The sequence below is a fragment of the Streptomyces sp. NPDC012474 genome, assembly GCF_042955185.1.
GTDB lineage: Bacteria > Actinomycetota > Actinomycetes > Streptomycetales > Streptomycetaceae > Streptomyces > Streptomyces cahuitamycinicus.
This window is the reverse complement of the sequence record NZ_JBIBEP010000005.1, coordinates 283962-341632: the sequence shown is the minus strand read 5'-3', so window position 1 is coordinate 341632 and position 57671 is coordinate 283962. Positions and strand designations below refer to the sequence as shown.

The 57671-nt window shown below is 71.8% G+C and carries 49 protein-coding genes, 1 tRNA gene and 1 pseudogene (2 of these 51 cut by a window edge); 34 read left to right on the top strand and 17 right to left on the bottom strand.

The window, feature by feature from the left end:
* The 8 genes in view from hisD to hisF are tightly spaced (at most 13 nt apart) and all read left to right on the top strand, a layout consistent with a single transcriptional unit that may run on beyond the window.
* Positions 1-881 carry the 3' portion of a histidinol dehydrogenase gene (gene hisD / locus ACFY9S_RS14495; protein ID WP_391127408.1) on the top strand. 445 nt of this gene lie to the left of the window's left edge, so only the last 881 of its 1326 coding nucleotides appear in the window; the start codon falls outside the window, past its left edge; it ends in the stop codon at positions 879-881.
* Entirely contained in the window at positions 878-1990 is a 1113-nt protein-coding gene (locus tag ACFY9S_RS14490) for a histidinol-phosphate transaminase (RefSeq protein ID WP_391127405.1), read from the top strand. Before hisD ends, ACFY9S_RS14490 begins: the two co-directional genes overlap by 4 nt.
* Positions 1987-2580: an imidazoleglycerol-phosphate dehydratase HisB gene (gene hisB / locus ACFY9S_RS14485; protein WP_031132046.1), complete on the top strand. Its 594-nt coding sequence runs from the start codon at positions 1987-1989 to the stop codon at positions 2578-2580. Before ACFY9S_RS14490 ends, hisB begins: the two co-directional genes overlap by 4 nt.
* Positions 2577-2741, top strand: a complete 165-nt coding sequence (locus ACFY9S_RS14480; protein ID WP_180989661.1) for a hypothetical protein — start codon at positions 2577-2579, stop codon at positions 2739-2741. The genes hisB and ACFY9S_RS14480 overlap by 4 nt, the downstream gene beginning before the upstream one ends.
* Positions 2738-3382 (top strand): imidazole glycerol phosphate synthase subunit HisH, encoded by a 645-nt coding sequence (hisH, locus tag ACFY9S_RS14475; RefSeq protein ID WP_391127400.1) that lies wholly within the window; start codon positions 2738-2740, stop codon positions 3380-3382. Before ACFY9S_RS14480 ends, hisH begins: the two co-directional genes overlap by 4 nt.
* Entirely contained in the window at positions 3379-4104 is a 726-nt protein-coding gene (gene priA / locus ACFY9S_RS14470; RefSeq protein WP_391127397.1) for a bifunctional 1-(5-phosphoribosyl)-5-((5-phosphoribosylamino)methylideneamino)imidazole-4-carboxamide isomerase/phosphoribosylanthranilate isomerase PriA, read from the top strand. Before hisH ends, priA begins: the two co-directional genes overlap by 4 nt.
* Positions 4101-4502, top strand: coding sequence for a Rid family hydrolase (locus ACFY9S_RS14465; protein ID WP_391127394.1), 402 nt, complete (start codon positions 4101-4103; stop codon positions 4500-4502). The genes priA and ACFY9S_RS14465 overlap by 4 nt, the downstream gene beginning before the upstream one ends.
* A 13-nt stretch (positions 4503-4515) precedes the next feature.
* Positions 4516-5271: an imidazole glycerol phosphate synthase subunit HisF gene (hisF, locus tag ACFY9S_RS14460; RefSeq protein WP_391127391.1), complete on the top strand. Its 756-nt coding sequence runs from the start codon at positions 4516-4518 to the stop codon at positions 5269-5271.
* 58 nt (positions 5272-5329) lie between these two features.
* Here the strand turns inward: hisF and ACFY9S_RS14455 are convergent, their stop codons facing one another.
* A complete protein-coding gene (locus tag ACFY9S_RS14455) occupies positions 5330-5965 on the bottom strand; it encodes a TIGR03085 family metal-binding protein (RefSeq protein ID WP_391127388.1) in 636 nt (211 codons plus the stop codon).
* A gap of 84 nt (positions 5966-6049) precedes the next feature.
* Here ACFY9S_RS14455 and hisI point away from each other — a divergent pair, with 84 nt between their 5' ends.
* From hisI to lgt, 11 genes are all read left to right on the top strand, one after another.
* On the top strand, positions 6050-6493 hold the full coding sequence (gene hisI, locus ACFY9S_RS14450; RefSeq protein ID WP_391127385.1) for a phosphoribosyl-AMP cyclohydrolase: 444 nt from the start codon (positions 6050-6052) through the stop codon (positions 6491-6493).
* A gap of 11 nt (positions 6494-6504) precedes the next feature.
* Positions 6505-7986 carry an anthranilate synthase component I gene (locus tag ACFY9S_RS14445; protein ID WP_391127382.1) on the top strand — a complete coding sequence of 494 codons (1482 nt, stop codon included), beginning with the start codon at positions 6505-6507 and terminating at the stop codon, positions 7984-7986.
* 41 nt (positions 7987-8027) lie between these two features.
* Positions 8028-8669, top strand: a complete 642-nt coding sequence (locus ACFY9S_RS14440) for a TIGR02234 family membrane protein (RefSeq protein ID WP_102912286.1) — start codon at positions 8028-8030, stop codon at positions 8667-8669.
* 123 nt (positions 8670-8792) lie between these two features.
* Positions 8793-9044, top strand: a complete 252-nt coding sequence (locus ACFY9S_RS14435; protein ID WP_102912285.1) for an HGxxPAAW family protein — start codon at positions 8793-8795, stop codon at positions 9042-9044.
* Positions 9045-9126: 82 nt separating this feature from the next.
* On the top strand, positions 9127-9561 hold the full coding sequence (locus tag ACFY9S_RS14430; protein ID WP_391127377.1) for a DUF2752 domain-containing protein: 435 nt from the start codon (positions 9127-9129) through the stop codon (positions 9559-9561).
* Between the two features lie 186 nt (positions 9562-9747).
* The gene (gene trpC, locus ACFY9S_RS14425; protein WP_391127374.1) at positions 9748-10557 is read left to right on the top strand and encodes an indole-3-glycerol phosphate synthase TrpC; all 810 of its coding nucleotides are present in this window, start codon (positions 9748-9750) and stop codon (positions 10555-10557) included.
* 21 nt (positions 10558-10578) lie between these two features.
* A complete protein-coding gene (gene trpM, locus ACFY9S_RS14420; RefSeq protein WP_179878816.1) occupies positions 10579-10746 on the top strand; it encodes a tryptophan biosynthesis modulator TrpM in 168 nt (55 codons plus the stop codon).
* A gap of 135 nt (positions 10747-10881) precedes the next feature.
* Complete coding sequence (gene trpB, locus ACFY9S_RS14415; protein ID WP_102912282.1) at positions 10882-12165, top strand: tryptophan synthase subunit beta; 1284 nt, start codon at positions 10882-10884, stop codon at positions 12163-12165.
* Entirely contained in the window at positions 12162-12980 is an 819-nt protein-coding gene (gene trpA / locus ACFY9S_RS14410; protein WP_102912281.1) for a tryptophan synthase subunit alpha, read from the top strand. The genes trpB and trpA overlap by 4 nt, the downstream gene beginning before the upstream one ends.
* Positions 12981-13066: 86 nt before the next feature.
* A complete protein-coding gene (locus ACFY9S_RS14405; protein ID WP_391127369.1) occupies positions 13067-13843 on the top strand; it encodes a thioredoxin domain-containing protein in 777 nt (258 codons plus the stop codon).
* An 84-nt stretch (positions 13844-13927) separates the two neighbouring features.
* Positions 13928-14884 (top strand): prolipoprotein diacylglyceryl transferase, encoded by a 957-nt coding sequence (gene lgt / locus ACFY9S_RS14400; protein ID WP_391127366.1) that lies wholly within the window; start codon positions 13928-13930, stop codon positions 14882-14884.
* A gap of 61 nt (positions 14885-14945) precedes the next feature.
* Here lgt and ACFY9S_RS14395 read toward each other — a convergent pair whose 3' ends face one another.
* Genes ACFY9S_RS14395 through ACFY9S_RS14370 form a run of 6 tightly spaced genes read right to left on the bottom strand, consistent with a single transcriptional unit; the run spans position 14946 to position 21722 of the window.
* Positions 14946-15773, bottom strand: coding sequence for an aldolase/citrate lyase family protein (locus tag ACFY9S_RS14395; RefSeq protein WP_391127363.1), 828 nt, complete (start codon positions 15771-15773; stop codon positions 14946-14948).
* Positions 15770-16957 (bottom strand): CoA transferase, encoded by a 1188-nt coding sequence (locus ACFY9S_RS14390; protein WP_391127360.1) that lies wholly within the window; start codon positions 16955-16957, stop codon positions 15770-15772. Before ACFY9S_RS14390 ends, ACFY9S_RS14395 begins: the two co-directional genes overlap by 4 nt.
* The gene (locus ACFY9S_RS14385; protein ID WP_391127357.1) at positions 16954-18315 is read right to left on the bottom strand and encodes an ADP-ribosylglycohydrolase family protein; all 1362 of its coding nucleotides are present in this window, start codon (positions 18313-18315) and stop codon (positions 16954-16956) included. The genes ACFY9S_RS14390 and ACFY9S_RS14385 overlap by 4 nt, the downstream gene beginning before the upstream one ends.
* Entirely contained in the window at positions 18303-19472 is a 1170-nt protein-coding gene (locus tag ACFY9S_RS14380; RefSeq protein WP_391127354.1) for an ADP-ribosylglycohydrolase family protein, read from the bottom strand. Before ACFY9S_RS14380 ends, ACFY9S_RS14385 begins: the two co-directional genes overlap by 13 nt.
* A 7-nt stretch (positions 19473-19479) precedes the next feature.
* A complete protein-coding gene (locus tag ACFY9S_RS14375; protein WP_391127351.1) occupies positions 19480-20790 on the bottom strand; it encodes an ADP-ribosylglycohydrolase family protein in 1311 nt (436 codons plus the stop codon).
* Positions 20715-21722: an ADP-ribosylglycohydrolase family protein gene (locus tag ACFY9S_RS14370; protein WP_391127349.1), complete on the bottom strand. Its 1008-nt coding sequence runs from the start codon at positions 21720-21722 to the stop codon at positions 20715-20717. The genes ACFY9S_RS14375 and ACFY9S_RS14370 overlap by 76 nt, the downstream gene beginning before the upstream one ends.
* Positions 21723-21949: 227 nt before the next feature.
* Here ACFY9S_RS14370 and ACFY9S_RS14365 point away from each other — a divergent pair, with 227 nt between their 5' ends.
* The 3 genes from ACFY9S_RS14365 to ACFY9S_RS14355 all read left to right on the top strand — a co-directional run bounded on the left by ACFY9S_RS14365 (position 21950) and on the right by ACFY9S_RS14355 (position 29156).
* On the top strand, positions 21950-22681 hold the full coding sequence (locus ACFY9S_RS14365; RefSeq protein ID WP_391127346.1) for a VIT1/CCC1 transporter family protein: 732 nt from the start codon (positions 21950-21952) through the stop codon (positions 22679-22681).
* 411 nt (positions 22682-23092) lie between these two features.
* A complete protein-coding gene (gltB, locus tag ACFY9S_RS14360; RefSeq protein ID WP_391127343.1) occupies positions 23093-27700 on the top strand; it encodes a glutamate synthase large subunit in 4608 nt (1535 codons plus the stop codon).
* Positions 27693-29156: a glutamate synthase small subunit gene (locus tag ACFY9S_RS14355; protein ID WP_391127340.1), complete on the top strand. Its 1464-nt coding sequence runs from the start codon at positions 27693-27695 to the stop codon at positions 29154-29156. The genes gltB and ACFY9S_RS14355 overlap by 8 nt, the downstream gene beginning before the upstream one ends.
* 101 nt (positions 29157-29257) lie before the next feature.
* On the opposite strand, the gene ACFY9S_RS14350 is transcribed toward ACFY9S_RS14355, so the two are convergent.
* Genes ACFY9S_RS14350 through ACFY9S_RS14340 form a run of 3 tightly spaced genes read right to left on the bottom strand, consistent with a single transcriptional unit; the run spans position 29258 to position 36307 of the window.
* Complete coding sequence (locus ACFY9S_RS14350; RefSeq protein WP_391127337.1) at positions 29258-30238, bottom strand: ATP-binding cassette domain-containing protein; 981 nt, start codon at positions 30236-30238, stop codon at positions 29258-29260.
* Entirely contained in the window at positions 30235-32967 is a 2733-nt protein-coding gene (locus ACFY9S_RS14345; RefSeq protein WP_391127334.1) for an ABC transporter permease, read from the bottom strand. Before ACFY9S_RS14345 ends, ACFY9S_RS14350 begins: the two co-directional genes overlap by 4 nt.
* Before the next feature lies 1 nt (position 32968).
* Complete coding sequence (locus ACFY9S_RS14340; protein WP_391127331.1) at positions 32969-36307, bottom strand: FtsX-like permease family protein; 3339 nt, start codon at positions 36305-36307, stop codon at positions 32969-32971.
* Between the two features lie 139 nt (positions 36308-36446).
* Between ACFY9S_RS14340 and ACFY9S_RS14335 the strand changes: the two genes are divergently transcribed.
* The 3 genes from ACFY9S_RS14335 to ACFY9S_RS14325 all read left to right on the top strand — a co-directional run bounded on the left by ACFY9S_RS14335 (position 36447) and on the right by ACFY9S_RS14325 (position 39693).
* A complete protein-coding gene (locus tag ACFY9S_RS14335; protein WP_391127329.1) occupies positions 36447-37178 on the top strand; it encodes an ATP-binding cassette domain-containing protein in 732 nt (243 codons plus the stop codon).
* A gap of 13 nt (positions 37179-37191) precedes the next feature.
* Positions 37192-37926: a VWA domain-containing protein gene (locus tag ACFY9S_RS14330; protein WP_391127326.1), complete on the top strand. Its 735-nt coding sequence runs from the start codon at positions 37192-37194 to the stop codon at positions 37924-37926.
* 111 nt (positions 37927-38037) lie between these two features.
* Positions 38038-39693: a cytochrome b N-terminal domain-containing protein gene (locus ACFY9S_RS14325; protein WP_391127323.1), complete on the top strand. Its 1656-nt coding sequence runs from the start codon at positions 38038-38040 to the stop codon at positions 39691-39693.
* 194 nt (positions 39694-39887) lie between these two features.
* Here ACFY9S_RS14325 and ACFY9S_RS14320 read toward each other — a convergent pair whose 3' ends face one another.
* Positions 39888-40775, bottom strand: a complete 888-nt coding sequence (locus tag ACFY9S_RS14320) for a hypothetical protein (protein WP_391127320.1) — start codon at positions 40773-40775, stop codon at positions 39888-39890.
* A gap of 124 nt (positions 40776-40899) precedes the next feature.
* Here ACFY9S_RS14320 and ACFY9S_RS14315 point away from each other — a divergent pair, with 124 nt between their 5' ends.
* From ACFY9S_RS14315 to ACFY9S_RS14290, 6 genes are all read left to right on the top strand, one after another.
* Positions 40900-41376: a GNAT family N-acetyltransferase gene (locus tag ACFY9S_RS14315; protein ID WP_391127317.1), complete on the top strand. Its 477-nt coding sequence runs from the start codon at positions 40900-40902 to the stop codon at positions 41374-41376.
* Positions 41377-41396: 20 nt separating this feature from the next.
* A complete protein-coding gene (locus ACFY9S_RS14310) occupies positions 41397-41747 on the top strand; it encodes a chorismate mutase (protein WP_102913911.1) in 351 nt (116 codons plus the stop codon).
* Positions 41748-41885: 138 nt separating this feature from the next.
* Complete coding sequence (locus ACFY9S_RS14305; RefSeq protein ID WP_391127314.1) at positions 41886-42434, top strand: response regulator; 549 nt, start codon at positions 41886-41888, stop codon at positions 42432-42434.
* A 67-nt stretch (positions 42435-42501) separates the two neighbouring features.
* Entirely contained in the window at positions 42502-44994 is a 2493-nt protein-coding gene (pepN, locus tag ACFY9S_RS14300) for an aminopeptidase N (protein WP_391127311.1), read from the top strand.
* 382 nt (positions 44995-45376) lie between these two features.
* Positions 45377-46777 carry an aminotransferase class V-fold PLP-dependent enzyme gene (locus tag ACFY9S_RS14295; RefSeq protein ID WP_391127308.1) on the top strand — a complete coding sequence of 467 codons (1401 nt, stop codon included), beginning with the start codon at positions 45377-45379 and terminating at the stop codon, positions 46775-46777.
* The gene (locus ACFY9S_RS14290; protein ID WP_391127305.1) at positions 46774-48192 is read left to right on the top strand and encodes a SidA/IucD/PvdA family monooxygenase; all 1419 of its coding nucleotides are present in this window, start codon (positions 46774-46776) and stop codon (positions 48190-48192) included. The genes ACFY9S_RS14295 and ACFY9S_RS14290 overlap by 4 nt, the downstream gene beginning before the upstream one ends.
* A 34-nt stretch (positions 48193-48226) precedes the next feature.
* Here ACFY9S_RS14290 and ACFY9S_RS14285 read toward each other — a convergent pair whose 3' ends face one another.
* Positions 48227-50023: a 5'-nucleotidase C-terminal domain-containing protein gene (locus ACFY9S_RS14285; RefSeq protein WP_391127302.1), complete on the bottom strand. Its 1797-nt coding sequence runs from the start codon at positions 50021-50023 to the stop codon at positions 48227-48229.
* A 161-nt stretch (positions 50024-50184) separates the two neighbouring features.
* Here ACFY9S_RS14285 and ACFY9S_RS14280 point away from each other — a divergent pair, with 161 nt between their 5' ends.
* On the top strand, positions 50185-50901 hold the full coding sequence (locus tag ACFY9S_RS14280; RefSeq protein ID WP_391127299.1) for an SIMPL domain-containing protein: 717 nt from the start codon (positions 50185-50187) through the stop codon (positions 50899-50901).
* 164 nt (positions 50902-51065) lie between these two features.
* On the top strand, positions 51066-52487 hold the full coding sequence (gene pyk / locus ACFY9S_RS14275; protein ID WP_391127297.1) for a pyruvate kinase: 1422 nt from the start codon (positions 51066-51068) through the stop codon (positions 52485-52487).
* A gap of 7 nt (positions 52488-52494) precedes the next feature.
* On the opposite strand, the pseudogene ACFY9S_RS14270 reads toward pyk, so the two are convergent.
* Both ACFY9S_RS14270 and ACFY9S_RS14265 read right to left on the bottom strand, forming a co-directional pair.
* Positions 52495-53295: pseudogene (locus tag ACFY9S_RS14270) on the bottom strand (helix-turn-helix domain-containing protein).
* Positions 53296-53380: 85 nt separating this feature from the next.
* Positions 53381-53464: transfer RNA gene (locus ACFY9S_RS14265), tRNA-Leu, on the bottom strand.
* Between the two features lie 101 nt (positions 53465-53565).
* Between ACFY9S_RS14265 and ACFY9S_RS14260 the strand changes: the two genes are divergently transcribed.
* Positions 53566-54222, top strand: coding sequence for a response regulator (locus tag ACFY9S_RS14260; RefSeq protein WP_391127294.1), 657 nt, complete (start codon positions 53566-53568; stop codon positions 54220-54222).
* A 78-nt stretch (positions 54223-54300) separates the two neighbouring features.
* On the opposite strand, the gene ACFY9S_RS14255 is transcribed toward ACFY9S_RS14260, so the two are convergent.
* The 3 genes in view from ACFY9S_RS14255 to ACFY9S_RS14245 are tightly spaced (at most 5 nt apart) and all read right to left on the bottom strand, a layout consistent with a single transcriptional unit that may run on beyond the window.
* Positions 54301-55017 carry an ATP-binding cassette domain-containing protein gene (locus ACFY9S_RS14255; protein WP_391127292.1) on the bottom strand — a complete coding sequence of 239 codons (717 nt, stop codon included), beginning with the start codon at positions 55015-55017 and terminating at the stop codon, positions 54301-54303.
* On the bottom strand, positions 55014-55886 hold the full coding sequence (locus ACFY9S_RS14250) for an ABC transporter ATP-binding protein (protein WP_102913735.1): 873 nt from the start codon (positions 55884-55886) through the stop codon (positions 55014-55016). Before ACFY9S_RS14250 ends, ACFY9S_RS14255 begins: the two co-directional genes overlap by 4 nt.
* A gap of 5 nt (positions 55887-55891) precedes the next feature.
* A protein-coding gene (locus tag ACFY9S_RS14245) for a branched-chain amino acid ABC transporter permease (protein ID WP_391127288.1) crosses the window boundary here: on the bottom strand, positions 55892-57671 show its 3' portion. Its footprint extends 35 nt past the window's final position; 1780 of the gene's 1815 nt are visible here — the last part of the coding sequence; its start codon lies beyond the right edge, outside the window; its stop codon occupies positions 55892-55894.

The window sequence follows — 57671 nt, the reverse complement described above, 5'->3', positions numbered from 1 at the left end:
CGCAGGAGGCCGGCGTCGGATCCGTCGCGCTCGCCTCACCCGCCCAGGCCGGCTTCGGCGGCCTGCCGCACCCGACGATCCTCGCAGCCTGCGCGCTGCTCGGCGTCGACGAGGTGTACGCCGCCGGCGGCGCCACGGCCGTCGCGATGTTCGCCTACGGCACCGAGTCCTGCGCCCCCGCGAACATGGTCACCGGCCCCGGCAACATCTGGGTCGCCGCCGCCAAGCGCTACTTCACCGGCAGGATCGGCATCGACGCCGAGGCCGGGCCGACCGAGATCGCGGTCCTCGCCGACGACACGGCCGACCCGGTGCACGTCGCCTCCGACCTGATCAGCCAGGCCGAGCACGACCCGCTGGCCGCCGCCGTCCTCGTCACCGACTCCGTCGAGCTCGCCGACGCGGTCGAGAAGGAACTGGAACCGCAGGTCGCGGCCACCAGGCACGTCGACGACCGGATCGTCCCGGCCCTGTCCGGCAGGCAGTCCGCGATCGTGCTGGTCGACGGTGTCGACGAGGGCCTCAAGGTGGTCGACGCGTACGGCGCCGAGCACCTGGAGATCCAGACGGCCGACGCCGCCGCCGTCGCCGACCGGGTCCGCAACGCCGGCGCGATCTTCATCGGCCCCTGGGCCCCGGTCTCCCTCGGCGACTACGCGGCCGGCTCCAACCACGTCCTGCCCACCGGCGGCTGCGCCTGCCACTCCTCGGGCCTGTCCGTCCAGTCCTTCCTGCGCGGCATCCACATCGTCGACTACACGCGGGACGCGCTGGCGGACGTCGCGCACCACGTGGTCACGCTGGCCGAGGCGGAGGACCTGCCGGCCCACGGCGCGGCGATCAAGGCGAGGTTCGACTGGAAGGTTCCCCAGGGCAAGTGAACGACGTACGCATCGATGATCTCCCCGTACGGGACGAGCTGCGCGGCAAGTCCCCCTACGGCGCGCCCCAGCTGGACGTCCCCGTACGGCTGAACACCAACGAGAACCCCTACCCGCTGCCCGAGCCGCTGGTCGAACGGATCGCCGAGCGGGTCCGCGAGGCGGCCCGCAACCTCAACCGCTACCCGGACCGGGACGCGGTCGAGCTGCGCACTCGGCTCGCGGAGTACCTCACCGACACCTCCGGCCATGAAGTCGGCGTGGCCAACGTCTGGGCGGCCAACGGCTCCAACGAGGTCATCCAGCAACTGCTGCAGACCTTCGGCGGACCGGGCCGCACGGCCATCGGCTTCGAGCCGTCGTACTCGATGCACGGCCTCATCTCGCGCGGCACGGGCACCGGCTGGATCTCCGGCCCCCGCAACGAGGACTTCACCATCGACCTCGCCGCCGCCCGGAAGGCCATCGCCGAGAACCAGCCGGACGTCGTCTTCATCACGAGCCCCAACAACCCCACCGGCACCGCCGTCCCGCCCGAGACGGTCCTCGCGCTGTACGAGGCCGCGCAGGCGGCGAAGCCCTCGATGGTGGTGATCGACGAGGCGTACATCGAGTTCAGCCACGGCGACTCCCTGCTGCCGCTGCTGGCGGGCCGCCCGAACCTCGTCGTCTCCCGCACGATGTCGAAGGCCTTCGGCGCGGCGGGCCTGCGCCTGGGCTACCTCGCGGCGCACCCCGCCGTCGTCGACGCCGTCCAGCTGGTCCGGCTGCCCTACCACCTGTCGGCCGTGACCCAGGCGACCGCCCTGGCCGCCCTGGAGCACACCGGCACGCTGCTGGGCTACGTCGAACAGCTCAAGACCGAACGGGACCGCCTGGTCACCGAACTGCTGGCGATCGGCTACGAGGTGACCGCGTCGGACGCGAACTTCGTGCAGTTCGGCCGGTTCGAGGACTCCCACGAGGCCTGGCGGAAGATCCTCGACCGGGGCGTCCTGGTCCGGGACAACGGCGTGCCCGGCCGGCTCCGGGTCACCGCCGGAACCCCCGAAGAGAACGACGCGTTCCTCGACGCGGTACGTGCACTGAAGAAGGAGCAGAGTTCATGAGCCGCACCGGACGCGTGGAGCGGACGACCAAGGAGACCTCGGTCCTCGTCGAGATCGACCTCGACGGCACCGGCAAGACGGAGATCTCCACCGGCGTCGGCTTCTACGACCACATGCTCGACCAGCTCGGCCGGCACGGTCTGTTCGACCTCACCGTGAAGACCGAGGGCGATCTGCACATCGACTCGCACCACACCATCGAGGACACCGCCCTCGCCCTCGGCGCCGCCTTCAAGCAGGCCCTCGGCGACAAGGTGGGCATCTACCGCTTCGGCAACTGCACGGTCCCCCTGGACGAGTCCCTCGCCCAGGTCACCGTCGACCTGTCCGGCCGCCCCTACCTCGTGCACACCGAGCCCGAGAAGATGGCGCCGATGATCGGCGAGTACGACACCACCATGACCCGGCACATCCTGGAGTCCTTCGTGGCCCAGGCGCAGATCGCCCTGCACGTGCACGTGCCCTACGGACGCAACGCGCACCACATCGTGGAGTGCCAGTTCAAGGCGCTCGCCCGGGCCCTGCGGTACGCGTCCGAGCGCGACCCGCGCGCGGTCGGCATCCTCCCGTCCACGAAGGGCGCCCTGTGAACGGCACGTCGACCCTGCTGATCGTCGTCGGCCTCTTCCTCGCCGGCGGGATCTACTCCTTCATCAAGCAGAAGATGCCCAAGGGCCTGATCGTGCTGCTGTCGATCGGCGCCGCGATGTGCCTGGCGGCCGGAGTCGTGAGGCTGGAGGTGTGGAATTGAGCGCCCCTCGGAAAAACGTGGTGGTCTTCGACTACGGCTTCGGCAACGTCCGTTCCGCCGAGCGCGCCCTCGCCCGCGCCGGAGCCGACGTCGAGATCACGCGCGACTACGACAAGGCCATGAACGCCGACGGCCTGCTCGTGCCCGGCGTCGGTGCCTTCGCCTCCTGCATGACGGGCCTGCGCGAGGCGCGCGGCGACTGGATCGTCGACCGCCGGCTGTCCGGAGGCCGCCCGGTCATGGGCATCTGCGTCGGCATGCAGATCCTCTTCGAGCGCGGCATCGAGCACGGCGTGGAGAGCGAGGGCCTCGACGAGTGGCCCGGCTCGGTCGAGCCGCTCCAGGCCGAGGTCGTGCCCCACATGGGCTGGAACACCGTCGAGGCGGCGCCCGGTTCGCAGCTGTTCGCAGGCCTCGAGGCGGACGCCCGCTTCTACTTCGTGCACTCCTACGCCGTGCACGACTGGTCGCTGGAGACGCTCAACCCGGCGATCGAGGCCCCCAAGGTCACCTGGTCCACCCACGGCAAGCCGTTCGTCGCGGCCGTCGAGAACGGCGCCCTGTGGGCCACGCAGTTCCACCCCGAGAAGTCCGGCGACGCCGGAGCCCAGCTCCTCACCAACTGGATCGGAACACTGTGAGCAAGCTCGAACTCCTCCCCGCCGTGGACGTCCGGGACGGCCAGGCCGTCCGCCTGGTGCACGGCGAGTCCGGCTCGGAGACCTCCTACGGCTCCCCGCTGGAGGCCGCCCTCGCCTGGCAGCGCTCCGGCGCCGAGTGGCTGCACCTGGTCGACCTGGACGCCGCGTTCGGCACCGGGAACAACCGCGAGCTCATCGCCGAGGTCGCGAACGCGATGGACATCAAGGTGGAGCTGTCCGGCGGCATCCGCGACGACGACACCCTCGCCGCCGCCCTCGCCACCGGCTGCAAGCGCGTCAACCTGGGCACGGCCGCCCTGGAGACCCCGGAGTGGGTCGCCAAGGTCATCACCGAGCACGGCGACAAGATCGCGGTCGGTCTCGACGTCCGCGGCACGACCCTGCGCGGCCGCGGCTGGACCCGCGACGGCGGCGACCTCTACGAGACGCTGGAGCGCCTCGACAAGGAGGGCTGCGCCCGGTACGTCGTCACCGACATCGCCAAGGACGGCACCCTCCAGGGGCCGAACCTGGAACTGCTGCGCAACGTCTGCGCCGCCACCGACCGCCCGATCGTGGCCTCCGGCGGGGTTTCCTCGCTCGACGACCTGCGAGCCATCGCCGGCCTCGTCCCGATCGGTGTCGAGGGCGCCATCGTCGGGAAAGCGCTGTACGCGAAGGCGTTCACCCTGGAAGAGGCCTTGGAGGCTGTGTCGTCATGACCGTAACGCGTGTGCAGAGCGGAAGTCCCTGGGAAGAATCCTTCGGTTTTGCACGCGCCGTAGCGGCGGGCGACCGTGTGCTGGTAGCGGGCACGACCGCCTTCAAGGGCGACGTCCTCTACGGCGAGGGCGACCCGTACGAGCAGACCAAGGTGGCCTTCACCACCGCCCTGGAGGCGATCGGCGAGTTCGGGCTCACCCCCGAGTCCGTGATCCGCACCCGCGTGTGCCTGGCACACGCCCGGGACGTCGACGCGGTGGGCCGGGCCCACAAGGAACTGTTCGACACCGTACGCCCGGTCACGACCCTGCTGATCGTGCAGGGCTTCATGGACTCCCGGGTCCTGGTGTCGGTGGAAGTGGAAGCATTCAGAGGGACACCCTCACAGGAACACTAGAGGAGCACGATTCATGACCCTGGCGGTCCGAGTCATCCCCTGCCTGGACGTGGACAACGGCCGGGTCGTCAAGGGCGTCAACTTCCAGAACCTGCGCGACGCGGGCGACCCCGTCGAGATGGCCAAGGTGTACGACGCCGAGGGCGCCGACGAGCTGACGTTCCTGGACATCACGGCCTCGTCGGGCAACCGCGAGACCACGTACGACGTCGTGCGCCGCACGGCCGAGCAGGTGTTCATCCCGCTCACCGTCGGCGGCGGCGTCCGCACCCCCGAGGACGTGGACAAGCTGCTGCGGGCGGGCGCGGACAAGGTCGGCGTCAACACCGCCGCCATCGCCCGCCCCGACCTGATCCGCGAGATCGCCGAGCGCTTCGGCCGCCAGGTCCTCGTCCTGTCGGTGGACGCCCGCCGCACCGGGTCGGGCTCCTTCGAGGTGACCACCCACGGAGGCCGCAAGGGCACAGGCATCGACGCCGTCGAATGGGCGCACCGGGCCGCGGAACTCGGCGCGGGCGAGATCCTGCTCAACTCGATGGACGCGGACGGCACCAAGGACGGCTACGACCTGGAGATGATCCGGGCGGTCCGGGGGCACGTCACGGTCCCGGTCATCGCCTCGGGCGGCGCCGGCCGGCTCACCGACTTCCCCCCGGCCGTCGAGGCCGGCGCGGACGCGGTGCTGGCCGCGTCGGTGTTCCACTTCGGCGACCTGCGCATCGGCCAGGTCAAGGAGACGCTGCGGGGGGCGGGTCACCCGGTGCGGTGACACCCCCGTCCGCCGGAAAGCCCCGGCCGCGCCCTGCGGCCGGGGCTTTCCCACGCCCTCAGATGCCCAGCTGCTTCGACTCGTGGAGCTTCGCGATCGCGTTCTCGTCGCCGTCCAGGCCGACCTTGGCCGCGCTCTGCCGACCGTAGGAGAACAGGACCAGTTCGGACGGCTCGCCGGTCACGGTGACCACCGGGGTGCCGCGGTGCGCGACCGCCGTCTGGCCGTCGGGGCGGCGCAGGACCAGGCCCGTCGGGACGCCGCGGCCCATCAGCCGGGCGGTGCGCTCCAGACGGGACCACAGGGCGTCCTGGAAGACCGGGTCGAGATCGCGCGGCGACCAGTCGGGCTGGGCGCGGCGCACGTCCTCGGTGTGGACGTAGAACTCGATGATGTTCGACGCCTCGTCGACCGGCTTCAGGGAGAAGGGGGAGAAACGCGGAGGTCCCGTACGGATCAGCTGGATCAGCTCCTCGTACGGCTTGTCGGTGTACTCCGCCATCACCTTGTCCAGGCGCGCCGCGAGCTGCTTGATCAGCATCCCGCCGGCGGCGTCCGGACGGCGTTCGCGCACCACCACGTGCGCGGCGAGGTCCCGGGTGGTCCAGCCCTCGCACAGGGTGGGCGCGTCAGGGCCCGCGGTCTCCAACAAATCGGCGAGGAGGAGTCGTTCACGCTTGGCATGGGTCGACATGCGGCCCAGCCTACGGCCGGCCCCCCGGTCCGCCCAGTGGACACTCCACCGGGCCCGTCAGTGGCGCGCGGCACAATGGTCGTCATGACCAGCACGCCCGCCCGTCGCCCGGCCGCCGCCCCCCACGGAGGCGCTTCGCGCCACAGTGCTCCATCCGGTCGCCTCGACCCGGAGATCGCCGCGCGCCTCAAGCGCAGCCCCGACGGCTTCCTGCCCGCCATCGCCCAGCAGTACGACACCGGCGAGGTGCTCATGCTCGGCTGGATGGACGACGAGGCGCTGCATCGCACCCTGACCACCGGCCGCTGCACCTACTGGTCGCGCAGCCGCCGCGAGTACTGGGTCAAGGGCGACACCTCCGGCCACGTCCAGTGGGTGAAGTCCGTCGCCCTGGACTGCGACGCCGACACCGTGCTCGTCAAGGTCGACCAGGTCGGAGCCGCCTGCCACACCGGCGCGCGCACCTGCTTCGACGAGGACGTACTCCTCAAGGACGGCGGTCCCGACGGCTCCGCCACGGATCAGTAAGGTCAGCCGCCATGGACCTCGAGACCTTCCGCAAGCTCGCCACCGACCGGCGGGTCATCCCCGTCACCCGCAAGCTCCTCGCCGACGGCGACACCCCGGTCGCGCTCTACCGCAAGCTCGCCGCCGAGCGCCCCGGCACCTTCCTGCTGGAGTCCGCGGAGAACGGCCGCTCCTGGTCCCGGTACTCCTTCGTGGGCGTGCGGTCCGCCGCCACGCTGACCGCACGCGACGGGCAGGCCCACTGGCGCGGCGCCCCACCCGTCGGCGTCCCCACGGACGGCGACCCCCTCGCCGCCCTGCGCGCCACCATCGAGGCCCTGCACACACCGCACCAGGAGGGCATGCCGCCCTTCACCGGCGGCATGGTCGGCTACCTCGGCTACGACATCGTCCGCCGCCTGGAGAAGATCGGCCCCGGCGAGCGCGACGACCTGAAACTGCCCGAGCTGACCATGCTCCTCACCAGCGACCTGGCCGTCATGGACCACTGGGAGGGCTCGGTCCTGCTGATCGCCAACGCGATCAACCACAACGACCTGGACACCGGCGTCGACGAGGCCCACGCCGACGCCGTGGCCCGCCTCGACGCCATGGAGGCCGACCTGTCCCGCCCGGTGGCCCAGCCCCCGGCCGTCCTCCCGCCCTCCGAGCTCCCCGAGTACACGGCGCTGTGGGGCGGCCCCGACTTCCAGGTGGCCGTCGAGGACATCAAGGAGCGCATCCGGGCCGGCGAGGCCTTCCAGGTGGTCCCGTCCCAGCGCTTCGAGACGCCGTGCACGGCGAGCGCGCTGGACGTCTACCGGGTCCTGCGGGCCACCAACCCGTCCCCGTACATGTACCTGTTCCGCTTCGACGGGTTCGACGTCGTCGGCTCGTCACCCGAAGCCCTGGTCAAGGTCGAGGACGGCCGGGCCATGGTCCATCCCATCGCCGGCACCCGCCGGCGCGGCGCCACCCCGCAGGAGGACCAGGCCCTCGCCGACGAACTGCTCGCCGACCCCAAGGAGCGCGCCGAGCACCTCATGCTCGTCGACCTGGGCCGCAACGACCTGGGGCGGGTCTGCGAGCCCGGCTCGGTCGAGGTCGTCGACTTCATGTCCGTCGAGCGGTACTCGCACGTCATGCACATCGTCTCCACCGTGACCGGTCGCGTCGCCCCGGGCCGCACCGCCTTCGACGTCCTCACCGCCTGCTTCCCGGCCGGCACCCTCTCCGGCGCCCCCAAGCCCCGCGCCATGCAGATCATCGACGAACTGGAACCGTCCCGGCGCGGGCTGTACGGCGGCTGCGTCGGCTACCTCGACTTCGCGGGCGACTCCGACACCGCCATCGCCATCCGCACGGCCCTCCTGCGGGACGGCACCGCCTACGTCCAGGCCGGCGCGGGCGTCGTCGCCGACTCCGACCCGGTCGCCGAGGACACCGAGTGCCGCAACAAGGCGGCGGCGGTGCTGCGGGCGGTCCACACGGCGAACCGGCTGGGAAAGGCCTGAGATGGGCCCCGGGTGACGGTTCGCCCGGGGTTCAGGCGATAGTGGGGTACGTGACTGCTGTACCTCACCCCCGTTCCGAAGCCCCCGGATCCGCCCGGGCCGGCCGCCTGAGCCTCGCCGTCGCCCTGCTGAGCGGCGCGCTCGGTGCGGCCGTGGCGCTGCTCGCCACCCGGCAGCAATGGTCGGAGGGCACCGCGACGGTGGCCGGTGGCGCCTTCCCCCTGACCGCCAAGGGCAGCGATGTCACGGGCGTGCCCGCGGCACTCGCCATAGTGGGCCTCGCCGCGCTCGTCGCCGTCTTCGCCGTCCGCCGCGCCGGCCGTTTCGCCGTCGCCGGGCTGCTCGCGCTCTCCGGCGCCGGCATCATCACCGCGGCCCTGCTCGGCGCCTCCGACAGCTCCGCGCTCGACGAGCAGGCCGCCCAGGCCTCCGGCGACACCTCGGCCTCCGTCGACACCCTCAGCCACACCGCCTGGCCGTACGTCGCGGTCGTCGGCGGTGCCCTGATCCTCCTGGCCGGGCTGCTCGCCCTGCGCTACGGCCGGCTGTGGCCCGCCATGTCCGGCCGCTACGAGCGGGGCGGCACGCCCCAGCCGCGCCGCAAGGCCCCCGCCGTCGACCCCGACCGGCCCGAGGACCTGTGGAAGGCACTCGACCGCGGCGAGGACCCGACCGGGGCCTGAGCCGGACCCCCTGAGCCGACACGAGGGGCCGGGGAGCACCCCCGCTCACCCCGCGGGCGCGCGTGCGGGACAATGGGCCCGAGCGTCCTGCTCAGACACGCACACAGCAACGAGGAGCAAGCAATGGCGGGCAGCAGCCACGGTCACACCCCGGCCGCCTGGACCGGTGTCACGATCGCCTTCATCGGTTTCTGCGTCTCGGGCGCGTTCATGGTGCTGGACCAGCCCCTGGGCTTCTGGGCGGGCATGGTCGTCGTGCTCCTCGGCGGTGTCGTCGGCGCCATCATGCGGATGATGGGCCTCGGCCAGCCCAAGGAAGCGCACCAGCCGCACCGGATGACCGGCGACCGCGAGCCGGCCGGCGCCGGGAGCTGACCCCGCGACACAGCACGTCCTCACGTGAGGGGCGGCCGGCACAGTGGTGCCGGAACCGCCCTTCACGTGTGTGCGGGGCACAATGCATACCGTGAACGCCGAGAGCCGAAGGGTGACGCCGAGCGTCCCGAGCCGTCTGGCCGTCCCCGCCGGGGTGCTGGCGGTCGTCGCCGCCGCCTTCGCCTACGTGGGCACCGTGGACCCCAACGAACCCGGCCACTACCCCGCCTGCCCGCTGCTGCGCTACACCGGCCTCTACTGCCCCGGCTGCGGCGGCCTGCGCAGCGCCCACGCCTTCGTCCACGGGGACGTCCCGGCGGCGCTGCACGCCAACGCGCTCGCGACCCTCGGCTATCTGGCCTTCGCCGTGCTGTGGACCGTATGGGTGGTGCGGGCGGTCCGCGGGCGGCCCCTGCGGATCGACCCCCGCCCGGGGCTGGTGTGGGGCCTCGGAGCGTTGCTGCTGGTCTTCACGGTTGTCCGGAACCTGCCCTTCGGTGGCTGGCTCCATCCTTGATCAGCGGGCCGGAGCCCGGTATTGGGGCGCCTCCCGCCCGAGCCGTGCGAAGCTGGTTCGAGGGTGGCGGTGGGACCGGCGTCAACCGGATGTGAGGCCTACGCCCCGCTGCGGATACCATCGCAGTGACCATCGGTTTCCGATCGGTCGCTGGAACGGTCAAGAGTCTGGAAGGGGGCCGCTCGCGTGAGTGTGCTCGACGAGATCATCGACGGAGTCCGTGCCGACCTCGCGGAGCGGCAGGCGCGCGTCAGCCTCGACGAGCTCAAGGAGCGCGCGGCGAAGGCGCCCGCGGCCAAGGACGGCGCGGCCGCACTGCGCGGCGACGGCGTCAAGGTCATCTGCGAGGTCAAGCGCTCCAGCCCGTCCAAGGGCGCGCTGGCCGCGATCGCCGACCCGGCCGGACTCGCCGCGGACTACGAGGCGGGCGGCGCGGCCGTCATCTCCGTCCTCACCGAGGAGCGCCGTTTCGGCGGCTCGCTCGCCGACCTGGAGGCGGTCCGCGCCCGCGTGGACATCCCGGTCCTGCGCAAGGACTTCATCGTCACGTCGTACCAGCTGTGGGAGGCCCGCGCCTACGGCGCCGACGTCGTGCTGCTGATCGTCGCCGCCCTCGACCAGCCCGCCCTGGAGTCCCTCATCGAGCGCGCCGAGTCCATCGGGCTCACGCCGCTCGTCGAGGTGCACGACGAGGACGAGGTCGAGCGCGCGGTCGACGCCGGCGCCCGCGTGATCGGCGTCAACGCGCGCAATCTCAGGACGCTGGAGGTCGACCGCGGGACCTTCGAGCGCGTGGCACCGGAGATCCCCGGCCACATCATCAAGATCGCCGAGTCCGGCGTCCGCGGCCCGCACGACCTGATCGCCTACGCCAACGCCGGAGCCGACGCGGTCCTGGTCGGCGAGTCCCTCGTCACCGGCAAGGACCCCAGGACGGCGGTCTCGGACCTGGTGGCGGCCGGCGAGCACCCCGCGCTCCGGCACGGCCGGGGCTGATCACCGGCTAGGCTTGCCCCGATGACTCCCACCCTGACGACCGTGGACCGGTACGCCCGCCTCGCGCGCGGCTGCCGCCCCCGCGGCTGCCGTGCGCCCGCGCGCCGCGTGCACGGCCGCCGCGTCCGGTACGTCATCGGTGACGAGCCGGGCCAGGTCAACGGCATGCGATGGCAGCGCGCCCTCTAGGGGCGCGGGGCTCTTGTCGACGTGCGGCTACCGCCGCGCGGGCGCGACCAGCCGAATACGGCCCGCAGCCGACAGCCGAACCCTGCCCCCACGGCGATCAGTGCATCCACACACACTCACCGTGAAGGGTTTCGCATGCCCAGCCAGTTCTTCATCCCCGACCCCGAGGGTCGAACCCCCAACCCCGAAGGCTACTTCGGGACATTCGGCGGCAAGTTCATCCCGGAGGCCCTCGTCGCCGCAGTCGACGAGGTGGCCGTCGAGTACGACAAGGCCAAGCACGACCCGGAGTTCGCCAAGGAACTCGACGACCTCCTGGTCAACTACACCGGCCGCCCGTCGGCCCTCACCGAAGTCCCCCGCTTCGCCGCGGAAGCGGGTGGCGCACGGATCTTCCTGAAGCGGGAAGACCTCAACCACACCGGCTCCCACAAGATCAACAACGTCCTCGGCCAGGCCCTGCTCACCAAGCGCATGGGCAAGGCCCGGGTCATCGCCGAGACCGGCGCCGGACAGCACGGCGTCGCCACGGCCACCGCCTGTGCCCTCTTCGGCCTCGAGTGCACGATCTACATGGGCGAGATCGACACCCGGCGCCAAGCCCTCAACGTGGCCCGGATGCGCATGCTCGGCGCCGAGGTCATCGCCGTGAAGTCCGGCAGCCGCACGCTGAAGGACGCCATCAACGAGGCCTTCCGCGACTGGGTCGCCAACGTCGACCACACCCACTACCTCTTCGGCACCGTCGCCGGACCGCACCCCTTCCCGGCGATGGTCCGCGACTTCCACCGGGTCATCGGCGTCGAGACCCGCCGCCAGCTCCTGGAGCGCGCCGGACGCCTCCCCGACGCGGCCGTGGCCTGCGTCGGCGGCGGCTCCAACGCCATCGGCCTCTTCCACGCCTTCATCCCCGACACCGGCGTCCGCCTCATCGGCTGCGAGCCGGCCGGGCACGGCGTCGAGACCGGTGAGCACGCCGCGACCCTCACCGCCGGCGAGCCCGGCATCCTGCACGGCTCACGCTCCTACGTCCTCCAGGACGAGGAGGGGCAGATCACCGAGCCCTACTCGATCTCGGCCGGTCTCGACTACCCGGGCATCGGCCCGGAGCACTCGTACCTGAAGGACTCCGGCCGCGGCGAGTACCGCGCGGTCACCGACGACGCGGCGATGCAGGCCCTGCGCCTGCTGTCGCGCACCGAGGGCATCATCCCGGCCATCGAGAGCGCCCACGCGCTGGCCGGCGCCCTGGAGGTCGGCAAGGAGCTGGGCAAGGACGGGCTGATCGTGGTCAACCTCTCCGGCCGCGGCGACAAGGACATGGACACCGCCGCCCGCTACTTCGGCCTGTACGACACCGACGCCCAGGTCGCCGAGGACGCCTCCGGCACCGCAGAGATCGAGGGGGACGCCAAGTGAGCGGGAACATCCGGCTGTTGAGCGACACCCTCGCCGCCGCGAAGTCCGAGGGCCGGTCCGCCCTCATCGCCTACCTCCCGGCCGGGTTCCCGACCGTGGACGGCGGCATCGAGGCGATCAAGGCCGTCATCGACGGCGGCGCCGACGTCGTCGAGGTGGGCCTGCCGCACAGCGACCCCGTCCTCGACGGCCCCGTCATCCAGACCGCCGACGACATCGCCCTGCGCGGCGGCGTGAAGATCGCCGACGTGATGCGCACGGTCCGCGAGGCCCACGCCGCCACGGGCAAGCCCATCCTCGTCATGACGTACTGGAACCCGATCGACCGCTACGGCGTCGAGCGGTTCACCGCCGAGCTCGCCGAGGCGGGCGGTGCCGGGTGCATCCTGCCCGACCTGCCCGTGCAGGAGTCGGCATTGTGGAGGGAGCACGCGCACAAGCACGGTCTCGCCACCGTGTTCGTCGTCGCGCCCAGCAGCAAGCACGAGCGGCTCGCGCAGATCACCGCGGCGGGCAGCGGCTTCGTCTACGCCGCGTCCCTCATGGGCGTCACCGGCACCCGCGCCAGCGTCAGCAACCAGGCCCAGGACCTGGTGGAACGCACCCGGGCCGCCGGCACCGACCTGCCGGTCTGCGTCGGGCTCGGCGTCTCCAACCCCGCCCAGGCCGCCGAGGTGGCGGGCTTCGCCGACGGCGTGATCGTCGGCTCCGCCTTCGTCAAGGCGATGCTGGACGCCCCGGACGACGCGGCCGGTGTGGAGGCCGTGCGCGTCCTCGCCGGCGACCTGGCCAAGGGCGTGCGCGGACAGGCGTAGGAAGCCGGGACGTCATACGGGTCCCTCGTACGGGTGGACCTGGGGCCGGGGAGGCGCGGTGCGCCTCCCCGGTTCGTTTCCGGGGTGTGAGCGAGAAGAACCGTGAGGGAAAGCGCACCGCCCGGGAGAAGCTGGCGGTCGAGCGCGAGAAGCAGAAGTCCGCGGACAAGCGCCGGCGCGCGCTGATCATGGGCGGCGCCGTCGTCGCCGTCCTGGCACTCGCGGCGGTGATCGGCGTCGTCGCGGCCAACGCCGGCAAGGACGACGACAGCGAGGCCTCGGGCCCGGTCGTGGCCCCCTCGGGAGCGCAGGGCAAGGACGGCCTGGCGATCCCGGTCGGCAAGGACAGCGCCAAGTCCACGCTCACGGTGTGGGAGGACTTCCGCTGCCCCGCGTGCAAGTCCTTCGAGACGGCGTACCGGCCGGTGATCCACGAGCTGACGGACGCCGGGCAGCTCAAGGTCGAGTACCACCTGGTCACCCTCATCGACGGCAACATGCGCGGCACCGGCTCCCGCAACGCCGCCAACGCCGCGGCCTGCGCCCAGGACGCCGACAAGTTCCCCGCGTACCACGACGTGCTCTTCGACAACCAGCCCCCGGAGGTCGACGACGCCTACGCGGACAACGGCAAGCTGATCGAGCTGGCCGGCAAGGTCGACGGCCTGGACACCCCGGGCTTCCGCGCGTGCGTCGAGGACGGCAAGCACAACGCCTGGGTCGCCAAATCCCACCAGGCCTTCGACAAGGGCGACTTCTCGGGCACGCCCACCGTGCTGTTCGACGGCGAGAACATCTACCAGGACCGGACGATGACCCCGGCCAAGCTGAAGCAGATGGTGCAGGAGGCGAACCAGGGGTGAGGGGCGCTCCCACGCCCCCGTTATGGACCCGTAGCCGGGCCGCCCGCCCTCGGCCACGTGCGGCACGGTAGCGTCGACCTTGCCATGGAACTTGCCTTCATTCCCAGCCCGTCGCGCGGTGTGCTGTACCTCGGCCCCATTCCGCTGCGCGGCTACGCGTTCTGCATCATCATCGGCGTCTTCGTCGCGGTCTGGCTCGGCAACAAACGCTGGATCGCCCGGGGCGGGCGGGCCGGCACGGTGGCCGACATCGCTGTCTGGGCCGTGCCCTTCGGTCTCGTCGGCGGCCGCCTCTACCACGTCATCACGGACTACGAGCTGTACTTCAGCGAGGGCCGCGACTGGGTGGACGCCTTCAAGATCTGGGAGGGCGGCCTCGGCATCTGGGGCGCCATCGCGCTCGGCTCGGTGGGCGCGTGGATCGGCTGCCGCCGCCGTGGCATCCCGCTGCCCGCGTACGCCGACGCCATCGCACCGGGCATCGCCTTCGCCCAGGCGATCGGCCGCTGGGGCAACTGGTTCAACCAGGAGCTGTACGGCAAGCCCACCGATGTGCCCTGGGCCCTGGAGATCACCTCCTCGTCGGACGGGCGGGTGCCGGGCACCTACCACCCGACGTTCCTGTACGAGTCGCTGTGGTGCATCGGCGTGGCGTTCCTGGTCATCTGGGCGGACCGCCGTTTCCGGCTCGGGCACGGCCGGGCCTTCGCGCTGTACGTCGCCGCGTACTGCACGGGCCGGGCGTGGATCGAGTACATGCGGGTCGACGACGCCCACCACATCCTGGGCCTCCGCCTGAACGTGTGGACCGCGATCTTCGTGTTCCTGCTCGCGGTGACGTACCTGGTGGTGTCGTCGAAGAAGCGGCCCGGTCGGGAGGACGTCGTGGAACCGGCCGCCGAGGCCACCGGTGACGACGCCGACGGCGATGAGAAGTCCGAGAAGTCCGGGGACGCCGGCAAGGACGACGAGGCCGCGGCCGAGTCCGACTCCGAGTCCGACGCGGCCAGGAACGAGGCCGGGTCCGGGAAGAAGACCTGACGGCCTGGCCCATGTGACATGCCGAGAGCGCCCGGGGATCGTCCCGGGCGCTCTCGGCATGTCAGCGGCGGCGCGCCAGGGACAGGGTGCGCCGGGCGGCTGTCACCACCGCCGCGTCGATGAAGCGGCCGTCCGGGAGGGCCTGGGCGCCCTGCTCCGCGGCCGCCGCCTTGAGGACCGTCTCGGCCCGCTCGATGTCGGCCTCGGTGGGCAGGTAGGCGCGTTCGATCACCGGGAGCTGACGGGGGTGGATCGCGCCGCGGCCGAGAAAGCCCAGGGCACGCCCGTGGGCGCAGGAGGCGGCCAGCTCGTCCAGGTCGCGGGTGTCCGGGTGGACCGACTGGGGTGGCGGGGGCAGACCGGCGGCCCGGGCGGCCACCACCACCCGGGAGCGGGGCCAGTCGAGGCCCGTGTCGTCGCGTACGCCGAGGTCGGCCCGCAGGTCGGCCTCGCCGAGGGCGATACCGCGCAGGTTCGGATGGGCGGATGCGATGGCGTACGCCCGCTCCACGGCGAGGGCCGTCTCCAGGAGGACGTACAGGTCGGTCGAGGCGGCCCGGCGTGCGACACGGGCGACCTCGGAAGGTGAAGTGATCTTCGGGACGCGGAGGCCGCCGAGCCCGGGGGCCGGCGCCAGGGCCGCGATGTCCTGCCCGCCCCAGGGGCCGTCCAGGGCGTTGACGCGTACGTGGACCGGAACGGCCGGCGAGCCGGCGAGCAGGTCGGCGGTGGCCGCGCGCGCGTAGGCCTTGCGGTCGGGGGCGACCGCGTCCTCCAGGTCGATCACGACGACGTCGGCGCCGGAGGTGAGGGCCTTCGCCACCACGTGGGGGCGGTCGCCCGGGGCGTAGAGCCAGGTGAGCGGGAACGCCGTCGGGAACGCCGTCACAGAGCGCCCTCCGCGCGCAGCGCCGTGACGTCGTCCGGGGTGAGACCCAGTTCGGTCAGGACCTCGTCGGTGTCGGCGCCGTGCGGGCGGCCGGCCCAGCGGATCGCGCCGGGCGTGGCGGAGAGCCGGAAGAGGACGTTCTGCATGCGCAGCGGGCCGAGTTCGGGATCGTCGACGGTGGTGATGGTGTCCAGGGCCTGGTACTGCGGGTCCGCCATCACGTCCCGGACGTCCTGGACCGGGGCGACCGCCGCCTCGGCCTTCTCGAAGGCGGCCAGGACGTCGGTGCGGGTGCGCGCGGCGATCCAGCCGCCGACCGCCTCGTCCAGGACGTCGGCGTGCCGGGCGCGGTCGGCACCCGAGGCGAACCAGGGCTCGTCGATCAGTTCCGGGCGTCCGACCAGGCGCATCACGCGTTCCGCGACCGACTGGGCCGAGGTGGAGACCGCGACCCAGGTGCCGTCCGCGGTGCGGTAGACGCCGCGCGGGGCGTTGTTGGGGGAGCGGTTGCCGGTGCGGGGCTGGACGTGCCCGAGCTGGTCGAACCAGAGCGGCTGGGGGCCGAGGGCGGCCAGGATCGGTTCGATCAGGGCCATGTCGACGACCTGGCCCTCGCCGGTGCGCTCGCGTGCGGCGAGCGCCGTCATCACCGCGTACGCCGTCGTCATTCCCGCGATGGAGTCGGCCAGGCCGAACGGCGGGAGGGTCGGGGGCGCGTCCGGTTCGCCGGTGATCGCGGCGAAGCCGCTCATCGCCTCGGCGAGGGTGCCGAAGCCGGGGCGGTGGGCGTAGGGGCCGAACTGGCCGAAGCCGGTGACCCGGGCCAGGACCAGGCGGGGGTTGACGGCCGACAGCTCAGGCCAGCCCAGGTCCCACTTCTCCAGGGTGCCGGGGCGGAAGTTCTCGATGATCACGTCGGTGCCGGCGGCCAGGCGCAGCAGGGTGGCGCGGCCCCCGGGCTTCGACAGGTCGAGGGTCATGGTGCGCTTGTTGCGGCCGAGCATCTTCCACCACAGGCCCACGCCGTCCTTCGAGGGGCCGTGGCCGCGGGAGGGGTCGGGCTTCGTCGGGTGCTCGATCTTGACGACCTCGGCGCCGAAGTCGCCGAGCAGCGTGGCGGCCATGGGGCCGGCGAAGAGGGTGGCGAGGTCGAGGACGCGGAGGCCGGTGAGGGGCGCGGTCATGGGCGGAGGGTCTCCCGGTGGGTGAGGTGGGCGAGGGTGTCGAAGCCGATGCCGTTGAAGTCGCCGATGGAGGTGGACAGCCGGTTCTTCAGGGGGGCCGTCCACCGGTCGGGGAGGGCCGCGGGGTCTCGGGCCAGCAGGCCGGCGATGCTGCCGGCGGTCGCGCCGTTGGAGTCGGTGTCCCAGCCGCCGCTCACCACACGGCAGATCGAGCCGGAGAAGTCGCCGTTCGCGTGGGTGAGGGCGGCGGCGATCAGGGCGGTGTTGGGGACGGCGTGCACCCAGTGGTGGGTGGGGGCATGGATGGCGTGCAGTTCGTCGACGACCGTGTCGAAGTCGTCGTGTTCCCGGGCCAGTCCGACGGCGTGGTGGACGGCTCGGGCGAGGCGGGAGCGTGGCGGGACGACGGTGAGGCCGGTGCGCAGGCAGGAGTGGACGTCGTGTTCGCCGGTCGCGGCGGTCGCGATGGCGGCCGCCGCGAACATCGCCGCGTAGACGCCGTTGGCGGTGTGGGTGAGGGCGGCGTCGCGGTGGGCCTGTTCCGCGGCGGCGGCCGGGTCGCCGGGGTTGGTCCAGCCGTGGACGTCGGCACGGATCAGGGCGCCGATCCACTCGCGGAACGGATTGCGGTGGCGGGCGGTGCGCGGGGGTTCCAGGCCGGTGAGGAGATTGCGGTAGGCGACGCGTTCGGCGGTGAAGGTGCGGCCGGCGGGGAGTTCGTCCAGCCAGGTCCCGGCCACGTCCGTGGTGGTGAAGTCCCTGCCGTGGCGCTGGAGGAGGACGAGATTGAGGAGGGGGTAGTCGAGGTCGTCGTCCTCGGGCATGCCGTCGATGTTCTCGGCGAGGGAGGTTGTCGCCGAGCGGCGGTTCCAGGGGTGCTTGTGGAGGAGGTCTTCGGGGACGCCCCGGGCGGTGAAATAGGTGGTGAGGGGCCAGTTGCCGGTGGAGTCGGCCAGTCGGCGGATGGCGTCGAGGGGGAGTTTCTCGACGGGTTTGCCCAGGAGGCAGCCGGTGGCGCGGCCGAGCCAGGCGGCTTCGAGGTGCTGCGGGGTGGTGGCCGGGGTGCCGGCGTGCTCGGGCCAGTCGGGGCAGGCGGCTCTGATCGAGTCCAGGTCCGTCGGTTCGTCGTCCGCCAGCGCGCTCGGCAGGTCGGCCAGTTCGTCCAGGAGGTCTTCCGCGAGTTGGCGCAGGTAGCGGGAGGCCGGGGTGGGGGAGGCGCCCGCGGTGGCCGGAGCCTCCGGGCCGCCCGCCGCCCGCCAGCGGGCCGCGACGGCCTTCGGCTCCCGGCCGTCCTGGGCCGCCTGGCGGAGTTCGTGGCCGATCAAATCCTCCGGCTGGACCCAGGTCAGTCGGAGCATTCCCGGCCTCCGAGGGACGTGAAGGCCTGCTCGTGGGTGCGTCGGCGGGCCACGTCGCGGGAGAAGATCTCGCGGGCCACGGCGGTGAGGGCGGTCGCCGGTTCCCACAGGTCCAGGCGGCTGGCTTCCGCGACCGTCTTGGCCCAGTCCTCCGGGACCGGTGAGCCCAGGGCCCCCGCCAGGGCACCGGCCATCGTGGCGATGGAGTCGCAGTCGCGGCCGTAGTTCACCGCGCCGAGGACCGCGTGCCGGTAGTCGCCCCGCGCCACCAGCACCATGCCCAGCGCGACCGGCAGTTCCTCGATCGCGTGCAGGCGGGAGGGGCGGCGGGCGCCGAGCGAAGGGGCGCGATAGTCGGGGCCCACCGTGTCGTAGGGGGCGACCGCCTCGCGCAACGGGCGCAGTGCCGACTCGAAGTCCGTGTGGCGGGACGCCTCCTCGCAGACCCGCTCGATCGCGGCCCCGGTGCCGTCCTTCGCGAGGGAGAGGCACGTCGAGACGACCGAGTCGGGGGTCGCGCCCGGCGTGCACGCCGCCGCCACCGCCGCCGCCAGGACGCCCGCCGCCTCACGGCCGTACGACGACTGGTGCGCGCCGGCGACGTCGAGTGCCTCGGCGTAGGCCGCCTGCGGGTTGGCGGCGTTGACCAGGCCGACCGGGGCCATGTACATCGCCGCCCCGCAGTTGACGATGTTGCCGGTGCCGGCCTCGCGCGGGTCGGCGTGGCCGTAGTGGATCCTCGTCACCAGCCACTTCTCCGCCAGGAAGATCCGCTGGAGGGGGAGGGCCTCCGACTCCAGTTCCGGGATCCAGCGCGGCTCGGTCATCAGGTCGGGGACGAGGTGGCCGGCGATCGCGTAGGCGTCGAGGTGGTCGCGGACCCGGGCGTAGACGCGGACCAGGGCGTGCGTCATCAAGGTGTCGTCGGTGACGTGGCCGTCGCCCTTGTGGTACGGGGCGAGGGGGCGGGCCGTACGCCAGTCGTCGCCGTGCCAGGGGCCGACGATGCCGTGGACGCGACCGCCGTGGCGTTCCAGGATCTGCTCGGGGGAGTAGCCCTCGACGGGTCCGCCGAGGGCGTCGCCGACGGCGGCTCCGACCAGCGATCCGGTGATCCGTTCGTCCAGTGTGGCGTTTTGGTGCGATGTGGGCTTCATGGCCGCATCATCCACCGGGGCGTGCCGGTTGTACGGCTTCCAGGAGTCCGGCGAGTTCCACGAGGTCCGTGCCGGTGAGGCGGGGCAGGACGCAGCCGGAGAGGGTGCGGCAGGTATCCCGCCAGGAGGCCGGGATCGACGCGCCGCCGCCGAGGGTGCCGGTGAGGGCGCCCGCCAGGGCCGGGGCGGAGTCGGCGACGCGGGACAGGCAGGCCGCCGCGGGGACCGCCTCCGCGATGCGGCCGCGGGCCGCGGTGGCCAGGGCGAGGGCGACCGGGACCGTCTCGGCGGCGGCGATGCCGTAGCTGTAGACGTGGTCGACGATCTGGTGCTCCAGGGGCGGGACCAGGGCGAAGGCGCTGTCCGCGTCGGCGGCGAGCCGCAGGGCGTGCCGCGCGTTGCGGCCGATCTCCGTCTCCTGGGGCAGTTCGGCGAGCGCGGCGGTGACACAGGCGTCGACGTGGGCGCCGGCCAGGGCGAGGGCGATGGCCGCCGCCATCGCGCGGGCGCCGTGCACACCGTCGCCGTCCTGGGTGTAGCGGGCGTCGAACTCGGCGAGATCGGCGGCGCGCCGGGGGTCTCCAGGGTGGGCCACGGCCAGGACACAGGCGCGTACGCAGGCGGCGTCGTCGAAGTAGTGCGGGTTGTCGTGGCCGGTGGCGGGCGGGCGCAGGCCGGTGGCGAGGTTGCCGAGGCCGGCGCGGACGGAGATGCGGGCGCGCAGGGGGAGGACGGCGGACTCGATCTCGGGGGCGCGTTGTGCTGCCGCGGCGACCTCACCGGCGAGGGCGTTCCAGGTGAGGTCGATGGCGGCGCGGGTGCGGCGTTCCCGGCTGAGGTCGTTCAGGATGGTGTCGTCGCCCGCGCGCAGGAGGGCCTCCGCGGCGAAGGCCGCCCACTCGGCGTCGTCGGAGGGGCCCAGGCGGAGGGGCTCCGGGGGCTGGTTCAGGGCGATGGGCACGGGGAGGGTCGTCGTCGCGTTGTGTTCGGCGAAGGTGTCCAGTTCGCGGGTGAGGCGGCGGGTCCAGTCGGGCATGCGGGCGGCTCTGTGGCGGGCCGAGGGCCAGCCGGCGGCGTCGCCTGCGGCCAGGCCGAGCAGGAGGCCTTCGGCCCTTCTCGTGGCCTCGGCTTCACCTTCGGCCCGTCTGTCTCCCACCCGCGCACCGTCTGTGACTGTCACCCGAGGGGTCCTGGTCTCCCGTGGGGCGATCTCGCCGCCGGCGGCTTCCGCTTCGTACGTCGTCACGAGATGACCTCCGCCGGCGTCAGCAGGTCCGCCACGTCCAGGACGTGGTAGCCCGCCATCGCCGGGAGGCATCTGCCGAGGACCGGGCCGATGGGGGTCGTCCAGGCCCGCGGGATGGCCGACACTCCCCGGGTCGCACCCGCCAGGGCCCCCGCCACCGCCGCCGTCGTGTCCGCGTCGCGGCCCATGTTCACCGCGGTCAGGACGGACTGCTCGAAGTCACCGTCGGCCGCCGCGTACGCGCCGAAGGCGAGGGCGACCGCCTCGGGGGCCAGATCGGTCCAGGGGTAGCCGCCGATGACGACCGCGGAGCGCACCGCGCGTTCCCCGCGGTGCGCGACGGCCACCGCGCGGCGCAGACTGCGGGCCGTCCAGGAGTCGTCGGGTACGACCGCGAGGGCCGCGGCCACGACCGCGGTCGACGGTGCGCCCGCCATGGCCGCCGCGACGCCCGCCGCCACCGCCTGCCCGCCGTAGATGCCCTCGCCGTCGTGGCTCACCGAACCGTCGATCGCGACCAGCCGGGCCGCCTCCGCCGGGCGGCCCGCCGCGAACACGCCGAAGGGGGCGGCGCGCATGGCGAGACCGTCGCTCCAGGCGTGCCGGTGCTGGGCGGAGATCGGGGCGGCCAGGCCGCGGCGCAGGTTCTCCAGGGTGCCGCGTTCGCTGAAGCCGGCACCCCGGAAGGGGCCCTCGTCGCGGTCGGCGATCCACTCGTGCCAGGCCGCCTCCACATGGACCGGGGTCAGCGCGGAGCCGTGCCGGGCCAGCAGGAGGCCGGAGAAGATCGCGTACTCGGTGTCGTCCGTGCCCGCCGGCTTCTCGGCGACGTACCCGGTGATCCGGCCCCACCGCGCGCGGATCTCGGAGGGCTTCATGTTCTCCGCCGGTGCCCCGAGGGCGTCACCGACGGCCAGGCCCAGCAGCGCGCCGCGGGCCCGTTCGCGAAGTCCGGCGGCGTCGCCGGGCGCCGGCACGGAAGGGATACAGGCGATCGATGCCATACGGCATGTGTCCCACTCCGGTGACTCCGCCGAGCCTCACGAGCCCCAGCATCACCCGGTCGACATCTGCGCGCGATAATGATCAAGTGAGCGCGAAAGGGTAAAACCGCAGGTTAGCGCAGCCTTTCCTTGCTGGCGGCGACGGAATCCGGGGCGTAGTTTTGGCGTTGTAAAACTCTGGAACAGGTCCAAAGGGTGGGCCGAAGAACGGGGAGTGGGGATCTTCCATGGCCATCATCGAGACCGAGGCGCCGCTGCACGAGGCGCACCGGGACAACCACACGCACCGCGACGTGAACGGCGGCTGGCTGCGCCCCGCGGTGTTCGGTGCGATGGACGGCCTGGTCTCCAACCTCGCCCTGATGACCGGTGTCGCCGGCGGGGCGGCCGGACAGCACACCGTCGTCCTCAGCGGACTGGCGGGCCTGACCGCCGGTGCCTTCTCCATGGCCGCCGGCGAGTACACCTCCGTCGCCTCGCAGCGTGAGCTCGTCGAGGCCGAGCTGGACGTGGAGCGGCGCCAGCTGCGCAAGCACCCCAAGGACGAGGAGGCCGAACTCGCCGCGCTCTACGAGTCGCGAGGCGTCGAGCCGCGACTGGCCCGCGAGGTGGCCCGGCAGCTGTCGGAGGACCCCGAGCAGGCGCTGGAGATCCACGCCCGCGAGGAGCTGGGCATCGACCCCGGCGATCTGCCCTCACCGGCCGTGGCCGCGGTGTCGAGTTTCGGCTCCTTCGCGCTGGGTGCGCTGATTCCCGTCCTGCCCTATCTGCTGGGGGCGAGCAGCATCTGGCCTGCGGTGCTGCTGGCGCTGCTCGGGCTCTTCCTGTGCGGTGCGGTGGTGGCCAGGGTGACGGCGCGCACCTGGTGGTACAGCGGGCTGCGGCAGCTGTTCCTGGGAGGCGCGGCGGCGGGTGTGACGTACGCCCTGGGCACCGTGTTCGGAACGGCCGTAGGATAGCGCGGCTCGGTCTTATGCAAGGGGCCGCATAGGTAGCCGTTACTGACTGGTTTCGAGTGTGCGACCACCGGGCATGAGCCGTAAGCACTGCGGGCAATGACGCTCGCCGCGCGCCCAGTGGGACGGGTGAAGACGCCTGTCCCGCTCCTCGGGCCGATGAAACCGATCCCACCCGATCGCTTCGCGCGGCCCCTCCATAGCTTCCACTGCTGGCGCGGTACCCCCGCCGCGAACCCGCAGTGTCCGCATGTTGGAACGGATTATCCCGGTTCCCGAGAACCGCTCCATCATGTAACCTGCACGAAATTTTGCGATCACGCGAGGGCCAACGTCGTCCCTCGGCGCTTGCTCCCCCAGAGCCTCAAGGGCCTGGGAGGTGCCCCCAGCCACCTGACGACGACGGGAGAGCCGATGCGTACGCCGCGCCAGCCGTCCCAGCATTCCGCGAATGGCCAGAACTGGTCCTTCATGGATGCTCGCCCTGCTGCGCAGGGTATGTACGACCCCCGCAACGAGCACGACGCCTGCGGCGTCGGCTTCGTCGCCACCCTCACAGGCGAGGCGTCCCACACCCTGGTCGAGCAGGCTCTGACCGTCCTGCGCAACCTCGAACACCGCGGCGCCACCGGCTCCGAGCCCGACTCCGGCGACGGCGCCGGCATCCTGTCGCAGGTCCCGGACGCCTTCTTCCGTGACGTGGCCGGATTCGAACTGCCCGACGCGGGTTCCTACGCCGTCGGTATCGCCTTCCTGCCGGAGGACTCCACCGCCGACGCCGTCTCGCAGATCGAGACGATCGCCGCCGACGAGGGCCTCACCGTCCTCGGCTGGCGCGAGGTGCCGGTCGCTCCGCAGCTGCTGGGTGCCACCGCCCGGTCGACCATGCCGGTGTTCCGCCAGATCTTCGTCGCCGACGGCGCCGCGGTGCCCTCGACGGGTATCGCCCTCGACCGCAAGGTCTTCGTGCTGCGCAAGCGCGCCGAGCGCGAGGCCGGCGTGTACTTCCCCTCGCTGTCCGCGCGGACGATCGTGTACAAGGGCATGCTGACCACCGGTCAGCTCGAGCCCTTCTTCCCGGACCTGTCCGACCGCCGTTTCGCCTCCGCGATCGCGCTCGTGCACTCCCGGTTCTCGACGAACACGTTCCCCTCGTGGCCGCTGGCCCACCCGTACCGCTTCGTCGCGCACAACGGTGAGATCAACACCGTCAAGGGCAACCGCAACTGGATGGTCGCCCGCGAGTCGCAGCTCGTCTCGGACCTGTTCGGGTCGGACGAGAAGGCCATCGACCGGATCTTCCCGGTCTGCACGCCGGACGCCTCCGACTCCGCCTCCTTCGACGAGGTCCTCGAACTCCTGCACCTGGGCGGCCGTTCCCTGCCGCACTCCGTGCTGATGATGATCCCGGAGGCGTGGGAGAACCACGACTCCATGGACCCGGCCCGGCGCGCCTTCTACCAGTTCCACTCCACGATGATGGAGCCCTGGGACGGCCCGGCCTGCGTCACCTTCACCGACGGCACCCAGGTCGGCGCGGTCCTCGACCGCAACGGCCTGCGCCCCGGCCGCTACTGGGTCACCGACGACGGCCTCGTCGTCCTCGGCTCCGAGGTCGGCGTCCTCGACATCGACCCGGCCAGGGTCGTCCGCAAGGGCCGCCTCCAGCCCGGCCGCATGTTCCTCGTCGACACCGCCGAGCACCGCATCATCGAGGACGACGAGATCAAGGCCGAGCTCGCCGCCGAGAAGCCGTACGCGGAGTGGATCGAGGCCGGCGAGATCGAGCTCTCCGACCTGCCCGAGCGCGAGCACATCGTCCACACGCACGCCTCGGTCACCCGCCGCCAGCAGACCTTCGGCTACACCGAGGAGGAGCTGCGCGTCATCCTCGCGCCGATGGCCAAGGCCGGCGCCGAGCCCATCGGCTCGATGGGCACCGACTCGCCGATCGCCGCGCTGTCGGACCGCCCCCGTCTGCTCTTCGACTACTTCACCCAGCTGTTCGCGCAGGTCACCAACCCGCCGCTGGACGCCATCCGCGAGGAACTGGTCACCTCCCTGCGCTCCTCGCTCGGCCCGCAGGGCAACCTGCTCGACCCGGGCGCGGCCTCCTGCCGCAGCGTCCTGCTGCCTTTCCCGGTGATCGACAACGACGAGCTGGCCAAGCTCATCCACATCAACGCCGACGGCGACATGCCCGGCTTCAAGGCCGCGACGCTGTCCGGCCTGTACCGGGTGCACGGCGGCGGTGACACCCTGGCCGCGCGCATCGAGGAGATCTGCGCCGAGGCCGACGCCGCCATCGACAACGGCGCCCGGCTGATCGTCCTGTCGGACCGCCACTCGGACGCCGAGCACGCGCCGATCCCGTCGCTGCTGCTCACCGCGGCCGTCCACCACCACCTCATCGGCACCAAGCAGCGCACCCAGGTGGGCCTGCTGGTCGAGGCCGGTGACGTCCGCGAGGTCCACCACGTCGCCCTGCTCATCGGCTACGGCGCCGCCGCCGTCAACCCGTACCTGGCGATGGAGTCCGTCGAGGACCTGGTCCGCGCAGGGACGTTCCTTCCCGGCGTCGAGGCCGAGACGGCCATCCGCAACCTGATCTACGCCCTCGGCAAGGGCGTACTGAAGGTCATGTCCAAGATGGGCATCTCGACCGTCGCCTCCTACCGCGGCGCCCAGGTCTTCGAGGCCGTCGGTCTCGACGAGGCCTTCGTCACGAAGTACTTCAACGGCACGGCCACCAAGATCGGCGGAGTCGGCATCGACGTCGTCGCCAAGGAGGTCGCCGCCCGCCACGCCAAGGCCTACCCGGCCTCCGGCATCGCCCCGGCGCACCGCGCCCTGGACATAGGCGGCGAGTACCAGTGGCGCCGCGAGGGCGAGCCGCACCTGTTCGACCCGGAGACGGTCTTCCGCCTCCAGCACTCCACGCGCTCCGGCAAGTACGACATCTTCAAGAAGTACACCGAGCGCGTGAACGAGCAGTCCGAGCGGCTGATGACGCTGCGCGGCCTGTTCGGCTTCAAGTCGGACCGGCAGCCGATCTCCATCGACGAGGTCGAGCCGGTCTCCGAGATCGTCAAGCGGTTCTCGACCGGCGCCATGTCGTACGGCTCCATCTCCCAGGAGGCGCACGAGACCCTCGCCATCGCCATGAACCAGCTGGGCGGCAAGTCCAACACCGGTGAGGGCGGCGAGGACGCGGAGCGCCTGTACGACCCGGCCCGCCGGTCGTCCATCAAGCAGGTCGCCTCCGGCCGCTTCGGTGTGACCTCCGAGTACCTGGTCAACTCCGACGACATCCAGATCAAGATGGCGCAGGGCGCCAAGCCCGGCGAGGGCGGCCAGCTGCCCGGACACAAGGTCTACCCGTGGGTCGCCAAGACCCGGCACTCCACGCCGGGCGTCGGTCTGATCTCCCCGCCGCCGCACCACGACATCTACTCCATCGAGGACCTGGCCCAGCTGATCCACGACCTGAAGAACGCGAACCCGCAGGCGCGGATTCACGTCAAGCTGGTCTCCGAGGTCGGCGTCGGCACGGTCGCCGCGGGCGTGTCCAAGGCGCACGCGGACGTCGTCCTGATCTCCGGCCACGACGGCGGTACGGGTGCCTCCCCGCTCACCTCCCTGAAGCACGCGGGCGGTCCCTGGGAGCTCGGCCTCGCCGAGACCCAGCAGACGCTGCTGCTCAACGGCCTGCGCGACCGCATCGTCGTCCAGACCGACGGTCAGCTGAAGACCGGCCGTGACGTGGTCATCGCCGCGCTGCTCGGCGCCGAGGAGTTCGGTTTCGCGACCGCGCCGCTCGTCGTCTCCGGCTGCGTCATGATGCGCGTCTGCCACCTCGACACCTGCCCGGTCGGCATCGCCACGCAGAACCCGGTCCTGCGCGAGCGGTACAACGGCAAGGCCGAGTACGTCGTGAACTTCTTCCAGTTCATCGCCGAAGAAGTCCGCGAGATCCTCGCCGAGCTCGGCTTCCGCTCCCTCGAGGAGGCCGTCGGCCACGCCGAGACCCTCGACGTCACGCGGGCCGTCGACCACTGGAAGGCACAGGGCCTCAACCTGGAGCCGCTGTTCCACGTGCCCGCACTGCCCGAGGGCGCGGCGCGCCACCAGGTCATCACGCAGGACCACGGCCTGGAGAAGGCGCTCGACAACGAGCTGATCAAGCTGGCAGCCGACGCGCTCTCCGCGTCCGGCGCCACCGACGCCCAGCCGGTGCGCGCCCAGGTGCAGATCCGCAACATCAACCGCACGGTCGGCACCATGCTCGGCCACGAGGTGACGAAGAAGTTCGGCGGCGCGGGCCTGCCCGACGACACCATCGACATCACCTTCACCGGCTCCGCCGGCCAGTCCTTCGGCGCCTTCGTCCCGCGCGGTGTCACGCTGCGCCTGGAGGGCGACGCCAACGACTACGTCGGCAAGGGCCTGTCCGGCGGCCGGATCGTCGTCCGCCCGGACCGCGCGGCCGACCACCTCGCCGAGTACAGCGTCATCGCCGGCAACACCATCGGCTACGGCGCCACCGGCGGCGAGATGTTCCTGCGCGGCAAGACCGGTGAGCGGTTCTGCGTCCGCAACTCCGGCGCGACGGTCGTCTCCGAGGGCGTGGGCGACCACGGCTGCGAGTACATGACCGGCGGCCACGCCGTGGTGCTCGGCGAGACGGGCCGCAACTTCGCGGCCGGCATGTCCGGCGGTATCGCCTACGTGATCGACCTGGACCCCGACAACGTCAACGCCGGCAACCTGGACGCCGTCGAGTCGCTCGACGACACCGACAAGCAGTGGCTGCACGACGTGGTCCGCCGCCACCAGGAGGAGACGGGCTCGACCGTCGCCGAGAAGCTCCTGGCCGAGTGGGACACCGCAGTCGAGCGGTTCAGCAGGATCATCCCCAGCACGTACAAGGCAGTGCTCGCCGCCAAGGAAGCCGCCGAGCGAGCCGGTCTCTCCGAGACCGAGACCCACGAGAAGATGATGGAGGCGGCGATCAATGGCTGACCCGAAGGGCTTCCTGAACCACGGGCGTGAACTCGCACGGTCCCGCCCCGTCGAGGAGCGCGTCAGGGACTGGAACGAGGTCTACGTTCCCGGCTCCCTGCTGCCGATCATCAGCAAGCAGGCCAGCCGCTGCATGGACTGCGGCATCCCGTTCTGCCACAACGGCTGCCCGCTCGGGAACCTCATCCCCGAGTGGAACGACTACGCCTACCGCGAGGACTGGGCGGCCGCGCAGGAGCGTCTGCACGCCACGAACAACTTCCCGGAGTTCACGGGCCGCCTGTGCCCCGCCCCCTGCGAATCGGCGTGTGTGCTCGGCATCAACCAGCCGCCGGTCACCATCAAGAACGTCGAGGTCTCGATCATCGACAAGGCGTGGGAGACCGGGGACGTCGCCCCGCAGATCCCGGAGCGCCTGTCCGGCAAGACCGTCGCCGTCGTCGGCTCGGGCCCGGCGGGACTCGCCGCCGCCCAGCAGCTGACCCGCGCCGGCCACACCGTCGCCGTCTACGAGCGCGCGGACCGCATCGGAGGCCTCCTCCGCTACGGCATCCCCGAGTTCAAGATGGAGAAGCGGCACATCAACCGCCGTATCGAGCAGATGCGCGCGGAGGGCACCCGCTTCCGCACGGGCATCGAGATCGGCCGGGACCTGAAGGCCACGGACCTGAAGAAGCGCTACGACGCGGTCGTCCTGGCCGTCGGCGCCACCACGGCCCGCGACCTGCCGGTGCCCGGGCGCGAGCTCAAGGGCATCTACCAGGCCATGGAGTACCTGCCGCTGGCCAACAAGGTCCAGGAGGGCGACTACGTCACCACTCCGATCTCGGCCGAGGGCAAGCACGTCGTGGTCATCGGCGGCGGCGACACCGGCGCGGACTGCGTCGGCACCGCCCACCGCCAGGGCGCGGCCTCCGTCACGCAGCTGGAGATCATGCCCCGCCCGGGCGAGGAGCGGAACCCGGTCAACCAGCCCTGGCCGACCTTCCCCATGCTGTACAAGGTCACCTCGGCACACGAGGAGGGCGGCGAGCGCGTCTACTCGGTCTCGACGACCCACTTCGAGGGCGACGAGGACGGCAACGTCCAGTGGCTGCACCTCACCGAGGTGGAGTTCATCGACGGCAAGCTGACCCCGAAGCCGGGCTCCGAGCGCAAGATCCCCGCGCAGCTGGTGACGCTGGCGATGGGCTTCACGGGCACGGACCGCGACAACGGCCTGGTGGACCAGTTCAACCTGGAGCTCGACGAGCGCGGCAACATCGCCCGCGACGCCGACTTCCAGACCAACGTGCCGGGCGTGTTCGTCGCCGGTGACGCCGGCCGCGGCCAGTCGCTCATCGTCTGGGCCATCGCGGAGGGCCGCTCGGCGGCACGCGGGGTGGACCGTGCCCTCACCGGCGCGAGCGAGCTGCACGCGCCGATCCGCCCGACGGACCGATCCCTGATGGTCTGACCGCACCGCACAAGACGTCCCGTACAAAGGCGTACGGAACACTGACAGCGTCTGCCCGACAGTCCCCGACCGGACGCCCGGGCAGGCGCTGTCGCACGTCCTCAGCCGGTCCCTTCGCCGCTCTCGTCGCCGTTCGCGTCCGGCCACACCTGGATGTGGTCCTCCTCCAGCTCCAGCAGCACCCGGTCCGCCATGCCCAGGGCCGCCGTGTAATCGGCCGGCAGCTGGAGGCGGCCCGCCCGGTCGAGCATCGCGTACTCACGCGACACCAGCGACTCCCGGCCCGCCTCGTCCACCTCCGTGCGGCGCAGCACCTCCGTCGAGGTGCGGCCGTCCCGGATCGCGACCGTGCGGCGGACCTCACCGGCGACCGCCTGGTCGTGCGTGACGATGACGATCGTCGTGCCCAGCTCCTCGTTGGCCCGGCGGAACGCCGCGAACACCTGCTGCCCGGTCGCCGAGTCCAGCTCGCCGGTCGGCTCGTCGGCGAGCAGCACCGCGGGCGCGTTGGCGAGGGCGACGGCGATCGCGACCCGCTGCTGCTGACCACCGGACATCGCCTGCGGACGCCGGTCCCGGCAGTCGGCGACGCCGAGCAGGGACAGCAGCTCGTCCGCCCGCCCGGCCCGCTTCCGCCGGGAGGCGCCCGCCAGCTGCAGGGGCAGGGCGACGTTCTGCGCCGCCGTCAGATACGGCAGCAGGTTGCGTGCCGTCTGCTGCCAGACGAAGCCCACCACCTCACGCCGGTACCGCAACCGCGCCTTCGCGTCCATCGTCAGCAGATCGCGGCCCGCGACCCTCGCGGCGCCCGCGGTCGGGACGTCCAGGCCCGCGAGGATGTTCATCAACGTCGACTTGCCGCTGCCGGACGCCCCCACCAGGGCCATCAACTCGCCCTCCCGCACCAGGAGATCCAGTCCCTGGAGCGCCTGCACCTCCACCGCGTCCCCGACGCCGCGCCGGGCGAAGATCCGCACCAGCCGGTCGCAGGCGATCAGGGCGTCGTGCCCGTACGCGGGCCGGTCGCGGCGCCGCGCCACCCGACGCTCGAGCTCCTCCAGCGACTCCGTCGTACCGCTCATCGCATGTCTCCTGCCCTGAGGTGGCTGATCGGTGTCCCGCGCCCCGCCCACCAGGCCTGCGCCACGGCCACCGCCCCCGCCAGCAGCAGCGCGCCCACGGCCGGCAGGGCCAGCGACCACGGGTCGGTCCGCAGCACGGCGTCCGGTGGCGTGACGCCGGACGTGTCCGCCAGGGCGAGCCGGTCCAGGTCGATGCCGGGGGCGAGCAGCACCACCGTCGCCCAGCCGACGGCCATGCCCCCGCCGGCGGCGAGCAGCGTCTGGGGCAGAGCCTCCAGGCCGAGCAGGCGCCGCCCCTGGCGGGTCGTCATACCGAGCGTGCGCAGCCGGGCCAGCAGCGCCGTCCGCTCCGGCGCGGACCGCACCAGATTGAGGACCAGCGCGAGTACGGCATAGCCCGCGCCCGCGGCGACGGCCCAGACGTAGATCCGTCCGGCACCGGCCTGCAACGGCGCGTCGGACAGCGCCGCGCGTGCCTCGCTCCGCAACGACACGGAGAGACCGGAACCGGCGCCCCGCACGGCCGCCCGCAGCGCCTTCGGGTCGAGCCCGGCACCGGCCACCAGCAGCGTCGAAGGACCGGCCGAGCCCTTCAGCCCCGCCGCGTCGACCAGGAGGAACTCGCCCTCGGGGACGGCCGGGGTGCGGGGGCGCACCGCGGTGATCCGCACCATGACGGGTCCGGCGTCGGTGACGATCCGGCGTTCCGCCCGCCCCAGCCGCCCGGCGACCTTCGGGGAGGCGACCGCGTCCAGCACTCCGTCCCGTATCCGCAGCCGGTCGGCCGCGAAGCCACCGAGTCCCACCCGCCCGGCCAACTCCCCGTACGAGTCCGGCTCGACCCCGGCCACGGTCAGAGACCGCGCCTCCTCGGACGCGCCCTCCGAGGCGAACCCGACGCCCACGGCCGTGACCTGCCGTACGCCCGCCACCTCCCGTACCGCCGGCGCCAGTCCCGCCGGGAGCGGGGAGCCGTCGGTGGTGGCGATCAGCGCGTCAGCGCCCGTCTCCAGCAGGGCGGCCCGGTCCCGGGCGTCCGCCACGCCCGCCAGCACGGACCCCCCGAACGCGGCCGTCGTCAGTGCCGTCAGCAGGGCGAGCAGCGGCAGCGTGGCGACCGCCGCCGGTGAGCGGCCCGCGCGGGCCAGCGACAGGAACCCGACCACCCCGCGCAGCCGCCCCGCCGGGCCCGCGGCCCACCGCAGGGGCAGCGGATACAGCCGGACGAGGACCAGCGCCGCCACCAGAGCGACGAGCACCGGGGCGGCGCTCACCAGCAGATCACCGTCCCCGGCCGGGCCCCGGCGGCGCAGCGTCAGCACCGAGCCGGCCGCCAGCACCAGCAGGGTCAGTTCGGCGACCGTGCGACCCCCGCCGGGCCTGGCCCGGGCCAGGTCGTCGCGCCCCTGATGCGCCCGCGGCCTGCGATGCGCCACCGCCGCGCGCACCGGCAGCGCGGCGCAGGCGAGCAGCGCCACGGCACCCGCCCCGAGTACGGCGGGCAGCAGCCGGGCCTCGTCCACGACGAGCACGGCGAGCAGCAGACCGCACGCCGCCGCCGGCACCGCCGGCACCGCGTTCTCCGCCAGCAGCCGCCCGGCGATGCCGCGCAGGGAGCCGCCCCTGGCCCGCAGCAGGGCGAGTTCCCCCTCGCGGCGGGCGGCGGCCAGACCACCGCTCATCACCAGGACGACGAACGCGACCGCGGCGATCCCGAAGGCCGCCACGGCGACCACCGGCGCGACGGCGTCACGCGTCTCGCCGTAGGCGCCCACGACCTGCTCCAAGCCGGTGGACAGCTGCGCCGTCGGACCGGCGACGGCCCGCATCCGCACCAGCGCGGGCCCGTCCTCCATGGACGCGATCCGCTCGACCAGGGCCGAGGTGTCCGCCCCGGTGAGCCGCCCGGTCGCGGGCGCGAACCGCCAGTACCGCTCCGGCTCTCCCTGACCGCCCAGCAGGGCCGGGGCGGCACCCGGCGCGAGCAGGACACCCGCCTCCCAGTAGAACTGCGGCGGACGGCCGCCGTCGCTCGCCATGGCCGGTGTCCGCAGGACCGGTTCCGCGGACCAGTAGCTCCGCTCCGGATGCCGGGGCTGGAGGACGCCGGTGACGCGCACGGTCAGCGGTCCGCCGGTGAAACCGTCCAGCGTGAGCGTGGAGCCTGCCCGCAGCCGCAGCGTCCGGGCCGTCTCGACGGTCACGGCCCCTTCCACCGTCCGGGTGTCCACGCTCACCGAGCCGTCGGCGGTGGGCAGCCGGCCCTCCCGCACGGTGGCGTGGCCGGCCGCTCCCGACTGCGCGAGCAGCGTGAAACGGGGCAGCAGCCCGTCGGGCCGGGGCAGCCACGCGTCCAGCGCCTGCAGGCTCTTGCCGGTCCGCACCCCGTACGCCGACTCCGCCGGGTCCACCCGCAGCGGCTCGGGCAGCAGCGCCCGCGCCCGGCCCTCGACCGCCGCGAGCGCCTCCGGCCGGACCTCACGGGCCCGGGCCTCCTCCGGACGGTCGAGACCGGGCTGCTCCGCCTTCAGCTCCAGCACGGTCGACTCGGGGGCGGCACGCGCGACGGCCTCACGCAGCCCGTCCGTCTCGTACGCCTCCACGGCCCTGGGCAGGACGGCCGCGAGGAACGCCGTGACCAGCACCAGCACACCGAAGACGACCGCGGGCAAGGGCGCGGCCCGCAGCCTCGTCCGCACCCAGGAGGCTCCCTCTGCGTTCGGCGGCATCTCAGTTGTCCCCCTGGTGGCGGAGCGCGACCGCCGGCTCGGCACGGCGCAGCGCCGACGCGACGGTGATCAGCAGCAGCGGGGCGGCCACCCCCGCGAGGAGCAGAGCCACCTGAGGCACCGGGAGTTCGACGAGGACCGGCGGGAGAGGCCGCGCGGCACCGGAGGTCAGCACGATCAACGGGACGACGGCCCGGGTCAGGACCGTGCCGAGGCCGAGCCCGGCGAGCAGACCGGCACCGATGAGCAGGCTCTGCTCCGTCGCGACCAGCCGGGCCAGATCCCGGCGGGGCGCTCCCAGGGCACGCAGCACCGCGAACTCCGCGGACCGCTCCCGCCGCGCACCGGCGGCGCTCACCGCGAAACCCCCGGCGGCCAGGGCCGCGGCCGCCACCGCCACCGCCGTCAGCGCCGAGCGCGGCCCGGCGCCGAGCGGATCCCGCAGCAACTCGGCCGCGGCCTCGTCCCGCACCAGCACCTGCCCGGGTTCGAGGTCGGGGCGCGCCCTGAGCGCCGCGGCGACCTCGGCCTCCTGGCCCGGAGCGGTGCTCACCCACCACTCGGTGGGGGTGAGCGGCGTGCTGGCCCGCTGCGCCAGCACGGCGTCGACGGCCCGCAGATCGAGCAGCAGCGCCCCGCCGGACAGGGTCTGTCCGGCCAGGTCGGTGGCGGTGGTCGGCAGCTCCTGGACCGACCGCACGATCCGCACCCGCAGTTGTTCCCCCGACAGCGGTACGTCGATGGTGTCGCCGGGCCGGGCCCCCGCCGCGCGCAGGAAGTCCCGGCTGGCGACGGCCGAGAGGCTGCGCGGCACCTCGGCCCCGGTGGTGTCGATACGGACGGTGTAGACCGGCTGGGCGCCGTATCCGTCGCCGCGGTCGGCGCCGGTGCCGTACGACACGGCCAGCGGCGCGCTCCCCGACGCGTCGGGCTCGGCAGGCGCCCGGGAGACGACCTCGCCGTTCTGCGTCACGACCCGGCTGCCCCGCCAGCGCGTCCCGGCGGGCACCGGGACGGTCCGCGCTGAGCCGTCGCCGCCGGTGGCGAGCAACCGCTCGACGGTGAACCGGTGTCGTTCCGGGCGGTCGGCGGGAGAGGTGTCGTCGAGCTGCAGTCCGGTCAGCCGCAGCGGCCCGGCCGGGGCCGCCCGGCGGCCCGCCGCCGTCTCGTCCAGGTCCAGCGCGATCCGGTGGGCCCGGCCGTCCACCGGGACGACGCCGCCGCCCAGCCGGTAAGCGATGCCGTACCGGTCCTCCACGACCACCGTGAGCAGCGGTGCACGATCGGAAGGGGAGCTCTTCGCCGGGGCCCGCTCGTCGGTGATCCGCACGTCGAGGGCGATCCGCCGGGTGCCGTCGGGAAGCCGCACGGCCCGGTCCCCGTCCGGCGCGGGCGGCGCCAGGGCCCGCAGCAATCGCGCCGGGGGCTCCTCGGCGAGATCGCCGCGCATGAGCATCGCGTCCCCGGCACGGGAGGTGTCCAGGGCGAGGACCGTCGCCCGGCGGTCCCCGGACAGGCTCAGGGTGGCGCGGTGCGCGGGAGCGGCGTCCACGGCGCCGGGCAGCGCCGCGTAGAGACCCGTCTGCCCGGGGCTGCCCGGCCGGTAGTCGAGCACCCGTACGGATGCGCCCGTCCGGAAGTCGGCCTGGTCCTCCTGCGACCGGTCCCAGGACGCACCGTGCCCGATCGCCAGCATGCCCGTCGCCACGGCGATGACCAGCAGCAGCACCGGACCCGCCCCGCGCAGCGGACGCCGGCTGAACTGCCAGCCCGCCAGCGCCGCGGGCAGCCCGCGTCCGCTCGCGGACCGCCGCTCCGCGAGCCGGGCCGCGAACGGCAGCACACGCAGCGTCAGGACCGTGCCCGCCAGCAGCGCCAGCGCGGGCGCCGCGACCAGCAGCGGATCGACGCCCAGCTCCCCGGCCCGGTCCCGGCTGAGCACACCACCGCCGGTCGCCTCGGTCTGCCGGTCGAGCTGCCAGTACGCCACGCCCGCGATCAGCAGCAGCCCCACATCGGCTCCGGCTCGCACCGGCGCGGCCGACGTCGCGGCCCGCACCCGCCGCAGCCGTGCCGGAGTCCCCGTCCTCGTCGCCGCCAGCGCGGGCGCCACCACGGCCACCGCGCAGGCCGCCGCCACCCCGACCGCGACCAGCCACACCCGGCCCGCCGGGGCGGTGTCGAGCCGCAGCCCGATCCGGTCGAGCGAGGACCACCGTGCGAGCAGCCGGGCCAGCGGGCCGGACAGCAGCGCGGCACAGACGGCGGCGGGGACCGCCAGCAGCAGCGCCTCCAGCGCGGCGAGCCCGGCGATCCGGCCGCGCGATCCGCCCCTGGCCCGCAGCAGTTCGGTCTCACCCGCCCGTTCGCTGCCCAGCAGCCGGGCCACCAGCAGCAGCGCGTACCCGGCGAGCAGCACCAGCTGCACCGACACGATCAGCAGCGTGGACCGGGACACCAGCAGGCCCCGCTCGGTCCGGTCGAGCACCTCGGGCAGCCCCGTGCGCACGTCGGCGTCGCCCCCGAGCGCCGGGTCCTCGCGCAGCGCCCCGGCCGCGCGGACGGCGGCCGAGCGGAGCGCGTCGATGCCGTCGGTCGTCAGGGTGCCGAAGCCGGCCGTCGCCACCCAGCCGGTGGCGTCCTCGGAGGCGCGGCCGGAGGCGAGCACCGATCCGTGCGTCAGCAGCGGCCCGTACGTGGTGAAGGCGACGGTGCGGATGCCCCGGCCGCCGAGGGTGTCGGCCTGCCAGTAGGGATCGGAGCTGTCGGCCGCCCGGTACACGCCGGTCACCCGGACCCGGAGCGGATCGCCGTCCAGCCGGTCCGTCAGCGTGACCCGCGCTCCGGGCCGCAGCTCCAGCCGGTCGGCGGCCGTCTCGGGCAGGGCCACGGGAACGGCGGCCGAGCGGGACGCCGGGGCCGGGCCCGGCAGGGTGCCCGAGAGCAGCCTGATCCGTGACGGGTCGAGGGCGGCGAGGTGCGTGAGGTCGGGCTCCCCGGCGCGGGCCTCGGCACTCTGCAGGGACCGCGGCAGCGCGTACGGCCCGGACCGCTCCAGCCTCCGCACGGTCACCGGCAGCCCGCCGAAGGCATCCTGTGCCCCGCGCACCACCGCCCGCTGCGCCGCGTCCCGCCGCTCCCGGGGCACGTCCGCCTCGACGACGAGGGAGGCGGAGGCCGCGGTCCGGCCGCCCAGGGCGCCGCGCAGCGCCGCGTCCCCGACGGAGCCGGAGTAGGCCGTCAGGGCGGCGAGCACCGAGGTGGTCAGCAGGACGGCGAGCAGGGCGGCCGTGAGCAGCAGCCGGTGCGCGCGCAGGCGCAGCAGCAGTAAGCCCGTCACTCTTCCCCCACCCGATGCGCGAGCCGCAGATCCCCCAACCCGGTATGCATATCACGGAGATACCTGCCCGGCACATGAGTTCGAACGCGGGGTCGTCCCGCTCTTGACCATGCGGACCGGTTCCGTATGGGATGCCGTGATGACCGAGAACACCAGTCCGGGAACCGGCGCCGCCCTCGCCGACGACGCGTCCGGCGGGCCGATGCTGCGGGTCGAGGACCTGCACCACTCCTACGGCGCCGGGGCCGCCGCCGTGCACGCGCTGCGCGGGGCCTCCTTCACCGTCCGGAGCGGGGAACTGGTCGCGCTCAAGGGCCGTTCGGGCTCCGGCAAGTCGACGCTGCTCCAGCTGATCGGCGGCCTCGACACCCCGCAGAGCGGCCGCGTCGTCGTGGGCGGCACCGACCTGTCGGTGCTCGGCGAGAGCGAGCTGCTGGAACTGCGCCGCGACCGGATCGGTTTCGTCTTCCAGTCCTTCGGGCTCATCCCCATCCTCACCGCCGCCGAGAACGTGGGCGTGCCGCTGCGGCTGCGCCGGGCCGAGCCGCGCGAACGCGAGGAGCGGGTGGCGCTGCTGCTGGCCCTGGTGGGACTCGCCGGCCATGAGACACAGCGGCCCGCCGAGCTGTCCGGCGGACAGCAGCAGCGGGTCGCGATCGCCCGGGCCCTCGCCAACCGGCCGGCCCTGCTGCTCGCCGACGAGCCGACCGGCCAGCTCGACGCCGCCACCGGCCTGGCGGTGATGGAGCTGCTGCGGGCCGTGGTCCGCAGCGAGGGCGTCACGGCCCTCGTCGCCACCCACGACCCCCAACTCCTCGGCCTGGCCGACCGGGTGCTGGAGCTGAGCGACGGAGTGGTCACCGAGGAGTGAGAGGATGCGGGCCATGGTCGCGATCAGTCTCAGCAAGGTCCAGGAGACCGCTCCCGCGCTGGTGAACCTCTACAAGAGCGCCGGGGTGTCCCTCGCCGAGCACGGTCTTGCCGGACTGCGCGCCGCGGTCTACCTCGTCGTCGACTACTCCGGCTCGATGAGGCCCTACTACCAGGACGGCAGTGTCCAGGCGCTGGCCGACCGGGTGCTCGGGCTGTCGGCGCACCTGGACGACGACGGCAGCGTGCCCGTGGTGTTCTTCTCCACCGACGTCGACGCCGTCACCGACATCGCGCTCGCCGACCACCGGGGCAGGATCGAGCGGATCGTGGCCGGGCTCGGGCACATGGGGAAGACCGGCTACCACCTGGCCATGGACGCCGTGATCGACCACTACCTCGACAGCGGGACGGCCGAGCCCGCCCTGGTCGTGTTCCAGACCGACGGCGGGCCGATCAACAAGCTCGCCGCGGAGCGGTACCTGTGCAAGGCCGCCAGGCTGCCGCTGTTCTGGCAGTTCATCGGGTTCGGCGACCCCGGCAGCAAGCAGTTCGACTTCCTGCGCAAGCTCGACGACCTGGCCGTACCGGGCAAGCGGATCATCGACAACGCCGGGTTCTTCCACGCCGGGAAGGACCCGCGGAAGGTCTCGGACACCGAGCTGTACGACCGGCTGGTCGGCGAGTTCCCGAAGTGGCTCGTGGCCGCACGGGCGCAGGGGATCGTGCGGGACCCCGGCAGTCGCTGACCCGACGCTCGCCCCCTTGGCCCAACCGCCCCGCCCCTTGGCCCACGCCCCGTTTGCACGGCCGCGACGCCGTGCCACGCTGGGAAGGATCCGACGGGGAGGCGACGACGTATGGGCGACGACGGCGCACGACGGGTGTACGGGACGGACTCCGCCCACCGGAGGCCGCCCGCAGGCAAGGGCGAGCAGCTCGCCGACTGGGCGGACGGCCGGCTCGGGCTGTACGGCCTGGCCAAGGCCAACATGCGCAAGGTCTTTCCGGACCACTGGTCCTTCATGCTGGGCGAGGTCACCCTCTACAGCTTCGTCGTGCTGATCCTCACCGGTGTCTACCTCACCCTGTTCTTCGAGCCCAGCATGCAGGAGGTCGTCTACAACGGCTCCTACACCGAGCTCAACGGCGTCCTGATGAGCCGGGCGTTCGAGTCCACGCTGGACATCAGCTTCGACGTACGCGGCGGGCTGCTGATCCGGCAGATCCACCACTGGGCGGCGCTCGTCTTCATCACCGGCATGCTGGTGCACATGATGCGGGTGTTCTTCACGGGCGCCTTCCGCAAGCCGCGCGAACTGAACTGGGTCTTCGGCTGGACCCTGCTGATGCTCGGCATCATCACCGGCCTGACCGGCTACTCCCTCCCCGACGACCTGCTGTCCGGCACCGGCCTCCGCTTCGCGCACGGCGCCATCCTGTCGATCCCGATCGTCGGGACGTACGTGGCGTTCTTCCTCTTCGGCGGGGAGTTCCCGGGCGACGACATCATCTCGCGGCTGTACCCCGTCCACGTCCTGCTGCTGCCCGGGATCATGCTGGGCCTGGTGGCCGCCCATCTGATCCTGGTCTTCTACCACAAGCACACCCAGTTCCCGGGCCCCGGCCGCAAGGAACGGTCGGTCGTCGGGATGCCCTTCCTGCCGGTGTACATGGCCAAGGCCGGCGGCTTCTTCTTCCTCGTCTTCGGCGTCCTGACGGTGATGGGCGCGATCGCCCAGATCAACCCCGTCTGGGCTTTCGGCCCCTACCGCCCCGACCTGGTCACCACCGGCGCCCAGCCCGACTGGTACCTCGGCTTCTCCGAGGGCCTGATCCGGGTGATGCCGGGATGGGAGATCAACCTCTGGGGGCACACGCTCGTCCTCGGTGTGTTCATCCCCTTCTCCCTCTTCCCCCTGATCCTGCTCGCCCTCGGCGTCTACCCCTTCATCGAGGCGTGGATCACCGGCGACAAACGCGAGCACCACATCCTCGACCGGCCGCGCAACGCGCCCGTGCGCACCGGCCTCGGCGTGGCCTGGCTGACCCTGTACGCGGTGCTGCTGATCGGCGGCGGCAACGACATCGTCGCCACCCATCTGCATCTGTCCATCAACGCGATCACCTGGTTCGTGCGGATCGGCGTCTTCGTGCTGCCGGTCGCCGCGTTCATCGTCACGAAGAAGATCTGCATGGGCCTGCAGCGCCGCGACCGCGCCAAGGTGCTGCACGGCCGGGAGACCGGCACCATCAAGCGGCTGCCGACCGGCGAGTACATCGAGGTGCACGAGCCCCTCGCACAGGCCGAGCGGTTCACGCTCACCCAGCACGAGCAGAACCCGCCGTACGAGGTCGGGCGCGAGGTCGACGCGGGGGGCGTCCGCCGCAGGGTCAAACGGTCCGAGCGGCTGCGGGCCCGGCTCGCCAAGGCCATGTTCGGTCCCGACGCGCGGATCGAGAAACCGACGGTGGAGGAGTACCGGCAGATCACCAGCGGCGATCACCGGCACTGACGACCGGACCCCGGCGTGCGCCTTGATCAGCCACAGCGGCAGACCGCACTCGGCGCCGCAGCCGACCACCCCGTGCAGATGCAGCGCGCGGTACCGTGGCGCCGGCGTACGCCGCCTCGCAACGGCGACCTGGACGGCGGGGCCCGGCGCAGCCCTCCTCGCGCGCTCCGAGAAGGGGGCTCCGCCCTCGCGCCTTACGTGTCGCACTCCAGCACGCTCCGGCACAGAGCACACCGTGCCCGGACCCGCCCCCGTACCGGCACCCTGATCCGCTGATGGCACGTGGGGCAGGGGAACGACACCCGCAACCGCCCGCCCCCGTCAGGGGAGAACGCGTACCGCACCCCCGGCTGCGGCGGATCCGACGGCCCGTGACGCCGGTCCCGGGCGTACCGCCGCCGCCCCGCCCACCCCGCCGCCGTCAGCGGCGGCTGCCGCTCGTCGACGCGGGCCAGCTCCATCCCCTTCACGTACGCCGTGTACGCCTGCGCACTGGTGAACCACACCGACGGGTCCTCCCCGAAGACCAGCGCCCGCTTGGCCAGCACGTACCCGAACTCCTCCGGCGTGAGGTACCCCAGCTTCTGCGACGACGCCCCGTCCTCCCGGTACGCGTCCAGCAGCAGCCAGCCCGCGCCCAGATACGTCGTCGCCGTGTCCGTGAGGATCTCGTTGTCCCGGACGCCCGGGAAGGACAGGTCCAGACGATGCAGGTACACGTGCATCACCTCGTGCGCCAGGGCCGCCCCGATGTCCCGCCGATGGTCACGGAACCGGTCGTTCAGCTCCACGAAGTACTCCGGCCCGGCCGCGAGCTCCACGTTCGCCGCGTGCCGCATCTCCCGGAAACTCACGACCAGCCGGGCATCCGGCAGCCGGTAGTGCCGCACCAGCTCGTGCGCCACCCGCTGCGCCCCCAGATACAGATCGTCGGTGTCGCAGAACGCCACATCCGCGGGGACGACACTCGTCGCGAACGTCTGGACGGTGTCGTACGACAGCCGCTTGTACAGCGCCGTGATGGCGGCCCGCACCGTCTCCAGATGCGGGTAACCGTGCTCGACCGGCCCGTCGCTCGCCACGCCTCACCCCCAGGGACGCCCCGGAACCCGGTTCCACTGTACGAGGACGCGACCCGCCGCGGACGGGCGCGCAGACGGCGAAAACCGGTCGTCACCACCCGGCGCCTCCGGCAGAATCCGCGCCGTGACCAGCGAACAGCACACCGTCGCCGCCACGCTCCGGGTGGGCGGCCAGGACGACGACCTCGAAAAGCGGCTCGACGAGGAGTTGACCGCCTTCAACACCGCCGCCGCCGACGGCGCCGTCACCGAACCCCTCTCCGTGCGCGTCACCGACGACACCGGCGACCTGGTCGGCGGGCTCACCGCCTGGACCTGGGGAACCCTGTGCTCGGTGGACATGCTCTGGGTCCGCGAGGACCAGCGCCACACCGGCTGGGGTGGCCGGCTGATGCGCGCGGCGGAGGCCGAGGCGGCCCGGCGCGGCTGCACCGACATGATCGTCTCCACGTACAGCTTCCAGGCACCCCGCTTCTACCCGAGGCTCGGCTTCCGGGAACGGGCCCGCATCCGGGGCGTCCCCGGCGGCCACGAGGACGTCTACTTCCACAAACGGCTCCCACCGCCGAAGAATGAGACGACCGACTGCCACCCCGCGTGATCCCCGTAGGCTGACGCCCCATGACCACCAGCAACACCGGTTCCCGTGACGCCGACCCCGCCGTCCGTGAAGAGCTCGCCCGGCTGCGCGACAGCATCGACAACATCGACGCGGCCGTCGTCCACATGCTCGCCGAGCGCTTCAAATGCACCCAGCAGGTCGGCCACCTCAAAGCCCGCCACCAGCTGCCGCCCGCCGACCCGGCCCGCGAGGCCCGCCAGATCGCCCGGCTCCGCGCCCTCGCCGAAGACGCCAAGCTGGACCCGGCCTTCGCCGAGAAGTTCCTCAACTTCATCGTCGCCGAGGTCATCCGCCACCACGAGCGCATCGCGGACGAAGCGCTCAACGGCTCCGCCACCGGCGCCAACTGACCTCGCGCACGCCCCGGGGGAGTGACACGACGGCCCGCTCGCGACATGCTGCCCTGTGCACAGCATGTCAGCTGACGAGCACACCACGTCAGCGTCCCGGACTTACTCTGGTCCTCCACGAGGGAGGGGCGTCGGGCCATGCCGTCGGATACCAGGATCCTCATCGTCGACGACCACGAGGACACGCTGTACGCGCTGGAGAGCGCCTTGGCCCCGCTGGGCTACCAGCTCGGCCGGGCCACCAGCGGCGACGAGGCACTCAAGCAGGTCCTCCGCGGCCAGGTCGGCCTGCTGCTGCTCGACGTGCGCATGCCCGGCGTCAGCGGACTGGAGGTCGTGCGCTACATGCGGCGCGTGGAACAGACCCAGCACATCCCCGTCATCCTGCTCACCGGCTTCGGCGCCGACCACGAACTGACCACCACCGCCTTCCGGCTCGGCGTCGCCGACCTCGTCCTGAAGCCCGTGGACCCCTGGGCCCTGCGCACCAAGGTCCGCTACCTCCACGACGCCCACCGGCGCCACCTCGCCCTCGAACGCGAAGTGCACCACCTGCGCTCCCTCGTCGCAGAGCACACCGGGACCACCGAACACCCCCGCCCCGGACTGCCGCACCCCGACGCGCGCGTGCCCACACAACGGCCCAGGGGGGCGCACGCCGGGGAGCTCGAAAACGACCGCGCCTAGAGCGGACATTGGGCACGTACCGATCCGCCTCTGTGCGTTGCCGACGCCATCAGGCAGCATGTCACGCATGTCCGTACTGACGCGCGACGAAGCGCAGACCCGAGCAGAGCTCCTCGACGTCCACCGCTACACCATCGAACTCGACCTGACCGGCGGAGACGACACCTTCGACTCCCGCACCCTGATCAGGTTCGCTGCCCGCGTGGACGGGAACACCTTCGTCGAGCTCAAGCCCGCCGAGCTGCGCTCCGTCACCCTCGACGGACACCCCCTGGACCCGGAAGCCCTGGACGGCAACCGGCTCGCCCTGACCGACCTCACCGCCGGCGAGCACGAACTGCGCGTGGACGCCCGGATGCGCTACTCCCGCACCGGCGAGGGCATGCACCGCTTCACCGACCCCACCGACGGCGAGACCTACGTCTACACCCAGCTCTTCCTGGACGACGTCCAGCGCGTCTTCGCCGCCTTCGACCAGCCCGACCTGAAAGCCGTCTTCGAACTGTCGGTGAAGGCCCCGCAGGACTGGACCGTCCTCGCCAACGGCATCACCCACGAGGCCGACGGCGTATGGAAGACGGCCCCCACTCCGCTCATCTCCACCTACCTCGTCGCCGTCGCTGCCGGCCCCTGGCACTCCGTACGCACCGAGCACCGCGGCCTGCCCTTCGGCCTGCACTGCCGCCGCTCCCTCGCCCCCTACCTCGACGCCGACGCCGACGAACTCCTCGACGTCACCCGCGCCTGCTACGACCGCTACCACGAGAAGTTCGACGAGCCCTACCCGTTCGACTCCTACGACCAGGCCTTCGTCCCCGAATTCAACGCCGGCGCCATGGAGAACCCGGGCCTCGTCACCTTCCGCGACGAGTTCGTCTACCGCTCCGCCGTCACCGACACCGAACGCCAGACCCGCGCCATGGTCATCGCCCACGAGATGGCCCACATGTGGTTCGGTGACCTCGTCACCCTCAAGTGGTGGGACGACATCTGGCTGAACGAGTCCTTCGCCGAGTACATGGGCTACCAGACCCTCACCGAAGCCACCCGCTTCACGGACACCTGGACCGACTTCGGCGTCACCCGCAAGTCCTGGGGCTACGACGCCGACCAGCGCCCCTCCACCCACCCCGTCGCCCCCGAAGCCGTCGACGACACCGCCGCCGCACTGCTCAACTTCGACGGCATCTCCTACGCCAAGGGCGCCAGCGCGCTGCGGCAACTGGTCGCCTGGCTCGGCGAGAAGGACTTCCTCGCCGGCATCAACACCCACTTCGCCCGGCACAAGTTCGCCAACGCCACCCTCGCCGACTTCATCGACAACCTCGCGAGCGCCACCGACCGCGACGTCCCCGCCTGGGCCGACGCCTGGCTGCGCACCACCGGCGTCGACACCCTCACCCCGCGCATCACCCCCGGCGAGCACGGCACCTGCGCCCTCAGCGTCGACCGCACCGGCAGCCGCCCGCACCGCATCGCCGCCGGCCTCTACGACCGGGACCTCGGCGACGACGGCGGACAGCTCGTCCTGCGCGAAAGCCTCCACCTGGACCTCCCGCAGACCGACGCCCACCCCATCGGCAAACGGCCCGCCCTGCTCCTCCTCAACGACGGCGACCTCACCTACGCCAAGGTCCGCTTCGACCCCGAATCCTTCGAAACCGTCCGCAAGGACCTGTCCGGCCTGCCCCGGCCGCTCACCCGCGCGATCGTCTGGAACGCCCTGCGGGACGCCGTCCGCGACGGCGAACTCGCCCCCGGCGCCTACCTGGAGACCGCCAGGGCGCACCTCCCGCTGGAGACGGACCTCGCCATCGTCCAGGGCGTGCTGGCCTTCGCCTCCACCTACATCGCCGACCGCTACCTCACCCCCGAGGAGCGGCCCGCCGCACTCGCCACCCTCTCCGAACTGTGCCGCGACCTCATCCGCCGCACCGAGGACGGCGACAACCCCGGCCTGCGCCTGATCGCCGTACGCCACCGCATCGACGTGGCCGCCCACCCCGACACCATCGCCGCCTGGCTCGCCGACGGCACCGTCCCCGGCGGCCCCGAACTCGACCCCGAGCTGCGCTGGCGCGTACTCGCCCGGCTCGCCGTCCTCGGCGCGACCGACGAGGCCGCCATCGCCGCCGAACTGGAACGCGACCCCAGCGCCACCGGCCAGGAGGGCGCCGCCCGCTGCCGCGCCGCCCTGCCCGACCCGGAGGCCAAGGCCCGCGCCTGGGAAGCCATGTTCGACTCCGACGACCTGTCCAACTACCTCTTCACCGCCACCGCCCGCGGCTTCTGGCAGCCCGAACAAGCCGACCTGGTACGCGAGTACGTCGCGCGCTACTACCCCGACGCGGTCGCCCTCGCCGACCGCCGGGGCCCCGCCATGGCCGAGGCGGCGGGCCGCTGGGCCTTCCCCGCACACGCCGTCGACGCGGACAACCTCCACCTCGGCGAGACGTGCCTGCACGACGCCGGCCCGACCCCCGCGCTGCGCCGCAAACTCGTCGACCAACTGGACGACTTGAAGCGGGCGTTGCGGGTCCAGGGAGCCCGCGAGGCCTGAAGGCGGACTCGGGGCGGGCCCGGGGCGGCGCGCCTTCGCCCATCGCGGCGGACCGGTCGCACCTCCCGCCCGGGGCCACGGAGACCCGACCCGGCCCAGGCCTGAGCGTCATGCGGCCGGGTTCGAGGTCCGGCTTGGTGTAGGGGTGGGTCCGGGTCGGGGGTTATGTGGCCGGGTTCGAGGTCCGACCTCGTGCACCGATGGGTCCGGGTCGAGGATTACATGGCCGGGTTCGAGGCCCCACCCCGTGCACAGATCGGCCCGGCGCGAGGACCACGCCGCCGGGTTCGAGAACCCACCCCCGCGCACAGAAGTACCTCCACCCGGGTTGGATCGTTGGGCTGTCCGGGCGTGCCGCCATCCGCGCCCCGGAGGTCAGCCCATGAGCACGCCGCCCCTCGCATCGGGCCCCGACGGCCCGCACGTCCTGCGGCCCTTGCTCCACACCGTGCTCGACGCGCTGGAAACCGGCGCCCGGGCCCGCGGCGGGCCGCTGCCCGCGGGCGGCCCGGACCAGGTCGCGGCGCGGCTGCGGAACGCGGTCGGGGACCTCCTCCCCGACCAGGGCGACCCGCACGCCCTCCGCACCCTGGTCCACGCCTTCGCCGAAACCGCCGCCGACCCCGCCCACCCCCTGTGCGCCGCCCACCTCCACTGCCCCCCGCTCGCCGTGGCCACCGCGGCCGACCTCGCGGCCTCCGCCCTCAATCCCTCCCTGGACTCCTGGGACCAGGCCCCGGGAGCGTCGGAGCTGGAGAGGCTGATCACGGAGGCCCTGGCCCGCGAGATCCACGGAACCGGCACACCCACACGCCCCGACTCCCTCATCACCACCGGCGGCACCGAATCCAACCAGCTCGCCCTGCTCCTCGCCCGGGAGTCCCACGGCGGATCCGTCCGGCTCGTCTGCGGGGCAAACGCCCACCACTCCCTGCCCCGCGCCGCCTGGCTGCTCGGCCTGCCCCAGCCCGTGGTCGTACCCACCCCGCACGGCACACTCGACCCCCACGCACTCGACCAGACCCTCACCGGCCTGAACGGCCCGCTGCTCGTCGCCGCCACCGCCGGCACCACCGACGCCGGGCTCATCGACCCGCTGCCCGAGATCGCCGCCCGCTGCGCCGACCACGACGCCCGGCTGCACGTGGACGCCGCCTACGGCGGAGGCCTCCTCTTCAGCGACCGGCACCGCACCCGCCTCACCGGGCTCGACGCAGCCGACACCGTCACCCTCGACCTGCACAAACTCGGCTGGCAGCCGGTCGCCGCCGGCCTCCTCGCCGTCCGGGACGCCCGCGACCTCACCCCTCTGCGACAACGCGCCGACTACCTCAACGCCGACGACGACACCGAGGCCGGACTACCCGACCTGCTCGGCCGGTCCCTCAGAACCACCCGCCGCCCCGACGTCCTCAAACTCGCCGTCACCCTCAAGACCCTCGGCCGCACCGGCCTCGGCACACTCGTCGACCAAGTCTGCGCCCACGCCCGGCAGTTCGCCGACCTCGTCGACGCACACCCCGACTTCGAACTGCACGCCCAGCCCGTCATCAGCACGGTCCTGTTCCGGCCCACCGGCGCCACCGACACCACCGTGGCCGCCGTACGCCGCGCGCTGCTCACCGACGGCCGCGCCGTCCTCGGCCGGGCCCGCCTCGACGGCCGGCTCTGGCTCAAGGCCACCCTCCTCAACCCCGCCACCGGGCCCGACGACCTGGCCGCCCTGCTGCACCTCGCGGCAGCGAGCCGAGCCACACACGTGGAAGGACACACCCCCCGATGAACCCCACCCCCCACCCCCACCAGGAGCCCGACGCCCCCCGCGACCTGGTCGGCATCGGCATCGGCCCCGCCAACCTCTCCCTCGCCGCGCTCGCCCACCCCCTGGGCGGCCTCGACACCGTCTTCTACGACCAGCGCCCCACCTTCGGCTGGCACCCCGGTCTGCTCATCGAAGGCGCCACCATCCAAGTCCCGTTCCTCGCCGACCTGGTGTCCCTCACCGACCCCACCAGCCCCTGGACCTTCCTCAACTACCTCAGGTCCCGCGAACGGCTCTTCCCCTTCTACTTCGCCGAGCGCTTCCACATCCAACGCGCCGAATACGACGCCTACTGCCGCTGGGTCAGCGAAAACCTCCCCGGCCTGCACTTCGGCCACCAGATCGACGCCGTCCGCTGGAACCCCGAACGCGACGTCTTCGAGGTCGACTTCACCCAGCTCGACACCGAAGGAGAAGCAGAAGCCCTCGGCCGGACCTACGCACGCAACGTCGTCCTCGGCATCGGCACCGAGCCCTACGTCCCCGACCCCCTCAAACCCCTCGTCGAAGCCCCCGGCGTACCCGTCGTGCACGCCGCCGACTACCTCGACCACCGCACCGCCCTCCTCGCCGCCGAGCACATCACCGTCGTCGGCACCGGACAATCCGGCGCCGAGATCTTCCTCGACCTGCTCCGCAACAGGCCCGCCGGACGCGAAAAGCTGCACTGGCTGGGCCGCACCGAGGCCTTCGCACCCATGGAGTACTCCAAGCTCGGCCTGGAGCACTTCACCCCCGACCACACCCGCTACTTCCACGCCCTGCCCGAACCCACCCGCGACCGGCTCATCGACGGCCAGTGGCAGCTGCACAAAGGCATCGACGCCGCCACCATCGCCGCCGTCCACGACGAGCTCTACCGCCGCACCCTGCACGGCGGCTGGCCCGACGCCGTCCTCACCCCCGGCGTCCAGGTCCGCACCGCCGGCCGGGTCGCCACCACCAAAGTCGAACTGCACCTGGAACACACCCTCCAGGACAGCCGCTCCCGCCTCACCACCGACGCCGTCGTCCTCGCCACCGGCTACCGCGAACGCCCCCTCGACCGGATCCTCGCCGGCCTCGACCCCTACATGCGCCGCGACAACCAGGAACGCCCCCGCATCGACGAGGACTACCGACTCGTCCTCGACCCCGCCGTCACCGGCACGGCCTACGTCCAGAACGCCGAAACCCACACCCACGGCGTCGGCGCCCCCGACCTCGGACTCGCCGCCTGGCGCAGCGCGATCATCCTCAACGCCCTGACGGGCGGGGAAGCCTACGCACTCCCCGCCCGCACCGCCTTCACCACCTTCGGCCTCACCCAGCGGGCACACGTCCCGCCACCCCGCGAGGCACCGGCACTGACCCCGCTCGTCGACGACCGAAGGTGACGAAACACCCGGCACTCACCACCGGCGCCGCGCCTCAGAAGACGGGCGTGCCCTCACGCGTGAGCTTCCAGTCCACCCCCGCGAAACCGGCCGGGTCGATCGAACCCTTCGCCTTCACCCAGGCGATCATGGTGTTGCGGATCTCCTCCGAGTTCGACCACAGCAACCGGGCCGCGGCGACATGCGGGAAGTTCCCGCCGCCGTTGGCCCGGTAGTTGTTCACCGCGAACACGAACGTCGCGTCGTCCGCGAGCGGCTGCCCCTCGAACCGCACATTCGTCACCCGCGAACCGGCCGGCTTCGCGATGTCGATCTCGTACGACAGACCGCTCACCACGTCGTAGTTGTAGTCCGGCGTGCCGTTCGCGTTCGTCAGCTTCGCCGGGTCCACCGCGGCGCCCGGCGCCGTCTGCACGAAGTAGCTCGCCGAGAACTCCAGGTACGCCTTCATCTGCGCACCCGTCATCAGACGCGCCTCCAGCGTGTTCTCGAACACGTACAGACCCGCCACATCCCGGATCGTCACCTCACCGGCCGGGATCCGCGCACTGCGCGAGAAGCACGCCGCCTGCGACAGCACCGGCAACGCGGCGTACTCCGTGCCCGCCAGCGCCTGCTTCACCGTGTCCGCCTGGATGTGGTTGATCAGATCGATGATCGGCACGTCCTTGTACGGCGCCTCGGCCGACGTCATCTCCGCCGCGTTGGTCCCGACGACCTGGTTGACGTAACCCACGACCTTCTCGTGCTCGTCCCCGAGCAGCTTCGTGATCTTCGGGTCCTCCTCCACCGTGTTGGAGTTGAGAACCTTCGCGCCCACCTTCTCGACCTTCCAGCAGCCCCTCTCCCAGACCAGCTCGAAGTCGAACAGCGTCAGCCGCTGGCCCCACTTCAGCGGCTCCGACAAAACGACCTGCTTGCCGGTCTTCTTGTTCGTGACGAAGTACTCCGGGATCTCCGTGTGCGCGTGCCCGACCAGGATCGCGTCGATGCCCGGCACCTGCTCCGCCACCAACCCCGCCGCGTTCTCGACGTACGGCAGCTGGTCACCGTAGGACGACGTCCCCGACGAACCACTGTGCGCCGACACGATGACCACGTCCGCGCCCATCGACCGCAGCTTCGGCACCCACTTCGCCGCCTGCTCCTCCAGACCCGGGAACGTCATCTTCCCCTGCACGTTCGCCTTGTCCCAGATCGCGATGCCCGGGTTGGTCAGCCCCAGCACCGCCACCTTCACGTCCCGCCCGAACGGCGTACGCAGCCGGTGCATGCTGTACGGCGCGAACGCCGGCCGCAACGTCTTCGCGTCCAGCGCGTTCGCCCCCAGCAGCGGGAAACGGCACTGCTGCTCGAACTTCCGCAGCACCGGAATGCCGTAGTTGAACTCGTGGTTGCCGAGCGCCGCCGCGTCATACCCCATGGCGTTCATCGCCTGCGCCATCGGATGCACCGGGCCGCCCTCGGCCGTGATCGGGTCCACCTTGGCGTAGTAGTACGACAACTGCGTGCCCTGAATGGTGTCGCCCGCGTCGATCAGCAGCGTGTTGCGGCGCCCCTTCTCCGCACGGACCCGGTTGACGAGGGTGGAGACCTTCGCGAGACCGACGTCGTTGTGGTCCTTGTCGTCGAACTCCTTGTCCGTGAAGTAGTCCCAGTTGAAGACGTTGCCATGCAGGTCCGTCGTCCCCAGCACGGTGAACGCGTACCGCTTGGCGCCGCGCTTCGCCTCGGCCGCCTGCGCACCCGGCGCTGCGACCGCACCGGCCAGCGCCACCCCCGCCCCGGTCACGGCGGACTTCTCCAGGAACTTCCGGCGGTTCAACGGCATGTCTGGCTCCTCGCGGAATCTGTGAACGACGCGCGTAGATAACGCGCGTAGATTCTGACCCGCACATGACCGGCCGCAACAGACCCGCCAGGTTGCGATCTGGTGACTCGGCCCCCGCATCCCGGGCCGCCAACCAGCCCAGACATGACAGAGTGGGGCGTATGACCGCGGCCACCCCAGACGCCTCCCAGCCCGCCGTCCCCTACGGCACACCCGAGGCCCCCCGCATCGCCGTCCGCGGCGAAGCCCGCCTCGAAGTCGACCCCGAGATCGCCCGCATCGGCATCACCGTCGCCGCCCGCGGCCGCGACCGCCGCTCCGCCCTCGACGACCTCACCCGCCGCAACGCCGGCGTCCTCGACCTCGTCAAGTCCTACGGCGACGCCGTCGAACGCCTGGAGACCGGCGCCTTCTCCATCACCCCCGAACTCACCAAACACGGCCGCGGCGAGCGCGTCCGCACCTACCACGGCAGCGTCCGCGTCACCGCCGAACTCACCGACTTCACCGCCCTCGGCGAACTCACCACCCGCCTCGCCGACCTCGACCTCACCCGCGTCGACGGCCCCTGGTGGGCCCTGCGCCCCGACTCACCCGCCCACCGCGAGGCCAGGAAGAAGGCCGTACACGAAGCCGTCCAACGCGCCCGCGAATACGCCGACGCCCTCGGCACCACCCTGTCCGCCCTCGTCGAACTCGCCGACATCGGCGCCGAGAGCACCCCGCCGGCCCACCCCCAGTCGCCCGGCCGCATGCGCTCAGCGGCCTACGCCGGCGCCGCCGAGGACACCCCCGCCCCCCTCGACCTCGAACCCCAGCGCCAACGCGTCCACGCCCAGATCAACGCCCGCTTCACGATGGTGCCGCCGCGGCTGTAAGCCCCCTGAGCGGAAATCCGAAAACACGACCGAATTCCGGCCGAGTGCTCATCAGAGCGCCCCACCGCACAATTCAACACGCGTCAAGAGCACTCACCCCACAGCCCGTTGGGTGGCCGCGCCCCACCAATTCCCTACCAGTGGGTAACTCATAAGCTCGTCCCATGCGCCGAGCAAAAATCGTCTGCACCCTAGGACCCGCCACCGACACCTACGACCAGATCAAAACCCTGGTCGACGCCGGAATGGACGTAGCCCGCCTCAACCTCAGCCACGGCAGCCACGCCGAACACGAGGAGCGCTACCACCGGGTCCGCAAAGCCGCAGACGAAACCGGCCGCAGCGTCGGCCTCCTCGCCGACCTCCAAGGCCCGAAAATCCGACTCGGCCGCTTCACCGAAGGCCCCGTACTCCTCGAACGCGGCGACACCTTCACCATCACCGTCGAAGACGGCACCGAAGGCGACGGCCAGATCTGCGGCACCACCTACGCCGGCCTCGCCACCGACGTCACCACAGGCGAACGCATCCTCGTCGACGACGGCAAAGTCAGCCTCGAAGTCACCGCAGTGGACGGCCCCCACGTCCACACCACGGTCCTCGAAGGCGGCGTCATCTCCGACCACAAAGGCCTCAACCTCCCCGGCGTCGCACTCTCCGTCCCCGCCCTCTCCAAAAAGGACGAAGACGACCTCCGCTGGGCCCTGCGCACCGGCTTCGACGTCATCGCCCTCTCCTTCGTCCGCACCGGCCGCGACATCCAGGACGTCCACCGCATCATGGACGAAGAAGGCCGCCGCCTCCCCGTCATCGCCAAAGTCGAAAAGCCCCAGGCCGTCGAAAACATCGACGACATCGTCGCCGCATTCGACGGCATCATGGTCGCCCGCGGAGACCTCGGCGTCGAAATGCCACTGGAGCAGGTCCCGATCGTCCAAAAACGCGCCATCAAACTCGCCAAACGCAACGCCAAACCCGTCATCGTCGCCACCCAAATGCTCGACTCGATGATCGACAACGCCCGCCCCACCCGCGCCGAAGCCTCCGACGTCGCCAACGCCGTCATCGACGGCACCGACGCCGTCATGCTCTCCGGCGAGACCAGCGTCGGCAAACACCCCATCGAAACGGTCCGCACCATGGCCCGCATCGTCGAAGCGGCAGAGGAGGACATCCTGGCGAAAGGCCTCCCACCCCTGACCGAACGCAACAAACCCCGCACCCAGGGCGGCGCCGTAGCCCGCGCAGCCGCGGAGATCGGCGACTTCCTCGGCGCGACATTCCTCGTCGCCTTCACCCAGTCCGGCGACACCGCCCGCCGCCTCTCCCGCTACCGCTCCCCGATCCCCCTCCTCGCCTTCACCCCCGACCAGGCCACCCGCTCCCAACTCAGCCTCACCTGGGGCGTCGAGACCTTCCTCGGCCCGTGCGTCGACTCCACGGACGCGATGGTCGACCAGGTCGACGAGCTGCTGTTGCGCTATGGCCGCTGCCGCCCGGGCGACACGGTCGTCATCACGGCCGGCTCCCCGCCCGGAGTCTCCGGCTCGACGAACATGGTCCGGGTCCACCACATCGCGGAGTAGCGCGTCGTCAGTACTTGGGGCCCACGTGGGCGTCCATGAGAGCGACGGAGGCTTTGCGGGCGACGGAGATGTTGAAGGGGTTGCCGTTGCGGGTGCAGAGCGTCCATTCGACGCCGAGCTTGTCCAGGGTGTCGGTGTAGAGCTGCCGGATGTCGTCGGAGACGTTGGTGAAGAAGTACCGGGGATACTCGTAACGCTTGCGCTCCCCGGCGACCATGCGGGTTGTCCAGTTGGTGATCCGACAGCCGTCGGAGTGGATGAGCCCCCGGATGAACTCCCAGGGATGGGCGTCGACGATGACTTGTTGCCAGGGCTCCAGTGCGATGTGCCGCTCGTGCTTCTTGCCGGGACCGTGCTGGGGGAACAGGCAGTGCAGGTGCTTCGAGTAGACCTTCACGTTGCTGCAGCCGGTTCTGCGGACACGGCAGGTCGAGTTCGCGGGGAAGACCGCCCGCATGGCCGCTTCGCAGGCGTCCATGATCCCGGGCCATGACTGCGTGCAGGTGATCATCAGGTTGGGTACGCGGTGCTCGGAGTAGTGGCTGATGTGTCCGTCCCCGAGATACAGGCCCAGCAAATAGGAATAGGCGGGCTAATAGGCGGGCTCGTCCAGATCCGAACCGTCGCACCGGGGGCATTTCGGACCGTGGCGCCCGGGACACTCGCCGCGCTTCGCGCGGTCCAGGTGTTTCCAGTAGCCGACCGTCCCCAGCGGCACATTGAGGCTGCGGGCCACGTCCGCGTTCCTCGCGCCGCCGCGCAGCAGGGTGAGAGCTTTCTGTCGCACGTCAGTGCCATGGAAGTGCATGCGGCTACTGTGGGTCACAAAAAGTGACCTTGAGCAGCAAAAAGCGGAGAACCGCGCGAACGTGGCCCTCCGCTTTTTGATGTTGTGCCCGGTGTGGGATTCGAACCCACATGCCCGAAGGCACGGTGGTTTGAGCACCGCGAGTCTGACCAGATTCCTCCAACCGGGCAGGCTGTGGAACTGTGGGAAGTGTACCGGGTGACCGCATGACGGTGCAGCTAGGTACGCTCTTGGGAGCAGACCGGCCCTGCCCCGTAACGAGGAGCCCACGTGAGTGCCCCCGAGTCGCCCCAGCCTGTTGACGTGCCTGAAGAGGACCAGTCGCACGTGCCTCCGTTGACGACGCGGGTCGTCATCGCCGAGGACGAGGCGCTGATCCGGCTCGATCTCAAAGAGATGCTGGAGGAGGAGGGGTACACGGTCGTCGGTGAGGCCGGGGATGGTGAGCAGGCGGTGGAGCTGGCTCGTGAGCACCGGCCGGACCTTGTCATTCTCGATGTGAAGATGCCGAAGATGGACGGTATCTCCGCGGCGGAGAAGATCGCGGAGGAGAGCATCGCGCCGGTGCTGATGCTGACCGCGTTCTCGCAGCGGGATCTGGTGGAGCGGGCTCGGGACGCGGGTGCCATGGCGTATCTCGTGAAGCCGTTCAGCAAGACGGATGTCGTGCCGGCGATCGAGATGGCCGTTTCGCGGTTCACGGAGCTGAAGGAGCTGGAGAAGGAGGTCGCGGACCTCACGCTGCGGTTGGAGACGCGGAAGCTGGTGGACCGGGCGAAGTCGATTCTGCAGACGGAGTACGGGCTGTCGGAGCCGGCGGCTTTCCGGTGGATTCAGAAGACGTCGATGGATCGGCGGATGTCGATGCAGCAGGTCGCGGAGGCTGTCATTCAGGACGCGGATGAGAAGAAGGCCGACAACGGCTGAGAGCTCGACGCGAGAGGCCCGCTTCCCTTTCTGGACCGAAGGGGAAGCGGGCCTCTCGGCGTACGGCGGTGCGGGAGGTCAGTCCTCGCCCAGGTACGCCTTGCGTACCGACTCGTCGTGGAGCAGGTCCTGTCCGGTGCCGGAGAGGACGATGTTGCCGACCTCCATGACGTGGCCCTGGTCGGCGAGGGAGAGCGCGGCCTGGGCGTTCTGTTCGACGAGGAGGATCGTCGTGCCCTGGGACTTCAGCTCGGAGATGGTCGCCATGATCTTCTGCATCATGATCGGGGAGAGGCCCATGGAGGGTTCGTCGAGCATGAGCAGTTTCGGCTGGGACATCAGGGCGCGGCCCATGGCGAGCATCTGCTGTTCGCCGCCCGACAGCGTCCCCGCCGCCTGCTTGCGGCGTTCGCCCAGGATGGGGAAGAGGTCGTAGGCGCGCTGGATGTCCTTTTCGATGCCTTCTTTGTCCTTGCGGAGGAACGCTCCGAGTTGGAGGTTCTCGGCGATGGTGAGGCGGGGGAAGATGTGTCGGCCTTCGGGGGAGTGGGCGAGGCCGAGGGCGACGATCTTGTGGGCGGGGACGCCGCTCAGCGGTTTGCCGTCGAAGAGGATCTTCCCGGTTGTGGGCTTGAGGAGGCCCGAGAGGGTGCGCAGGGTGGTTGTTTTGCCGGCGCCGTTGGTGCCGATGAGGGTGACGACCTGGCCGGCTTCGACGCTGAAGGAGATGCCTTTGACGGCTTCGATCTTGCCGTAGGAGACCCGGAGGTCCTCGACTTCGAGGAGTGCGGTCACTGGGCTTCTCCCTTGGTGCTGCTGGTGGTGCTGGTCGCGTCGGCGGCGGCTTCGGCGGCCTCGACCTCGGCGGCTTCGGCTTGGCCGGGGGCGCCTTCGAAGGGTTCGCCGAGGTAGGCGGCGACGACGCGTTCGTCGGCCTGGACGACGTCGGGGGTGCCTTCGACGAGTTTTTCGCCTTGGACGAGGACGGCGACGCGGTCGCTGAGGTTGAAGACGAAGCGCATGTCGTGCTCGATGAGGAGGACGGCGATGCCCTTGTCGCGGATGGCGAAGACGAGTTCCTCGGCGGCTCTGGTCTCTTGGGGGTTCATGCCGGCGGTGGGTTCGTCGAGCAGGAGCAGGCCGGGTTCGGAGGCCATGGCGCGGGCGATTTCGAGCTTGCGCTGTTCGCCGTACGGCAGGTTCCGTGCGAGGTGGTCACGCTTGTGGGCGAGGCCGATGAACTCGAGGAGTTCCATGGCGCGTTCTTCGCTGGCGCGTTCGGCCTTCTTGAAGCCGGGGCCGCGCAGCAGGGCCGACCACAGGCCTTCCTTCGTCCGGGTGTGGCGTCCGACGAGGACGTTTTCCAGGACTGTCATGTTGGCGAACAGGCGGATGTTCTGGAAGGTGCGGGCGATGCCGGCCTGGGTGACCAGGTGGGGTTTGGGGGGGAGGACGGTGCCTTTGTAGGAGACGGTGCCCTCGGTGGGGACGTAGAGGCCGGTCAGGCAGTTGAAGAAGGTGGTTTTGCCGGCGCCGTTGGGGCCGATGAGTCCGACGATCTCGCCGGCGTTGACCGTGAAGTCGACGGAGCGTACGGCGGTGAGGCCGCCGAAGCGCATGGTGACGTCGCGGGCTTCGAGTACAGGTGTGGGCTGTGTGGTCATCGTGGCTATGCCCCCGCCTTGGTGACGGCCGGTTCGTCGGTCAGCGTGGTCTGTTTGGGTACGTCGAGTTGGCCGGTCTCGTGGAATTCGAGCTGGCGCCGGCGGTTGGCGATGATGCCTTCGGGGCGGAAGCGCATCAGGAGGACGAGCGCGATGCCGAAGGCGAGGAGTGACTTCTCCTGGAGGAAGACGAGCTTTTCGGGGAGCAGGTAGAGCAGGGCGGCGCCGAGGAGGGGTCCTGCGACGGTGCCCATGCCGCCGAGGACGACCGCGGCCAGGAGGAACGCGGAGTTGGGCGGGGTGGAGCCGGCGAACTGGTAGGGCGTGGGGACGACGCTGTAGGTGACGTGGGCGCTGACGGTGCCGGCGAGGCCGGCGAGGGCGGCGCCGAGGGCGAAGGCGACGAGTTTGACGCGGAAGCCGTTGATGCCCATGGCGGTGGCGGCGGTCTCGTCTTCGCGGATGGCGATCCAGGAGCGGCCGATGCGGGAGTCCGCTGCTCGGGTGTAGACCAGGACGACGATGGCCATGATGAGGACCATCAGGAGGTAGTAGTTGGCGAAGCGGCCGAGGGTGAATCCGCCGATGTCGTGGGCCTGCCCGAAGTTGAATCCGAGGAGGTTCAGGTCGGGGATGGAGGGGATTCCGTTGGGGCCGTTGGTGACGTCGGGTCCGGACTGGCCGTCCATGTTGTTGACGGCGATGCGGAAGATTTCGCCGAAGCCGAGTGTCACGATGGCCAGGTAGTCGCCGCGCAGTCGCAGGGTGGGGGCGCCGATGAGGACGCCGAAGACGAGGGATGCGGCGGCGCCGGTCAGGGCGGAGGCCCAGAAGGGCAGGTGGACGCCGGAGATGGTGGAGAACTCGGAGCCGGAGACGAGGGCGGCGGTGTAGGCGCCGACGCCGAGGAAGGCGACGTATCCGAGGTCGAGGAGTCCGGCGAGGCCGACGACGATGTTGAGGCCGAGGGCGACGGTTCCGAAGATCAGGATGTTGACGCCGATGTTGGCGTAGTGGTCGTCGGTCTGGGTGAAGGGGAAGGCGATGGCCGCGGCGAAGCCCATGGCGAGGGTGAAGCTGCGGTTGCCGGCGACGAGTGCGGAGAAGCGGTCGAGGAGGCCTGCGGTGTGCAGGGCCCAGATCGTGAAGGTGACGACGAAGAGGTAGCCGACGAAGAGTTCGCCGTACTCGGTGTCGATGCCGTAGGTGAAGACGCCGAGGCCGATGATGGTGACCACGGTGATCATGGCCCGCTGGATCCAGGGTGCGGTGGCCTGGGGGGCGGGGATGTGCTCGGGTTTGGCGATGTAGGCCTTGACGGCTTCCTTGGTGCCGTCGGCGTCGGTGCGCTCCTGGGGGAGGGCGAAGGCGCCGATGACGGGCAGCAGGGAGGCTACGGCCGCGATCCAGCCGCCGGGTTCGAGGTTGACGACGCCGCCGAGTGTGGTGCTGATGGCGATGACGGTGAACCAGGTGACGGCGAAGCCGCCGAGGGCGGTGAGGGCGAGCGGTGCGTTGTTGCGGCCGGGCAGGAGCCAGCCGAGTCCGCGGATGCCGTAGGAGGCGAGGGCGAACAGTGTGGTGAGGATGCCGGCGGTGAAGGTCAGCCACTGCAGGCCGCCGGGGTAGCCGTTGAAGGTGAGGTCGCCGGGGAATTCGGCGGTCCAGGTCCAGGCGAGGAACGCGGAGGCGGCGGTGGCGGTGCCGCCGGTCAGCAGGAGGCCGCGGGCGGCCGCGGTGGGCAGCGGGATGAGGCCGTGCGGTGCGGGCGTCGGGGTGGGGGCG

Coding starts and splice junctions, on each gene's coding strand:
- hisB (WP_031132046.1), top strand. CDS start 1,987: ATGAGCCGCACCGGACGCGTGGAGCGGACGACCAAGGAGACCTCGGTC.
- ACFY9S_RS14465 (WP_391127394.1), top strand. CDS start 4,101: ATGACCGTAACGCGTGTGCAGAGCGGAAGTCCCTGGGAAGAATCCTTC.
- hisF (WP_391127391.1), top strand. CDS start 4,516: ATGACCCTGGCGGTCCGAGTCATCCCCTGCCTGGACGTGGACAACGGC.
- ACFY9S_RS14455 (WP_391127388.1), bottom strand. CDS start 5,965: ATGTCGACCCATGCCAAGCGTGAACGACTCCTCCTCGCCGATTTGTTG.
- hisI (WP_391127385.1), top strand. CDS start 6,050: ATGACCAGCACGCCCGCCCGTCGCCCGGCCGCCGCCCCCCACGGAGGC.
- ACFY9S_RS14445 (WP_391127382.1), top strand. CDS start 6,505: ATGGACCTCGAGACCTTCCGCAAGCTCGCCACCGACCGGCGGGTCATC.
- ACFY9S_RS14435 (WP_102912285.1), top strand. CDS start 8,793: ATGGCGGGCAGCAGCCACGGTCACACCCCGGCCGCCTGGACCGGTGTC.
- ACFY9S_RS14430 (WP_391127377.1), top strand. CDS start 9,127: ATGCATACCGTGAACGCCGAGAGCCGAAGGGTGACGCCGAGCGTCCCG.
- trpM (WP_179878816.1), top strand. CDS start 10,579: ATGACTCCCACCCTGACGACCGTGGACCGGTACGCCCGCCTCGCGCGC.
- trpB (WP_102912282.1), top strand. CDS start 10,882: ATGCCCAGCCAGTTCTTCATCCCCGACCCCGAGGGTCGAACCCCCAAC.
- lgt (WP_391127366.1), top strand. CDS start 13,928: ATGGAACTTGCCTTCATTCCCAGCCCGTCGCGCGGTGTGCTGTACCTC.
- ACFY9S_RS14390 (WP_391127360.1), bottom strand. CDS start 16,957: ATGACCGCGCCCCTCACCGGCCTCCGCGTCCTCGACCTCGCCACCCTC.
- ACFY9S_RS14385 (WP_391127357.1), bottom strand. CDS start 18,315: ATGCTCCGACTGACCTGGGTCCAGCCGGAGGATTTGATCGGCCACGAA.
- ACFY9S_RS14380 (WP_391127354.1), bottom strand. CDS start 19,472: ATGAAGCCCACATCGCACCAAAACGCCACACTGGACGAACGGATCACC.
- ACFY9S_RS14375 (WP_391127351.1), bottom strand. CDS start 20,790: ATGCCTCCCGGCGATGGCGGGCTACCACGTCCTGGACGTGGCGGACCT.
- ACFY9S_RS14370 (WP_391127349.1), bottom strand. CDS start 21,722: ATGGCATCGATCGCCTGTATCCCTTCCGTGCCGGCGCCCGGCGACGCC.
- ACFY9S_RS14365 (WP_391127346.1), top strand. CDS start 21,950: ATGGCCATCATCGAGACCGAGGCGCCGCTGCACGAGGCGCACCGGGAC.
- gltB (WP_391127343.1), top strand. CDS start 23,093: ATGCGTACGCCGCGCCAGCCGTCCCAGCATTCCGCGAATGGCCAGAAC.
- ACFY9S_RS14355 (WP_391127340.1), top strand. CDS start 27,693: ATGGCTGACCCGAAGGGCTTCCTGAACCACGGGCGTGAACTCGCACGG.
- ACFY9S_RS14350 (WP_391127337.1), bottom strand. CDS start 30,238: ATGAGCGGTACGACGGAGTCGCTGGAGGAGCTCGAGCGTCGGGTGGCG.
- ACFY9S_RS14345 (WP_391127334.1), bottom strand. CDS start 32,967: ATGCCGCCGAACGCAGAGGGAGCCTCCTGGGTGCGGACGAGGCTGCGG.
- ACFY9S_RS14335 (WP_391127329.1), top strand. CDS start 36,447: ATGACCGAGAACACCAGTCCGGGAACCGGCGCCGCCCTCGCCGACGAC.
- ACFY9S_RS14330 (WP_391127326.1), top strand. CDS start 37,192: ATGGTCGCGATCAGTCTCAGCAAGGTCCAGGAGACCGCTCCCGCGCTG.
- ACFY9S_RS14325 (WP_391127323.1), top strand. CDS start 38,038: ATGGGCGACGACGGCGCACGACGGGTGTACGGGACGGACTCCGCCCAC.
- ACFY9S_RS14310 (WP_102913911.1), top strand. CDS start 41,397: ATGACCACCAGCAACACCGGTTCCCGTGACGCCGACCCCGCCGTCCGT.
- ACFY9S_RS14305 (WP_391127314.1), top strand. CDS start 41,886: ATGCCGTCGGATACCAGGATCCTCATCGTCGACGACCACGAGGACACG.
- pepN (WP_391127311.1), top strand. CDS start 42,502: ATGTCCGTACTGACGCGCGACGAAGCGCAGACCCGAGCAGAGCTCCTC.
- ACFY9S_RS14295 (WP_391127308.1), top strand. CDS start 45,377: ATGAGCACGCCGCCCCTCGCATCGGGCCCCGACGGCCCGCACGTCCTG.
- ACFY9S_RS14290 (WP_391127305.1), top strand. CDS start 46,774: ATGAACCCCACCCCCCACCCCCACCAGGAGCCCGACGCCCCCCGCGAC.
- ACFY9S_RS14285 (WP_391127302.1), bottom strand. CDS start 50,023: ATGCCGTTGAACCGCCGGAAGTTCCTGGAGAAGTCCGCCGTGACCGGG.
- ACFY9S_RS14280 (WP_391127299.1), top strand. CDS start 50,185: ATGACCGCGGCCACCCCAGACGCCTCCCAGCCCGCCGTCCCCTACGGC.
- pyk (WP_391127297.1), top strand. CDS start 51,066: ATGCGCCGAGCAAAAATCGTCTGCACCCTAGGACCCGCCACCGACACC.
- ACFY9S_RS14250 (WP_102913735.1), bottom strand. CDS start 55,886: ATGACCACACAGCCCACACCTGTACTCGAAGCCCGCGACGTCACCATG.